55 protein-coding genes and 3 riboswitches (3 of these 58 cut by a window edge) are annotated in these 57,671 nt (G+C 50.6%); of the genes, 48 read left to right on the plus strand and 7 right to left on the minus strand.

What is annotated here, in order from left to right:
• On the plus strand, positions 1-13 hold the 3' end of the coding sequence (locus I2H39_RS07665; protein WP_138307763.1) for an ABC transporter permease. Its footprint begins 761 nt before the window's first position; only the last 13 of its 774 coding nucleotides appear in the window; its start codon lies beyond the left edge, outside the window; it ends in the stop codon at positions 11-13.
• Positions 1-774 carry the 3' portion of an ABC transporter ATP-binding protein gene (locus tag I2H39_RS07670; RefSeq protein ID WP_138307765.1) on the plus strand. Its footprint begins 18 nt before the window's first position, so 774 of the gene's 792 nt are visible here — the last part of the coding sequence; its start codon lies off the left edge, out of view; the stop codon is at positions 772-774. The genes I2H39_RS07665 and I2H39_RS07670 overlap by 31 nt, the downstream gene beginning before the upstream one ends.
• Positions 775-835: 61 nt before the next feature.
• Positions 836-1,927, plus strand: coding sequence for an ABC transporter substrate-binding protein (locus tag I2H39_RS07675; protein WP_195626177.1), 1,092 nt, complete (start codon positions 836-838; stop codon positions 1,925-1,927).
• A 21-nt stretch (positions 1,928-1,948) separates the two neighbouring features.
• Positions 1,949-2,920 (plus strand): class II fructose-bisphosphate aldolase, encoded by a 972-nt coding sequence (locus I2H39_RS07680; RefSeq protein WP_195626178.1) that lies wholly within the window; start codon positions 1,949-1,951, stop codon positions 2,918-2,920.
• Positions 2,911-3,867 carry a class II fructose-bisphosphate aldolase gene (locus I2H39_RS07685; RefSeq protein WP_195626179.1) on the plus strand — a complete coding sequence of 319 codons (957 nt, stop codon included), beginning with the start codon at positions 2,911-2,913 and terminating at the stop codon, positions 3,865-3,867. The genes I2H39_RS07680 and I2H39_RS07685 overlap by 10 nt, the downstream gene beginning before the upstream one ends.
• On the plus strand, positions 3,864-5,318 hold the full coding sequence (locus tag I2H39_RS07690) for a lactate racemase domain-containing protein (protein WP_195626180.1): 1,455 nt from the start codon (positions 3,864-3,866) through the stop codon (positions 5,316-5,318). Before I2H39_RS07685 ends, I2H39_RS07690 begins: the two co-directional genes overlap by 4 nt.
• Positions 5,319-5,366: 48 nt before the next feature.
• Positions 5,367-6,584 (plus strand): hypothetical protein, encoded by a 1,218-nt coding sequence (locus I2H39_RS07695; RefSeq protein WP_195626181.1) that lies wholly within the window; start codon positions 5,367-5,369, stop codon positions 6,582-6,584.
• A gap of 190 nt (positions 6,585-6,774) precedes the next feature.
• Positions 6,775-8,457 carry a methyl-accepting chemotaxis protein gene (locus tag I2H39_RS07700; RefSeq protein WP_138307778.1) on the plus strand — a complete coding sequence of 561 codons (1,683 nt, stop codon included), beginning with the start codon at positions 6,775-6,777 and terminating at the stop codon, positions 8,455-8,457.
• A 403-nt stretch (positions 8,458-8,860) separates the two neighbouring features.
• Positions 8,861-9,955 carry a threonine synthase gene (locus tag I2H39_RS07705; RefSeq protein WP_195626182.1) on the plus strand — a complete coding sequence of 365 codons (1,095 nt, stop codon included), beginning with the start codon at positions 8,861-8,863 and terminating at the stop codon, positions 9,953-9,955.
• 45 nt (positions 9,956-10,000) lie between these two features.
• Positions 10,001-10,630, plus strand: coding sequence for a PAS domain-containing protein (locus I2H39_RS07710; RefSeq protein WP_138307782.1), 630 nt, complete (start codon positions 10,001-10,003; stop codon positions 10,628-10,630).
• Positions 10,631-10,776: 146 nt separating this feature from the next.
• On the plus strand, positions 10,777-11,412 hold the full coding sequence (locus I2H39_RS07715; protein ID WP_195626183.1) for a GntR family transcriptional regulator: 636 nt from the start codon (positions 10,777-10,779) through the stop codon (positions 11,410-11,412).
• Positions 11,413-11,494: 82 nt separating this feature from the next.
• Complete coding sequence (locus I2H39_RS07720; RefSeq protein ID WP_195626184.1) at positions 11,495-12,583, plus strand: mandelate racemase/muconate lactonizing enzyme family protein; 1,089 nt, start codon at positions 11,495-11,497, stop codon at positions 12,581-12,583.
• Complete coding sequence (locus tag I2H39_RS07725; protein WP_138307787.1) at positions 12,584-13,600, plus strand: alcohol dehydrogenase catalytic domain-containing protein; 1,017 nt, start codon at positions 12,584-12,586, stop codon at positions 13,598-13,600. It begins immediately after the preceding gene.
• A 13-nt stretch (positions 13,601-13,613) separates the two neighbouring features.
• Positions 13,614-14,390 carry an SDR family oxidoreductase gene (locus I2H39_RS07730; RefSeq protein WP_138307789.1) on the plus strand — a complete coding sequence of 259 codons (777 nt, stop codon included), beginning with the start codon at positions 13,614-13,616 and terminating at the stop codon, positions 14,388-14,390.
• Positions 14,391-14,407: 17 nt separating this feature from the next.
• Entirely contained in the window at positions 14,408-15,436 is a 1,029-nt protein-coding gene (locus I2H39_RS07735; protein ID WP_138307792.1) for a C4-dicarboxylate TRAP transporter substrate-binding protein, read from the plus strand.
• Positions 15,420-15,905, plus strand: coding sequence for a TRAP transporter small permease (locus I2H39_RS07740; RefSeq protein ID WP_138307795.1), 486 nt, complete (start codon positions 15,420-15,422; stop codon positions 15,903-15,905). Before I2H39_RS07735 ends, I2H39_RS07740 begins: the two co-directional genes overlap by 17 nt.
• Positions 15,898-17,193: a TRAP transporter large permease gene (locus I2H39_RS07745; protein ID WP_138307797.1), complete on the plus strand. Its 1,296-nt coding sequence runs from the start codon at positions 15,898-15,900 to the stop codon at positions 17,191-17,193. The genes I2H39_RS07740 and I2H39_RS07745 overlap by 8 nt, the downstream gene beginning before the upstream one ends.
• A 12-nt stretch (positions 17,194-17,205) precedes the next feature.
• A complete protein-coding gene (locus tag I2H39_RS07750; RefSeq protein WP_138307799.1) occupies positions 17,206-18,021 on the plus strand; it encodes a sugar phosphate isomerase/epimerase family protein in 816 nt (271 codons plus the stop codon).
• A gap of 148 nt (positions 18,022-18,169) precedes the next feature.
• Positions 18,170-18,448, plus strand: coding sequence for a type II toxin-antitoxin system HicB family antitoxin (locus I2H39_RS07755; RefSeq protein WP_138307801.1), 279 nt, complete (start codon positions 18,170-18,172; stop codon positions 18,446-18,448).
• Between the two features lie 41 nt (positions 18,449-18,489).
• A riboswitch (cobalamin riboswitch) is annotated at positions 18,490-18,699 on the plus strand.
• Between the two features lie 300 nt (positions 18,700-18,999).
• Positions 19,000-20,058, plus strand: a complete 1,059-nt coding sequence (locus I2H39_RS07760) for a sirohydrochlorin cobaltochelatase (protein WP_195626185.1) — start codon at positions 19,000-19,002, stop codon at positions 20,056-20,058.
• A 67-nt stretch (positions 20,059-20,125) separates the two neighbouring features.
• Complete coding sequence (locus I2H39_RS07765) at positions 20,126-21,061, plus strand: hypothetical protein (RefSeq protein ID WP_330640822.1); 936 nt, start codon at positions 20,126-20,128, stop codon at positions 21,059-21,061.
• Positions 21,061-22,257 carry an ABC transporter substrate-binding protein gene (locus I2H39_RS07770; RefSeq protein ID WP_347708574.1) on the plus strand — a complete coding sequence of 399 codons (1,197 nt, stop codon included), beginning with the start codon at positions 21,061-21,063 and terminating at the stop codon, positions 22,255-22,257. Before I2H39_RS07765 ends, I2H39_RS07770 begins: the two co-directional genes overlap by 1 nt.
• A gap of 78 nt (positions 22,258-22,335) precedes the next feature.
• The gene (locus I2H39_RS07775) at positions 22,336-23,355 is read left to right on the plus strand and encodes an iron ABC transporter permease (protein WP_138307810.1); all 1,020 of its coding nucleotides are present in this window, start codon (positions 22,336-22,338) and stop codon (positions 23,353-23,355) included.
• Positions 23,356-23,415: 60 nt separating this feature from the next.
• Positions 23,416-24,531: an ABC transporter ATP-binding protein gene (locus I2H39_RS07780; protein WP_138307812.1), complete on the plus strand. Its 1,116-nt coding sequence runs from the start codon at positions 23,416-23,418 to the stop codon at positions 24,529-24,531.
• On the opposite strand, the gene I2H39_RS07785 is transcribed toward I2H39_RS07780, so the two are convergent.
• Entirely contained in the window at positions 24,517-25,308 is a 792-nt protein-coding gene (locus I2H39_RS07785) for a MerR family transcriptional regulator (RefSeq protein ID WP_138307814.1), read from the minus strand. The genes I2H39_RS07780 and I2H39_RS07785 overlap by 15 nt on opposite strands.
• A gap of 107 nt (positions 25,309-25,415) precedes the next feature.
• Here I2H39_RS07785 and I2H39_RS07790 point away from each other — a divergent pair, with 107 nt between their 5' ends.
• The 7 genes from I2H39_RS07790 to metF all read left to right on the plus strand — a co-directional run bounded on the left by I2H39_RS07790 (position 25,416) and on the right by metF (position 32,493).
• Positions 25,416-26,768, plus strand: coding sequence for an MATE family efflux transporter (locus I2H39_RS07790; RefSeq protein ID WP_138307816.1), 1,353 nt, complete (start codon positions 25,416-25,418; stop codon positions 26,766-26,768).
• A 91-nt stretch (positions 26,769-26,859) separates the two neighbouring features.
• Positions 26,860-27,519 (plus strand): hypothetical protein, encoded by a 660-nt coding sequence (locus tag I2H39_RS07795; protein WP_240305404.1) that lies wholly within the window; start codon positions 26,860-26,862, stop codon positions 27,517-27,519.
• A gap of 165 nt (positions 27,520-27,684) precedes the next feature.
• Positions 27,685-28,395, plus strand: a complete 711-nt coding sequence (gene cobI / locus I2H39_RS07800) for a precorrin-2 C(20)-methyltransferase (protein WP_138307818.1) — start codon at positions 27,685-27,687, stop codon at positions 28,393-28,395.
• Positions 28,395-29,240 carry an ABC transporter ATP-binding protein gene (locus tag I2H39_RS07805; RefSeq protein ID WP_138307820.1) on the plus strand — a complete coding sequence of 282 codons (846 nt, stop codon included), beginning with the start codon at positions 28,395-28,397 and terminating at the stop codon, positions 29,238-29,240. Before cobI ends, I2H39_RS07805 begins: the two co-directional genes overlap by 1 nt.
• Entirely contained in the window at positions 29,231-29,968 is a 738-nt protein-coding gene (locus tag I2H39_RS07810) for an ABC transporter permease (protein ID WP_138307822.1), read from the plus strand. Before I2H39_RS07805 ends, I2H39_RS07810 begins: the two co-directional genes overlap by 10 nt.
• Before the next feature lie 49 nt (positions 29,969-30,017).
• Positions 30,018-31,439, plus strand: coding sequence for a DUF512 domain-containing protein (locus I2H39_RS07815; protein ID WP_330640823.1), 1,422 nt, complete (start codon positions 30,018-30,020; stop codon positions 31,437-31,439).
• Positions 31,440-31,629: 190 nt separating this feature from the next.
• A complete protein-coding gene (gene metF, locus I2H39_RS07820) occupies positions 31,630-32,493 on the plus strand; it encodes a methylenetetrahydrofolate reductase [NAD(P)H] (RefSeq protein WP_138307826.1) in 864 nt (287 codons plus the stop codon).
• A gap of 30 nt (positions 32,494-32,523) precedes the next feature.
• Here metF and I2H39_RS07825 read toward each other — a convergent pair whose 3' ends face one another.
• The 3 genes from I2H39_RS07825 to I2H39_RS07835 form a co-directional block, all read right to left on the minus strand.
• Complete coding sequence (locus I2H39_RS07825) at positions 32,524-33,432, minus strand: LysR family transcriptional regulator (RefSeq protein WP_195626189.1); 909 nt, start codon at positions 33,430-33,432, stop codon at positions 32,524-32,526.
• Positions 33,433-33,496: 64 nt separating this feature from the next.
• Entirely contained in the window at positions 33,497-34,435 is a 939-nt protein-coding gene (gene xrtK, locus I2H39_RS07830) for an exosortase K (protein WP_195626190.1), read from the minus strand.
• 3 nt (positions 34,436-34,438) lie between these two features.
• Positions 34,439-36,490, minus strand: a complete 2,052-nt coding sequence (locus I2H39_RS07835) for a VIT domain-containing protein (RefSeq protein ID WP_195626191.1) — start codon at positions 36,488-36,490, stop codon at positions 34,439-34,441.
• A 201-nt stretch (positions 36,491-36,691) separates the two neighbouring features.
• A riboswitch (Fluoride riboswitch) is annotated at positions 36,692-36,764 on the plus strand.
• A 52-nt stretch (positions 36,765-36,816) separates the two neighbouring features.
• Between I2H39_RS07835 and I2H39_RS07840 the strand changes: the two genes are divergently transcribed.
• Entirely contained in the window at positions 36,817-37,995 is a 1,179-nt protein-coding gene (locus I2H39_RS07840) for a cation:proton antiporter (protein WP_195626192.1), read from the plus strand.
• Here the strand turns inward: I2H39_RS07840 and I2H39_RS07845 are convergent.
• Positions 37,992-39,593: an amidase family protein gene (locus tag I2H39_RS07845; protein WP_195626193.1), complete on the minus strand. Its 1,602-nt coding sequence runs from the start codon at positions 39,591-39,593 to the stop codon at positions 37,992-37,994. The genes I2H39_RS07840 and I2H39_RS07845 overlap by 4 nt on opposite strands.
• Before the next feature lie 371 nt (positions 39,594-39,964).
• On the opposite strand from I2H39_RS07845, the gene I2H39_RS07850 reads away from it, so the two are divergent.
• From I2H39_RS07850 to I2H39_RS07900, 11 genes are all read left to right on the plus strand, one after another.
• On the plus strand, positions 39,965-40,888 hold the full coding sequence (locus I2H39_RS07850) for a carbon-nitrogen hydrolase family protein (RefSeq protein ID WP_195626194.1): 924 nt from the start codon (positions 39,965-39,967) through the stop codon (positions 40,886-40,888).
• A gap of 25 nt (positions 40,889-40,913) precedes the next feature.
• Positions 40,914-44,261, plus strand: coding sequence for an ATP-binding protein (locus tag I2H39_RS07855; RefSeq protein WP_330640825.1), 3,348 nt, complete (start codon positions 40,914-40,916; stop codon positions 44,259-44,261).
• A gap of 283 nt (positions 44,262-44,544) precedes the next feature.
• Positions 44,545-45,633: a sporulation integral membrane protein YtvI gene (gene ytvI / locus I2H39_RS07860; RefSeq protein ID WP_195626196.1), complete on the plus strand. Its 1,089-nt coding sequence runs from the start codon at positions 44,545-44,547 to the stop codon at positions 45,631-45,633.
• Between the two features lie 121 nt (positions 45,634-45,754).
• Positions 45,755-46,804: a 16S rRNA (cytosine(1402)-N(4))-methyltransferase RsmH gene (gene rsmH / locus I2H39_RS07865; RefSeq protein WP_195626197.1), complete on the plus strand. Its 1,050-nt coding sequence runs from the start codon at positions 45,755-45,757 to the stop codon at positions 46,802-46,804.
• A gap of 43 nt (positions 46,805-46,847) precedes the next feature.
• Positions 46,848-47,861 carry an SDR family oxidoreductase gene (locus I2H39_RS07870; protein ID WP_138307846.1) on the plus strand — a complete coding sequence of 338 codons (1,014 nt, stop codon included), beginning with the start codon at positions 46,848-46,850 and terminating at the stop codon, positions 47,859-47,861.
• A 65-nt stretch (positions 47,862-47,926) separates the two neighbouring features.
• Positions 47,927-48,532: a DNA-3-methyladenine glycosylase I gene (locus I2H39_RS07875; RefSeq protein WP_138307848.1), complete on the plus strand. Its 606-nt coding sequence runs from the start codon at positions 47,927-47,929 to the stop codon at positions 48,530-48,532.
• 242 nt (positions 48,533-48,774) lie between these two features.
• Positions 48,775-49,416, plus strand: a complete 642-nt coding sequence (locus I2H39_RS07880; protein ID WP_227146949.1) for a hypothetical protein — start codon at positions 48,775-48,777, stop codon at positions 49,414-49,416.
• Entirely contained in the window at positions 49,413-50,408 is a 996-nt protein-coding gene (locus I2H39_RS07885; protein ID WP_195626198.1) for a hypothetical protein, read from the plus strand. Before I2H39_RS07880 ends, I2H39_RS07885 begins: the two co-directional genes overlap by 4 nt.
• A complete protein-coding gene (locus tag I2H39_RS07890) occupies positions 50,381-51,586 on the plus strand; it encodes an SPASM domain-containing protein (RefSeq protein ID WP_243129934.1) in 1,206 nt (401 codons plus the stop codon). The genes I2H39_RS07885 and I2H39_RS07890 overlap by 28 nt, the downstream gene beginning before the upstream one ends.
• A complete protein-coding gene (locus I2H39_RS07895) occupies positions 51,583-51,942 on the plus strand; it encodes a helix-turn-helix domain-containing protein (RefSeq protein WP_138307854.1) in 360 nt (119 codons plus the stop codon). Before I2H39_RS07890 ends, I2H39_RS07895 begins: the two co-directional genes overlap by 4 nt.
• 146 nt (positions 51,943-52,088) lie before the next feature.
• Positions 52,089-52,505 carry a pyridoxamine 5'-phosphate oxidase family protein gene (locus I2H39_RS07900; protein ID WP_195626199.1) on the plus strand — a complete coding sequence of 139 codons (417 nt, stop codon included), beginning with the start codon at positions 52,089-52,091 and terminating at the stop codon, positions 52,503-52,505.
• Here the strand turns inward: I2H39_RS07900 and I2H39_RS07905 are convergent.
• Both I2H39_RS07905 and I2H39_RS07910 read right to left on the minus strand, forming a co-directional pair.
• On the minus strand, positions 52,469-53,266 hold the full coding sequence (locus I2H39_RS07905; protein ID WP_207746775.1) for a hypothetical protein: 798 nt from the start codon (positions 53,264-53,266) through the stop codon (positions 52,469-52,471). The two genes, I2H39_RS07900 and I2H39_RS07905, sit on opposite strands and share 37 nt — an antisense overlap.
• 113 nt (positions 53,267-53,379) lie before the next feature.
• Positions 53,380-53,712 (minus strand): PadR family transcriptional regulator, encoded by a 333-nt coding sequence (locus tag I2H39_RS07910; protein WP_195626201.1) that lies wholly within the window; start codon positions 53,710-53,712, stop codon positions 53,380-53,382.
• A gap of 225 nt (positions 53,713-53,937) precedes the next feature.
• Here I2H39_RS07910 and I2H39_RS07915 point away from each other — a divergent pair, with 225 nt between their 5' ends.
• From I2H39_RS07915 to I2H39_RS07935, 5 genes are all read left to right on the plus strand, one after another.
• Complete coding sequence (locus I2H39_RS07915; RefSeq protein ID WP_195626202.1) at positions 53,938-54,504, plus strand: NADAR family protein; 567 nt, start codon at positions 53,938-53,940, stop codon at positions 54,502-54,504.
• A 31-nt stretch (positions 54,505-54,535) separates the two neighbouring features.
• Complete coding sequence (locus I2H39_RS07920; RefSeq protein ID WP_330640826.1) at positions 54,536-55,456, plus strand: NUDIX domain-containing protein; 921 nt, start codon at positions 54,536-54,538, stop codon at positions 55,454-55,456.
• 24 nt (positions 55,457-55,480) lie between these two features.
• Positions 55,481-55,588: riboswitch (TPP riboswitch) on the plus strand.
• A gap of 82 nt (positions 55,589-55,670) precedes the next feature.
• Positions 55,671-55,967, plus strand: coding sequence for a thiamine-binding protein (locus I2H39_RS07925; RefSeq protein ID WP_138307866.1), 297 nt, complete (start codon positions 55,671-55,673; stop codon positions 55,965-55,967).
• Complete coding sequence (locus I2H39_RS07930; protein ID WP_138307868.1) at positions 55,936-56,709, plus strand: ABC transporter permease; 774 nt, start codon at positions 55,936-55,938, stop codon at positions 56,707-56,709. Before I2H39_RS07925 ends, I2H39_RS07930 begins: the two co-directional genes overlap by 32 nt.
• A 59-nt stretch (positions 56,710-56,768) precedes the next feature.
• Positions 56,769-57,671: the 5' portion of an ABC transporter substrate-binding protein gene (locus tag I2H39_RS07935; protein WP_138307870.1), read on the plus strand. The gene runs 213 nt beyond the window's last position; the window shows 903 of its 1,116 coding nt (coding positions 1-903); its start codon is at positions 56,769-56,771; its stop codon lies off the right edge, out of view.

Raw genomic sequence — 57,671 nt, forward strand, 5'->3', positions numbered from 1 at the left:
ACAGCAAAAGTAAAGATTGATTCGGTTGTCAAAACCTTTGATACCCGTGGAGGTGAGGTGGTTGCCCTAAATGGGGTGAACCTGGAAATTGCAGAGGATGAATTCGTCTGCGTAGTGGGTCCGTCGGGATGCGGTAAATCCACACTGCTGAATCTTATCGCAGGCTTGTCTGCACCTACTTCCGGTAAGGTATATGTAAATGGAAAAGAAGTGAAGGGCCCGGGAGCCGAGCGGGGCGTTGTCTTTCAGCAGTATGCGCTGTTTCCGTGGCTGACAGTAAAGAAAAATGTTGAATACGGTCTTAAGCTCCAGGGGATGGGCAGAAAGGAAGCTTCGGCAGAGGCATCCCGGTATATTGAGATGGTAGACTTGAAACAGTTTGAGGATTCTTATCCAAAGGAACTGTCAGGGGGAATGAAACAAAGGGTCGCCATAGCCCGGGCTTACGCGGTAAAACCCCAGGTACTTCTTATGGACGAGCCATTCGGAGCCCTGGATGCCCAGACTAAGACGCAGCTGCAGAGTGAGCTTACCCATACATGGAGTCAGGAAAAGAGAACTGTATTTTTTATTACCCATGATGTGGAGGAGGCAGTTGCACTGGCTCAGAGAATCATCATCATGAGCGCCCGTCCCGGCAGAATCCGGGAAATTGTGGACGTAAACCTGCCGTATCCCAGGGACCAAAAGATGAGAATATCAAAAGAATTCATGGAAATTAAAAACCACATATGGGATGAGGTTTATGAGGAATACATGGCAATGCGAAAATGACCCAGCTGTGAAACAGCAGCCATGAAACAATAACCGTCAAAATAGAAGGAGGTTCAAGTTTATGAAAAAAATGGCCAGATTAGTTTGTATGTCAGTACTTGTTTTGAGTATGACGGCCTGCGGAGGAAAGGGCAGCACAGAATCTGCTGCTCCCGCAGCCAGTACAGCCCAAACCACTGAATCACAGCCCGCGGAAAATACAGAAGGAAATGATACTGTTTATGAAACAGTCAGTCTCAGGGCAGCGTATATGCCGAACATGGGCGGAGCTTCGCTGTTAGTGACAGCCAAGGAATTCGGCTTTTTTGATACGTACGGTTTAGATGTTGAATTGGTTGAATTCGGAGATGGAACAGCGGAAATTGCTGCAATGGCATCCGGTGACATTGATTTTGCCATGATTGGCCACGGGGCCCATGCGCTATGCGCAGAGGGCAGCGCTGTTGTATTCTATCCGGATGCAATCGGTCTTTCCAGCGCCATTGTCGCCAATAAAACCAGGGATATTTCCGGGCTGGAGGATTTGCGGGGAAAGTCCGTTGCTTATGTGTCGGGCACATCCTCAGAGGAGCTGCTGGTGCTTGCACTGACAAAGGCTGATATGACAATGGATGATATTGAGGCAGTGAATTTTGATGTCTCCGGCATGGTCACAGCCATGGCATCCGGTCAGGTGGATGCGGCTGCCTCATCGCAGCCTTATACCAGCACTATTAAGGCGCAGCTGGGGGATGATTTTATCCAGCTGTGTGAAGACCGTGATTATCTTGATGAGAGGGTGCTGATGAACAGTGAGATATGCACATCTGAGTTTGCAAAAGAGAATCCGGAGCTGCTGGTACGGATTTCCTGCGCACTGCTGGAGGCGGCGGACTACCGCTCGGAGCACATAGAGGACATTGCAGAGGCGGTTGCAAAACAGTGCCAGGGGGACAAGGATACATTTCTCACGTTGACTGAGGAGTGTATGTGGCTGCCGGGCAAGGAGGTAAATACGCATGTTAAGGACGACTCCCTGAAAGCTTTTTATGAGAATGCCCAGACAGCATTTCTAAACAGCGGAAGACTGGCAGAACCCGTGCCAGTGGAAAATTATGTCAGATTTGATGTGATAAAATCTGCCTGCGATATTGTTTATTCAGAATCAAATTAAAAATCAGATAAGGAGAGAATAATGGCACTTGTATTAAATCAGAGAGAGCTTTATCAGCATGCTGTGAGTCATGAATACATCATTCCGGCATTTAATTGTTTTGATATAGAATCCATGCGGGCCATTGTCATGGCAGCGGAGGAGGAGGATTCACCTGTGGTTTTACAGGTCTGCATGGCCATGCATAACAAAGTGCATCCTTTGGGAAAATTTGTTTCATACATAAAGGACTATCTTGCGGATGCAGAGGCCCCGGTTCTGTTGAACCATGACCACATGCAGAAGATAGAAGACTGCATGGAGGCTGTTGACATGGGATTTCCGTCTGTCATGTTTGACGGGTCTCATCTTCTCTTTGAGGAAAATGTGGAAAAGACAAAAAAAGTGGTGGAATATGCCCATGCCAATGGAAGATGGGTGGAAGCTGAACTGGGGAGTATTCCCGGTTTTGAGGATATTATTTTCAATGCCAAGAGCATATACACCAATCCGGAACAAGCAGCAGAGTTCATTGAACGTACAGGCTGTGATTCTCTTTCCGTTGCGGTCGGTACAGCGCATGGAGGAGTTCGTGCTAACGGGCCCCTGGAAATGGACTTTACTCTTCTGAAAGAGATAAAAAGAGCGGCAGGAGCCACGCCATTGGTACTGCATGGAGCTGCTTCACTGCCAAAGGAGTATATCGATGAGGTAAATGCTTACGGAGGCACGGTTGAATATCTGAGTATGTGTCTGGAAACCACGATTGAGAAAAGCCGGCATTATGGCGTGGCTAAGGCCAATATGGATGTGGATAATTTCCTGAAGTATACATACACATTGCGAAAGTTCTTTACAGAGCATTCCGACCAGTTTAATCCCTTTGATTATAATACGCTGGCCAGCAGCGCCATGAAGGAAGCCTGCGCTCATAAAATGAGATATGTGACAAAAAGCGCGGGATTTGGAACCGGATTTATTTGCGGAATGAGAGGGGAAGATAAATGGGTTTAGTTGCCAATCAAAGAAAACTATACGCATTTGCAAGGAAGAATCATTTTATTTTGCCTGCATTTAACTTTTATGATTTGGAGTCCATGCGCGCCATATTTGAGGCGGCACAGGAAATGGATTCACCGGTGATTGCCCAGATATCATTGTCAGCGTATGGGAATCTTGCTCCTATCCATGAGTTTGTTCCTTTTGTTAAAACAGTGACCGGGCAATACAGTGTACCAATTATGCTGCACCATGATTATCTTCCGGACCTTACATCATGCAGACACGCAGTGGACTTGGGTTTCCAGTCAGTATCCTTTGATGGTTCCGGACTGCCGTACCATGAAAATCTTTACATTACACAGCAGGTAGTTGAATATGCCCATATACATGGGGCTATTGTGGAAGCGGAACTGGGAAATGTTCCCGGAGATGGCTTTGTGGCTGCCAGTGTTTATACAAATCCGTATCAGGCTGCGGAATTTGTGCGAAAAACCGGCTGCGATGCCCTGGCCGTATCGGCAGGCACCTCTCACGGTGGTCTCCGTACAGGGAAGCCTCTGGAAATAGAATACGGATTATTAGATAAAATTAAGGCAGCGGTGGGGGATATTCCGCTGGTTCTTCATGGAGCGGCCTCCAGGCCCGCTGCCTATACTGACCGCGTCAACCGGTACGGCGGAAGGGTTGAGTATCTCAGCATGGCTCCGGAGGAATCCGTGTCAGAGGTCAGGCATCATGGAGTGGCCAAGATTTATGCTGATATGGACAATTGGCTTAGCGTAACAGGGGCTCTCCGGCAATTCTTTGCGGAAAAACCAGATGTTTTTAATCCCATTCAATATATGCCGGCCGGCGGTCTCGCGATGAAGGAGGCAGTTAAGCATAAGATGGAGTATGTTGCCCGAAGTGCCGGATATGGCCGTGGTTTTTTAGACGATTGCAGGGAGGTCGCAGAATGAAGCTGGAGTTTGAATATGGGAATGGACGGATGGGCGCTGAATTACCTGAGAAGACAGATGTATTTATCCCGGGTACCACAGTAAAGGACCCGCCCTGTATACCAGAGGAGCAGATAATTGAACGGACAAGGGAATCCATCCGCAATCCAATGGGTATGAAGCCGCTATCGGAAACAGCACATAAAGGAAATACGGCAGTGTTTGTTATTCCGGACATTGTGAAGGGAGGCTGTCAGGCAATGTCCCACCGCAAGGTGGCAATACAGGTAATATTGGAGGAACTGTATGCAGCCGGTGTGGAGAAAAAGGATATACTGCTTCTGTTTTCCAATGGGCTGCATCCACGTACCACTGTGCCTGAGATGCAGAAAATCCTGGGAGAACAGCTATTTAATGAATTCTATTATACACATCAGATTACAAGTCATGATTCTGAGGACTATGAACATCTGGCAGATTTGGGCTATACAGCGCGCGGCGACCGTGTACTAATGAACAGATATGTATTTGAGTGTGACATTCCCATCCTTATCGGGCATACCCAGGGAAATCCCTATGGAGGATATTCCGGCGGTTATAAGCATTGCGCCACCGGCATTACACACTGGAGAAGTATTGCCTCTCACCATGTGCCGGATGTTATGCACCGGTCTGATTTCACGCCTGTGTCGGGCCATTCCCTGATGCGCACTAAGTTTGACGAGATAGGTATGCTGATGGAACAGGAGATGGGGCATCCGTTTTTCTGCTGTGATGCAGTGTTGGACACATGGTCCCGGCAGATTGAAATTAATTCCGGGTATGCGGCTATCATGCAGCCAAAATCGTGGATTATGGCCAATAAACGTACATATGTGCCGTTTGCAAAGGAAAAATATGATGTTATGCTCTTTGGAATGCCATTGGATTTTCATTATGGAAACGGCATGGGAAGCAATCCCATTCAGATGATGCAGGCAATCAGCGCCCAGGTAATCCGCCACAAACGTGTCATGAAGGACAACTGTGTCATTATATGTTCATCAATCTGCAACGGCTACTTCCATGATGAGCGCTGGCCTTATTTACGGGAACTATATGAGATGTTTCAGCATGATTATATGAATATACTGCCGGATATGAATCGTTACGGTGAATATTTTGCCACCAGCGAGGAGTATATACGGAAATATCGGTTCTGTAATGCATTTCATCCATTCCACGGATTTTCAATGATGTCCTGCGGACATATTGCAGAGATGAATACATCTGCTATTTATATTGTAGGTGCCCAGGAGCCCGGAATTGCCAGGGGGATGGGACTTAAGACACGGGCTACATTTGAGGAAGCTTTGGCTGACGCAATGAAAAAGTATGTGGGACCCAACCCCAGTATACTGGCACTGCCGCAGACTTTTCAATTGGGAGCAGTCCATCTGTGTATGAAGGACGATGACTTAAGTCGTGTTTGATTCATCTGGGCCGGCTGGTTTGGAGCAGTTAAAAAAAGGAGTTGGACAATGAACATCGCCATAAGAAAAATATTTGAAGAAGGTGAGGGAGTGTTCCGGATGGTACCTGCCTTTGTATCAAAAAATTTCAATTCACCTGGAAAGCGGTTAAAACTGCATCCGGATGACTATTATTATTACGGAATGAAGGCAGGGGCAATCATGGAACGATGGTTTTGTTCCATTAATAAAGCTCGCAATCATAATCCGGAGCGAGAAGACGAGGGATTAAGCTATGTACTTGGATTTGATGGGGAACAGATATTGTTTGCGGATGCAGTAAGCGAATTAAAGGAGGAATTGATTGGAAACAGTCTTCAAGATACGTATGGGACCTGGCCGGTATTTGCAAAGTTTTTTGATTATGGGAATCCCCTGTTTTTCCATTTCCATCCCGGCGCCGTTGTAGCTGAACGGGTTGGCTGTTCGGCAAAACCCGAATGCTACTATTTTCCGCCGCAGCTAAACAGTCACGCAGGCGCCCGCCCCTCTACTTATTTTGGGTTTAACCCTGACGTTACGAAGGAGGAAATACGCAGCAGAATAGAGCATTTCGGAGATTATGACACACATATAACTTCTTTATCAAAAGCTTATGACCTGGAACTCGGTACGGGCTGGTATATTCCTGCAGGCGTTCTGCATGCACCTGGGTCGCTGCTTACATACGAACCGCAATGGGGAACTGATTTGAATTGTGTATTTGAAAATGTTGTGTGCGGGGAAGTATATTCTACGGATTATCTCAGTGATATTTGCCCGCCGGAAGAGGAAAATAAAGTGGATTATATCATGAATGCGGTTGATTGGGATAAGAACTTTGACCCGGATTTTAAGGCGCATTATTTCAGACCGCCATGCCCTCTTCCTTATAAAGACAAGAATCTTACGGAAAAATGGATATGTTATGGAAATGATTATCTGGCTGCAAAGGAAGTTTCCATTGCCCCTAAATCGACTGTCACCTTAGTGGATGAAGCCGCATATGGATGCGTGGTGATACAGGGATTTGGACTGTTCGGTGCATATAATGCAGAAGCAGTGAACATGATGCGCGCAGGGGACCTGACAGCAGATGAGTTTTTTGTGAGTAAAAACAGCGCGAATAAGGGAATTAAGATTGTAAACAACAGCGTTTCGGAACCCATGGTAATCCTGCAGCACTTTGGACCGGATAATGCAGTTTATGCAACTACAATGACTCCGGCATTAGACAAAACAGTCTGAAAATACAGGTTTATAAATGCGTTGATTCATTTTAAAAATGAACCAGCGCTTTTATTATCTGCAGTTGTTTATGGAAAGAAATCGTGCTATAATCCTTTTAGTAAAACATTGCCCACATATATATCAGAATTCAGATACGCTTCTGGCGGGGCTGATGTGAAACTATAAAGAATTCGGGGGTCCGGGTGCGATGAAAAATTTTAAGGTGGGAAAAAAGCTGTTTATTTCTTATTCCTTGGTCCTGGCCATTCTTCTGGCAGGATGTATTGTGAGCATTGTGGATTTAGTAAGACTGGGGAGGCAGATTGAAACATTTTATGACGGCCCCTTTACGGTTAACAGCAGCGCCAATATTATTAATTCAAATTTCGAGAAGATGCAGAAGTCTGTATACCGTGCCATCTCAAACACCAATCCGGAAATCGTGGACGAGGCAATTGCCAGTGCCAAGGATGCTGATTCGGCTATTAAGGAACAGCTGCCGGTGATTGAGGGCCATTTTATGGGAGACACCCAGATTGTAGTCCGTCTGAAGGCAGCTCTTGCCAGGCTTGAGCCCATGCGCGAACAGGTATTGGCCCTGGCAGGGCAGAATAAAAAAGCTGAAGCAGCAGAGTATATGGAGAACAACAACATCTTCGCAATTAAAGAAGCGCAGACAGAGCTGAACCATTTGATTGAGAATGGAAATGCCAAGGGAGAAAGCCTTGTGGACGGTCTGAGGTCCAGGTATATGAATTCAATCATTACCATGGCCATACTTGGAATTGCAGGCGTGGTAATCAGTGCTGTTTTCGGTGTCTACATCGTACGGGGAATCACCGGACCGGTCAAGGAACTGGAACAGGCTGCCCGAAGTCTGGCACAGGGCAGTCTGTCCGATGTGCGGATTGGTTATATATCGGAGGATGAACTGGGAATGCTTGCCCAGGACATGCGCAGCATGGTGGCCATGTGGCAGGATGTGATTCAGGATGAGGCGTATCTTTTAACTGAAATATCCAATGGGAATTTCAATGTGCACAGCAGTAAGAGAGAATGTTATGTAGGAGAATTGAACCAGCTGCTGATGTCCATACAAAAAATTAACAGCGGTTTAAGCGATACCCTGTCTCAAATCAACCAGTCGGCAGCGGAGGTGGCATCCGGCTCTGAACAGGTATCCATGGGGGCGCAGACCCTGGCCCAGGGGACCACGCAGCAGGCAGCGTCCGCAGAAGAGCTTTCCAGTACCATTATGGAGATATCAAATCAGGTTGACAGAAACACAAAAAATGCACAGCAGGCCAGCGCTGATTCCCGTATGGTCCGGCTAAAGGCAGAGGAGAGCAGTGAATGCATGGGGGACATGCTGGAGGCAATGGCAGAAATCAATAAAGAGGCCAATGAAATCTCCAAAATCATCAGAACCATAGAAGATATTGCATTTCAGACCAATATTCTTGCGCTGAATGCGGCAGTGGAGGCAGCACGGGCAGGTGAGCAGGGAAAGGGCTTTTCCGTTGTGGCCGGTGAGGTGCGCAGCCTGGCCAATAAATCTTCTGCTGCATCCAAGAGTACGGCTGCCTTGATAGAAAACTCCCTGCGGACAGTGGAAAATGGAAAGGATATAGCCAATAAGACCGCGGTATCCCTGTCAGAGGTCGTCAATGGGGTGGGACGTGTTACGGAATCCTTAAATAATATTGCGGAGGACTCGGCGGGGCAGTCTGAAGCCATCCGTCAGATTACAGAGAGCATTGAGGTGATTTCGGATGTGGTCCAGACGAATTCCGCAACTGCAGAGGAAAGCGCGGCTGCCAGCGAAGAGTTATCTTCCCAGGCACAGATTTTGAGATATCTGGTTGAACGTTTTAAACTTAAGGATGTATAATTAGAAAATTCAGTTTGGCACACAAATGGGCCGGCAGTTTCCTGCCGGCCCAATTCGTATGAGAAAAGTTGTATGAAAAGCATTATGCTTTATAAATTAAATATAGCACTAATGTATGAATAAGATATGAACAGGGTTGACTTTTATTATGTATTTTACCGTATATTTTACTTATGTTTTTTTAGATGCCGCATAGTCCGGGATAAAAACGGAATATATAAAATAATATATGAATCCATAAAAAAATATTGACAGCATATCCATTATATAGTATATAAAATGATATAAAAATGAAATGAGAACAACAGGGAGACCGAACCCGCAAGGCAGGCAGCTGTACTGATACCATAAGATATAAGCCTGCAAGGCGGAAATAGAGACTGACCCGGCAGAAGGAGGGCGTATGGACTACATCTGTTCAAAATGCGGAAAAAAGGAAACGGTAAATACCAGAAAACCGGCCTGCGGATGCGGAGGGCTGTGGAAACTGGACTATAAGGCGCCGGTGTTCAGGCAGGAGCTGATAGACCGGGACACCTGGGGAATATTCCGATACCGTGCATTCATGCCGCTGTCAGATGAGAGCTGGAAGGAGATTACCCTTGGAGAAGGCATGACTCCGGTTATCCGGTTCTCTGAGGATGTTCTGCTTAAGATGGATTATTTCATGCCCACCCTATCCTTTAAGGACAGGGGAGCCGCGGTCCTGGCGGCCCACTGTAAATCCATAGGTGTGGATTTTGTGGTACAGGACAGCAGCGGCAATGCGGGAAACAGTGTGGCGGCCTACTGTGCAAAGGCAGGCATCGGATGCGAGATATTTGTGCCTGAAGGCACATCGCCCAAGAAGATTGACATGATAAAATCCCATGGTGCAATGGTCCATATTGTTCCGGGTACAAGGGACCACTGCGCGGATGTGTGCCGGGCCAAAGTGAGGGAAGAGGGGAAATATTATGCCAATCATGTGTACAACCCATTTTTCTATGAAGGCACAAAAACTTATATTTATGAGGTTTACGAGCAGCTTCACCGGATACCGGAGCATCTCTTTGTCCCTCTGGGAAACGGCACCTTATTCATTGGGGTGGTCAAGGCGCTGGAGGAGTTCCTGGAAGGGGGAATCATTGACAGAATGCCCCGGATTGTGGCTGTGCAGAGTGAGAACTGCGCGCCGTTTATAAAGTCGGTTGAGACCAGAAGCAAGGAAGTGCAGCAGGTGGATGTGAAGCCCACGCTGGCAGAGGGAATTGCCATCGGCGTCCCCATGAGGGGTGAGGAAATCCTGGAATCCATTTACAAATATGATATCCCGGTGGTTGCCGCGCCAGAGAACCGGATTCTGGAAGCAAGGTCAGTTCTGGCGGCCAGGGGCATTTACTGTGAACATACAACAGCCGCTTCCTATGCAGCGTATTGCAGATACTGTGAGTTATACGGGCCGGCAAAGGACTCGCTTATATCCATGTGCGGGGCAGGGCTTAAATCCGACCATTGATGAATCCGGTTTGGACAAGTGCATACAACGGCGGAAGGAGGAGCGATGAATTCTATATTGAAAACATATTTTCCTGTTGCTGATATGATAGCAGGAACCTTTGGAAACAGCTGCGAGGTAGTGGTCCATGATTTGTCCAAGCCTGAAAGCTCGGTTGTCCACGTTGCCAATGGCAGCGTGACCGGAAGGCAGGTGGGCCAATCGTTTGACCATCTGGTGCGGCAGGTGCTTCTGAATAAAAATTTTAAGGATGACAAGGTAACCAACTATCTGTTTGAATCCTCTGACGGCAAGAAGGTAAAGTCATCCTCAGCCCTGATACGGGATGAGGCCGGGGAGGTAATCGGCATGCTGTGCATTAACTGCGACCTTACGGCCTGTCAGGTGATGCAGGCCCAGCTCCAATCCTTTTTATGCACAGGACAGGCAGAACCTGAGGCTGAGAAGGATGTGGACCAGGACGTGATGGCTGTGATTGATGAGCTGATACTAAAAATCATCGGGACAGCCGATGTGAAGAACATGACCCGGAAAAAGAGCGTGGAGATTGTCCGGTTTATGGATGAAAAGGGAATCTTCCTTGTCAAGGGGGCTATTGATAAGGTGGCTGCCCTTATGGGAGTGTCCAGGGTGACCATATACAGTTATCTGGATGAGGCAAAGGGAAGACGCTGATTGTGCAGGCAGGGGAATTGTACATTTTGCACAAAAATATGGCTTGTTTTTTTACACAATAATGTTCGAAAAGGACTTGTTAATCAGACATAGCTGTAATATAATCTAAATATGCAAGTGATATATCACAGACAAGGATGGAATTTATGGGATTAGGAAAGACGGATATAGCATATGAGTATTTAAAGAACAAAATCGTTACATGGGAAATTCCGCCCATGTCTGATATATCTGAGGAACAGCTGCAAAAGGAGCTGGATATAAGCAGAACCCCAATCAGGGAAGCCATCCTGAGGCTTGAAAAGGATGGGTTTGTGTATCTCTATCCCCGTAAAGGAACCATTGTGGCGGAAGTCAGCCGTGATTTGGTGGAGGAAATTTACCAGGTGCGGCTGCTGCTGGAGCCATTCATTGCCGAGGAGGCAAGCCACAGTGTCAGCAGGTCATGGTTAAAGGATTTGCGGGAGCGTCTGGCGAACCCGCCGGAGAGCCTGACGGACAGGGAGTTAAGGGTGTATTACATCAATCTGGACCTGGAACTTCATTCCACCCTTCTGGCAAACTGCAGGAACCGTTTTATCCAGAATGAGATGAGGAACGTATACAATCATAACCAGAGAATCCGCTGGAAAGCCTCCAATCCCAGGTCAGGTTATGATAATTCCGTTCAGGAGCATATTGAAATCATTGATGCGCTGCTGAGCGGGGACTCGGATGCGATTCGGGAGGCAACCACACGCCATATTACTGAATCCAAGAAAATTACTTACGGAGCCATGTGAGGCCGGCATGGCTCCGTAGTAAAAAAAACATCTGATATATCAGATGCATATAAAAAATATATAACAAGAAAAGGAGCAGATTATGAAGAACACAATAAAGGATGTAAGGTTTTTTAGGGCAGTTTCCAAGATAAGCAAACCCATTGCAGACTCCACCCATACTATCAGCAAAATCGCCTTCTATGTAGTGGAAGTTACCACGGAGTCAGGGGTAAAGGGTCAGGGGTACCTGCTGTCCTTCCACTATTCACCCAATGCAATTGAGGGCGCCCTGAAGGATATGTGTGAATTTGTCAGGTCCAATTGCTATCAGGTCTATGAGACGGTTAAGGTAAAGAAGGATTGGGACAGGGAGGCGGAATATTTCGGCAATACGGGACTGAATACATGCGCCGTAGCGGCCCTCAACATTGCCATGTGGGATGCCTGGGGACATACCTGCGCCATGCCGGTATGGAAAATGCTGGGTGTGAACCAGACCAGGATTCCGGTGTACGGAAGCGGCGGATGGATTTCCTATACGGATGAGGAATTGCTGGAGGAGGTACTGGACTATAAGGCCAGGGGATTTACTGCGGTTAAGATAAAGGTGGGACATCCGGAGGGCATTGAACGCGACATGCACCGTTTGTCTATCTGCCGGGAGCGCCTGGGAAACAGTGTGAAAATCATGATGGATGCCAACCAGGGCATGGATGTGGTAGATGCGCTGAAGCTTTCCGAACAGGCCAAGGTCATTGGACTTCAGTGGTTTGAGGAGCCGGTACCCCATACTGATTTTGCCGGTTATGAGCTGCTGAGGAATAAATGCGGCATTGCCCTGGCCATGGGAGAGCGTGAATATGACTGCGAGGCCCTTAAAAATCTGATTTCCAGAAATGCGCTGGACCTTTGGCAGCCGGATATTGTCCGTCTGGGAGGTGTGGAGAGCTGGAGGGATTCCGCAGCATTGGCAGAGGCGTACCATCTCCCTGTACTGCCCCATTATTATAAGGATTATGACGTTCCCCTTCTCTGTACCATCAAGACGCCATACGGGGCTGAATCCTTTGACTGGATTGACGGTATCATTGACAATACCATGAAGATTGAGAACGGCTTTGCGTACCCGAGGGAGGGCGCCGGATGGGGCTTTGCATTTAAGGAAGAGGCCCTGGAGGAGGTAAAATAAATGAAGGCGATTTATGTGTCGGAACCTGGTAAAATGGAGATAGTTGACAAAGAAATGCCGCAGATTACAGGCACCACACAGGTTCTGGTGAGAATCACGGCAGCCGGAATCTGCGGGAGCGACATACATATCCTGCACGGCACCCATGCATATGCCACCTATCCCCGTGTCATCGGGCATGAGGGATGCGGCGTCGTGGAGGCGGCGGGAGCGGATGTGACTGATTTGAAGGCAGGGGACCCGGTTGTCATTGAACCCATCCATGGGTGTGATACCTGTTATGCCTGCCGTCACGGACACTATAACTGCTGCCCGGATATTGTGGTGGCAGGTGTCCATGTGGACGGGGTCATGGAAGAATATATGGTGGTGGAGCGGAAACAGCTGCATCCCTATGACCCTGTACTGACACCTGTACAGGCAGCCACAGCCGAACCATACACCATTGGGGCTCAAGCCAATGCCCAGGCGGGAACCATGGCCGGCGACCTGGTCCTTATCCATGGGGCTGGTCCCATTGGCATGATTATCTGCGATATTGCGGAAAGCCTTGGCGCCACTGTCATTGTCAGCGAGGTGAACCAGTCCAGGCTGGACCTGGCCGGTAAGTTCGGGGCAGCCTATACCATTAATCCGGGCAGGCAGGATTTAAGGAAGTCCATTATGGATATCACGAAAGGGGAAGGTGTGAATGTGGTGTTTGAGACCAGCGGTATCCCGGCTCTTACCAGCCTTTCCGTGGAGCTTCTGAGTCCCCACGGCCGCCTGGTGCCCCTTACATTTGCCCCGGAACCCATCCCCATCAATTTCCGTCTGGTCAATAAGAACGAGCTGGTCATTGCCGGCACACGGAACCAGAACAGCAAATTTAAAGAGGTGGTGGACAGCCTTCCCGGGCGCAGGAACAGAATCAATCAGTTAGTGACCCATGTATTCACGGCGGATGAGGTACAGAAGGCATTTGAGACAGCCATGGATAAGAACAGCGGGGCATGCAAAGTAGTAATTACATTTTAGGAGGGAAATATAAATGACATCACGGGAATATGTTGCAGGTCTGTTTGACCTGACAGGGCATGTGGGTATTATCACAGGAGCCAGCAGGGGGCTGGGCCTGGGACAGGCAAAGGTGCTGACAGATGCAGGGGCAACGGTTTACAATTTAGACCTTGCGCCCCATTCAGACGAGGAGGCCATCCGGAAAGGGCATATGACGGATATTGTCTGCGACGTGACAGAGTATGAACAGGTACAGAAAGCAGTGGAAGAAATCGCGGCAAAGGAAGGACATCTGGATTTCCTGATTAACAATGCAGGCATAACCTTCAAATGCAGGGCAGAAGAATTTCCGGAGGAACGCCTGGACAAAATCATGGAAATCAACCTGAAGACGCCTCTTATGATAGCGAAAATCTGTTATCCGTACCTGAAGGAATCAGAATACATCGGGCGGATTGTTTCAATTTCATCCATGGCAGCCTACATGGGCTTTACAGGCGTGCTGCCCTATGATATGACAAAGGCGGGGATTCTGGGACTGACCAGGGGACTGGCTGAGGAATGGAAGAATGACAACATCCTGGTGAACAGTGTTGCTCCCGGCTGGTTCCTGACCAAGCTGAACGAGGATATGTTTGAACAGAACCCGGACCGAAAGGCAGCTGCCTTAAGCAAGCCCATGCTGCCAAGGTTCGGCAGGCCGGTGGAAATCGGATACATGATGCTGTTTCTTTTATCCGGCGCATCTACGTATCTGACAGGACATGATTTTACGGTTGACGGAGGAGCTACTTCTCACGGATTCTAAAAGGGAGAGGAAATTTTATGAGGGCAAAAATTTGTTTATTGACAGCTGTATTAGGGGCCGTGCTGCTGTCAGCCGGCTGCGGGGGGAAAAGCGACAGCACAGGCGGGGTAATCCGCATAAGCATAGGGCAGAGCAATAATCCGGGTGAACCGTTTGCAGAGGCCGCTGATTATTGGGCTGAGATTCTGGAAGAGGAGAGCGGGGGAACCATGGTCATGACGCATTATCCCTCCGACCAGCTGGGGTCTAAGACCGACCTGTTCGACCAGATGATTGCAGGGGATGCTGTGATTGCCCCGGGAAGCGCGCCTTTTTTCTCGGATTTGGGGATAGCGGACTTTGGCATTGTCCAGGCCCCCTATCTGTGCGCGTCCTGGGATGAGATGGAACATCTGATGGACAGCAGCTGGTATCTGAATCTGGAAAAGCAGCTGGAGGAAAAGGGGTATAAGGTTATAGCCAGGAACTGGAAGTACGGGACAAGGCATACCTTGACAAAACATCCGGTACAGCATCCGGGGGACTTAAAGGGCATGAAGATACGCGTACCCGACAGTGTGCCTTATGTTAAAACATTTGAGGCAATCGGGGCCAATCCAACGCCTTTATCCATGAACGAGGTCTATCCGGCCCTGCAGCAGGGAACCATTGACGGACTAGAGAACCCACTGCCCACTATTGTCAACGGAGGGTGGCAGGAAGTGGCCAAGTATGTCTTACTGGACGGCCATATCCTGGATATGACATCTATGGTGTGCGGTCTTGATTTCTGGAACAGCCTGACGCCGGAGCAGCAGGATATCCTTCAAAGGACGGCTGAGAAGGCAGGGGAGTATCAGAACCAGCTGATGGTGAAGGCGGAAGAGGACGCGCGTCTGAGACTGGAACAAGCAGGCGTGCAGTTTTCAGAGGCGGATGTGGATGAATTCAGGAAGGCGGCAGAGGTATATTATACCTATGACGAGTTTAAGAACTGGACCCCCGGGCTTTATGACACGGTAAAGGCGATTCTGGCAGAGGAGGAGGAAGATGACAGTGTGGAATAAAATTAAGAACATTGATTTTGTGGTTTCCGGCGTCTGCCTGGCAGGACTTGTGCTTCTGACTGTCATGGGCGTTGTCATGCGCTACGTTGCCCACAATCCATTTACCTGGCTGGAGGAAGTACAGAAAGCCCTCATAACCTGGATTGCCTTTTATGCGGGCAGCGCCGCGTTCAGGACGTCGGGCCATGTTGCCATAGAGATATTAGTGGATGCAATGCCGGAACCGGCGCAGAAAGCCGTTGGATACCTGATTCATGCAGTGGTTGTGGGAACCCTTCTGTTTCTGGCTTACAATGGGCTGTCTCTGGCCATGCTCCATGCAGGTGTGGAAAAGACCACTAACATACTGAAGATTCCCTATTGGTTCATTGATTCGGCAGTACCCATCGGCTGTCTGCTAATGTGTGTGAATTATGTGGTGACAGCTGTCTTTGGCACGGAGGATGAGGAGGTGATTTCCTATGAGTAGCCAGCTTATTGTGATTGCTTTGGTCATTACATTGGCCTGTCTGTTTTTAAAAGTACCTGTATTTATATCCATTATTGCAGGCGCCGGCGTGTACTTTTTTGCGGAACCGGCAGTATCCACTCATCTGATTGTCCAGAGAACCCTGTCGGGTATGCAGAGCGTGCCGCTTTTAGCCGTACCGTTCTTTGTTTACTCTGGAGTACTGATGAACTACGCAGGCGTGACCCAGCGCATCATGGATTTTTGTAATGTGCTTACCGCTGACATGTGGGGAGGACTGGCCCAGGTCAATATCCTTTTGTCCACTCTGATGGGCGGTCTGTCCGGGTCCAGCCTTGCAGATGCAGCCATGGAAGCCAAGATGCTGGTGCCGGAAATGCGCCAGAAGGGAATGAGCAATGAGTTCTCATCTGTGGTCACCGCCTTCTCATCATCCATCACTCCCTTGATTCCGCCAGGCATCGGTATGATTTTATACGGTTCCATAGGAAACGTATCAATCGGACAGCTGTTTATGTCCGGTCTGGTGGTGGGGATTGTCCTGTGCGCTGCCATGATGCTGTTGACAGCGGTTATTGCAAAGAAGCGGGGCTATAAGCCGGAGGCATCCTATAAAAAGGGCGGAAGGAGCCAGGCATTGGGGGCCAGTCTTAAGAGAGCAGTCCTGCCCCTCTGTCTTCCTGTCATCATCATCGGAGGTATCAGGCTGGGAATATTCACGCCCACAGAGGCAGGGGCTGTTGCGGTTGTTTACTCCATTATCCTGGGCTTTATCTATGGGAAACTGAACAGGCGCAACATGGTGGTGGCCCTGAAGGAGACACTGGTGACAACCGGTTCCGTTATGCTGATTGTAGGAGCGGCCTCTGCCCTGGCATGGATTCTCACAAAAGAACAGATTCCCCAGGCACTGACAAGCGCCATGGTTAACACCATTGGGAACAAGTATATTTTCCTGATTGCCGTAAATGTGTTCCTTCTGATTGTGGGAATGTTCATTGAGGGAAATGCAGCTACCATCGTATTGGTGCCCCTGCTGATTCCCATTGCAAGGGCATATGGAATCAATGATATCCAGTTTGCATTTGTATTTATTTTCAACATGGCCATAGGCGCTATCTCACCGCCCATGGGAACCATTATGTTTGTGACCTGCGGCGTTACGAAATGCAAGATTAAGGATTTCCTGAAGGAGTCCATACCTTATTTTGCATTGATGCTGGCAGTTCTGTTGCTGATTACTTATGTTCCGGCCACCACAACGGCCATTATAGATTTATTTTATTAGGAGGATACCTGAATGAAATTCAGCGGTACGGTTACATTACAATACGACACACCTTTTTCACCCTTTAAAGTCACGGAATATGAGTCAGCTTTGGACTGGCTGAAGGAAAGCGGTTTTGACGGCGCAGAGGTCTGTATATCCAATTACAACGGGATTGATGTGCATAAAGTAAAGTCTGATTTAGATAAAAGGGGACTGGGGTGTTCCACCATATCCACGGGACAGGCAAGAGGCCTTGAGAATATTTCGCTTCTTCATCAGGGAGAGGCCCTGAGGACTGCCCAGGAAAGAATGAAACAGCATGTGGATGCGGCCTCTGTACTGGGCTGCAAAGTCACCCTGGGACTTCTCAGGGGACTTGGCACAAGGGGAAATGAACAGGAGGAAAAGGAAATTCTGGCAAGGAATCTCCAGCCGGTTCTCCAATACGCAGAGGACAAGAAGGTCACCATTATGCTGGAGGCAATCAACCGGTATGAGACAGCGCTCTTTAACAGTGCACAGGAGACAGTGGATTTCATAGGAAAACAGTTGGGAAATCCGGACTGCATGGGGATACTTTGGGATATTTTCCATGCAAATATAGAGGATGCCCGGTTTGAAGAGGCAGTGGACTGCATGGGAAAACGGCTGAGACATGTACATATGGCGGACTCCAACCGGATGTTCCCGGGATACGGGCATACGGATTTTGAGAAGATTGTAAAGAAATTAAAAAAAGCCGGATTTTCCGATTACATGTCCTATGAATGCCTTAACCTTCCTTCCGTGGAGCTGGTAAGGCAGGAATCCGGAGCGTTTGTGAGGAAACTTCGTGGTATGGCATGATGTCAGGAAGGAGATTGAGGCCGAAACAAGCGCAGCAAACAATACATCCAGAAAATAACAGCTGTCCGGTCATTGTCTGAGATTGTGCAGAATCCAAATCCAGTATATAATAAGTATGTTTTAATATGAATATTGGAGGAAGAAGAATATGACATTTACTTACCCGGCGGTATTTACGCCCCATAAAAACGATAAAGGCTACCATGTAACATTTCCGGATCTGCAGTGCTGCGAGGCAGACGGACCGGATCTGGAGGACGCTGTGGAACATGCCAGGGAGGCAGCATATAACTGGCTCTATCTGGAGATTGAAGAAAAAACCTTTGAGTTTCCGCCCCAGACGCATATGGAGGATATCAAGCTGGAGGAAGGGGATTTCCTGAAACAAATCATGGTCACAGTAAAGCTGCTGCCGGATAATGATTGATTTTATTGCTTTTTTTTACATTAAGTGGTAGGATAAAGCATATCGAGTTAAGAACAGCTGGTGCCGCTGTCTGTCCATGGCAGACTGCGGGTAATAGGGAAACAGGTGAAAATCCTGTACGGTCTCGTCACTGTAAGTAAGGAGCGCATGGTCAATGTCAAGGACAGTCACTGATTCGGTTTCGGATTGGGAAGGCGGTCATGCGTGTTGATATACAAGTCAGGAAACCTGCCAGTTGTTGGTACAGGAATATAATTCCAAATCACGAGTAATTGGTTGTACCGATTTACGGTGTTTCGGCCGCGGATTTCTGACTCAGACGGTAACGGATTTTTACGCAGGGGAAACTATGCCCGGATGGAAGCGGATTGCTTCGGGGTATGGAAACGCTGCGTATTACATATCTGCAGAAAATCACATATCTGCGGACATCTTCCTGAATACGCCTATGGGCGTGCAGGCTGCCGTTTGGGATTCATCCGATACAGGCGGCATATTCCTCTACCTTGCTTTAACCGATGAGGTTATATAAAACAAGGAGGAAAGAGAAGATGAAAATGAAAAAACTGGCAGTATTATTTGCGGCAGCCGCCCTGACAACGGTGACCGTGGCCGGCTGTTCCGGCGGACAGAAGGAAACAGCCGCAGAGACAGCCAAGGAGAATGAGGCAGCGGCGGCTGCTGAGACAACAACAGCGGCAGAAACGGAAGCAGCGCAGACAACAGAAGAGGCCGCAGAAGCAGCTGCCGAGGCAGACGAGGAGAATTACGATACCGGAGATGCATCTAAGGATAATACCAGGAATCAGGATGAAATCGGTGAAAATGAACTTCTGGTAGTCAGCTTTGGTACCAGCTACAATGACAGCAGACGTCTGACCATTGGTGCCATTGAGGACGCTATTGAGAAGGTATTTCCTGACTTTGCCGTAAGAAGAGGATTTACCAGCCAGATTATTATTGACCACGTAAAATCCCGGGATGACGTTGCTATTGACAATGTAGGCGAGGCCCTTGACCGGGCGGAAAAGAATGGCGTCAGGAATCTTGTCATTCAGCCCACCCATCTGATGAATGGGCTTGAGTATACGGATTTGGTCAATGAAGTGGCGGAGTATTCGGATGCATTTGAGAAAGTGGCAATCGGAAAGCCTCTCCTTACCACAGATGACGATTTTAAGGCAGTTATGAAGGCCATCACAGAGGCAACAGCCCAGTATGATGACGGCGAGACAGCTATCTGCTTCATGGGACATGGCACTGAGGCGGATTCCAACCAGGTATACGCAAAAATGCAGGATATGCTCACAGAGGCAGGATATAAGAATTACTATGTGGGTACCGTGGAGGCAACGCCAAGCCTGGATGATGTCCTGTCAGCCGTGAAGGAAGGCAGCTATAAGAAGGTGGTCCTGGAACCTCTGATGATTGTAGCAGGCGACCATGCCAACAATGACATGGCAGGAGACGAGGAAGGCTCCTGGAAGACTGCCTTTGAGGATGCAGGCTATGAAGTGACATGTCTGGTCAGCGGACTGGGCGAGCTGGAGGCAATCCAGCAGCTCTTTGTGGAACATGCTCAGGCAGCAGTTGACAGTCTGGCAAAATAAATCAGAAAGATAAGTGGGCGGTCGGGGTAATTTGCTGACTGCCCTTTTAAAAGTGGGGAGATTGGAAATGAAATTCAGGAAAATGAAATTGGCTGCCCTGCTGCTTGTCGTGGGGCTGTCAGCTGGAACTCTTTCAGGCTGCGGAAAGGAGGCGCCGGCTGCTGCAGACATTGCCGCGGAGACCTCTGCGGAGGAAACGTCCGGAGCAGAGCGCGCCCAGGCAGGAGACACCGCAAGCCAGGAGACAGGCAGCCGGATGGATGCAGCGGAAGACGGAATGGTACCAGTCCTGGCAGATGCAATAAAAGATGGGGTCTATGAGATTAAGGTGGACTCCAGCTCCAGCATGTTCCGGATTACGGAGTGTGAACTTACGGTGCAGGATGGAGCCATGAGCGCGGTTATGACCATGAGCGGAACCGGGTATCTGAAACTGTATATGGGAACAGGCGCTGATGCAGAGCGGGCTTCGGATACGGATTTTATTCCATTTGCGGAAAATGCGGATGGGAAACACACCTTCAAGGTGCCGGTGGAAGCACTGGACAAGGGAATTGACTGCAGCGCGTTCAGCAAGAAAAAGGAAAAGTGGTATGACCGTGTGCTGGTATTCCGTGCCGGCTCCCTTCCGGCGGAGGCGTTTGCAGACGGTAAGGTGGCTGCCGCCGGGAGCCTTGAGCTGGAGGATGGTTCCTATACAGTGGCAGTCAGGCTGGAGGGCGGTTCAGGCCGGGCATCTGTGGAGACACCGGCAGCACTCCGGATTGAGGACGGCAAGGCTTTTGCAACCATTATCTGGAGCAGTTCCAACTATGATTATATGAAGGTAGGGGGCGAGAAGTTTGACCTGGTGAACACGGAAGGGAATTCTTCCTTTGAGATTCCGGTCAGTGCCTTTGACTGGAAGATGCCGGTCATAGCAGATACAATCGCCATGAGCGAGCCTCATGAGGTGGAATATACCCTGGTGTTTGATTCGACGACAATAAAAAGGGCTGAATGATGAGACGAAAAAAGATAGTGACGGCGGTTGCCGCTGCAGGAATTCTGATGGCGGTGATATGCGCAGGCTGTTCGCCGGCCGGGCGGGCTGACACAGGGCGGACGGCTGCAAGACAGACGGCCGCGGATGAGGACCCTGAGGCTGCCCCGGAAAGCTGGAGCAGCAAAAAGATAACCGGGAGTATGGAACTTCTCTATGCGAACCAGTTTTCAGTGGACTACTACGATGGCGGCTACTCAATGATAACCATAAAGGACAGCGGCCGCTATCTGGTGGTTCCGGAAGGAAAAACAGAGCCCTCCGGTATTCCGGACGATGTGGCTGTCTTAAAACAGCCGCTGAAGAATATTTATCTGGCGGCAACATCAGCAATGGACCTGTTCTGCAGCCTGGATGGAACGGACCGGATTACACTGTCCGGGACAGACGCTTCCGGTTGGTACATAGAGGAGGCCAGGTCAGCCCTGGAAGATGGCAGAATGCTTTATGCGGGCAAATACAATGCACCGGATTATGAGCGGATATTGTCCATGTCCTGCGACCTGGCCATAGAATCCACCATGATTTATCATTCCCCGGAAGTAAAGGAACAGCTGGAACAGCTGGGGATACCGGTTCTGGTGGAGCGTTCCAGTTACGAGAGCCATCCCCTTGGCAGGATGGAGTGGCTGAAATTATATGCCGTGCTGTTGGGCCGGGAGGAACAGGCAGAGCGCTGCTTTGACCACCAGGTAAGACAGCTGTTACCTGTGATAAACCAGGAGAATACCGGGAAGACAGCAGCATTTTTTTATATCAGCAGCAACGGTTATGTCAATGTGAGAAAGTCAGGGGATTATGTGGCTGAAATGATTGCCCTGGCCGGAGGAACCTATGTACCCCAGGGACTTGCAGAAAATGAAAATGCATTGTCCACCATGAACATGCAGATGGAAAGCTTTTATGCCGCTGCCAGGGATGCAGATTACATTATTTACAACAGCACCATAGACGGGGAACTGGACAGCCTGGACCAGCTTTTGGATAAAAGCAGCCTTCTGGCTGATTTTAAGGCTGTGAAGGAGGGAAATGTGTGGTGCACGGAAAAAAGCCTGTTCCAGGAAACCATGGGGCTGGGGGATATGATTCTGGATATCCACCGGATACTGACAGAGAAGGAGCCGGAAGGACTAAGGTATATGCACCGGCTGCGCTAGAGCCTGTCTGAAAACCCATTCCCGCCCGGCAAAGATACATGGCAGTCCCATGGGCTGCCGGAAAAAGGAGTTATGCCAATGCCAAAAGGTACCTACACAAAATACAGTATTTCATTTGCCCTTCTGGCAGCCATGATGTGCTTATTATTTATCTGGAACATTAATTCCGGCAGTGTGCATCTGTCCGTGGAGGAAATCGGTGAGATCCTGCTCAGGAGAACCGGAGAGGACACCTCATACCACATTGTGTGGGATATACGCCTTCCGCGGATTCTTTCAGCTGTGATACTGGGCGGAGCCTTATCCGTATCCGGTTTCCTGCTCCAGACGTTTTTTGCAAATCCCATCGCAGGGCCATTTGTGCTGGGAATTTCATCCGGCGCAAAACTGGTGGTCTCCCTTGTGATGATTGTCCTGCTGGGGAGGGGAATCTCCATCGGCTCAGCCGGGATGATTCTGGCTGCTTTTGCAGGCTCCATGATTTCCATGGGATTTGTTCTGATGATTTCCGGTAAGGTAAAGAAGATGTCCATGCTGGTTATCTGCGGTGTAATGATTAGCTATATCTGTTCCGCCATAACGGATTTTGTGGTGACATTTGCGGATGACGCCAACATTGTCAATCTCCACAACTGGTCCATGGGCAGCTTTTCAGGTACCTCATGGGAGAATGTAAGGGTCATGACAGCAGTGATATTCCTGGCGCTGCTCCTTGTCTTTCTCATGGCAAAGCCCATTGGCGCTTACCAGATGGGAGAGGTATATGCCCAGAACATGGGGGTAAACATCCTGGGGTTCAGGGTGGCCCTGATTCTGCTTTCCAGCATTCTTTCGGCCTGTGTGACCGCATTTGCCGGTCCAATATCCTTTGTGGGCATTGCGGTCCCGCACCTGGTGAAGAGCCTGTTTAAGACGGCAAAGCCCATACTCATGATTCCGGGCTGCTTCCTGGGCGGCGCTGTGTTCTGCCTGTTCTGTGATTTGGCGGCCAGAACGGTTTTTGCGCCCACGGAACTCAGCATCAGCTCCGTGACAGCTGTTTTCGGCGCGCCCATTGTCATCTATATGATGGTGCATAACCGTAAGAACATGCAGTGATTGGGAAGGATGGGGGCAGCAGGAAAATAGAACAGAGGGAGAGACAGAGAGGCGGATATCATGGCAGAAGATTACATTTTGACTGAAAATATGACCGTGGGGTACGGCGGTACACCTCTTATTAGGCAAATCGGGATTCATGTGAGACCGGGCCAGATTGTGACTCTGATTGGTCCAAACGGGGCTGGCAAATCCACCATCCTCCGAAGCGTAATCCGGCAGCTGGGACTGTTGGAAGGGTCCGTATATCTGGATGGCACGCCTATGGAGCAGATGGGGGAGAGGGAAATTGCAAAGCGTATGTCCATTCTGATGACAGAACGGATTCATCCTGAACTTATGACATGTGAGGATGTGGTCAGCACCGGCCGTTACCCGTATACCGGAAGAATGGGCATACTGACCGCAGAAGACAGAAAGAAGGTCAGGGAGGCCATGGAGCTGGTCCATGCATGGGACCTGGCCCGGCGGGATTTTTCAGAGATAAGCGACGGGCAGAAGCAGCGCATCCTTCTGGCGCGGGCTGTGTGCCAGGAACCCAGGGCCATTGTGCTGGACGAACCCACCTCATTCCTGGATATCCGGCATAAGCTGGAGCTTCTGACGATACTTAAGGACCTGGTTCATGAGAAGAAGGTGGCAGTGCTTATGTCCCTGCATGAGTTGGATTTAGCGCAGAAATTATCGGATTATATTGTCTGTGTGAACGGGGAATACATTGAACGGTGCGGCACACCGGAAGAAATCTTTACATCCTCCTATATTACCAGTCTGTACGGAATTACGAAAGGAAGCTATCATGCCGAGCTGGGCTGCCTGGAAATGGAACCGGTCAGGGGAACGCCCCAGGTGTTCGTCATAGGCGGAAACGGAAGCGGAATCCCGGTGTACAGGAAGCTGCAGCGCATGGGAATTCCCTTTGCTGCAGGCATCCTCCACGAAAATGACATAGATTACCCCATTGCCGTGGCATTGGCCGCAAAGGTGATATCGGAAGCTCCCTTTGAGCTGATTCAGGAGGAGACGTATGAGCGGGCGGCTGCGGTTATGGCATCCTGCGGCCAGGTCATCTGCTGTCTGAAGGATTTCGGGACTGTAAATGAGAAGAACCGGAAGCTGGCTGAGCTGGGCAGGGATAAGCTGGTTAAGATGGGGGATGTGCTAATCCACTTTTAACTGCAGCTCCGTCACCTGCTCCTCCACATGCTTAGTGGTATGGACATCAATCCACAGCAGTTCCAGCAGCGGTCCCCGGATGTTCAAGGAATGTTCCCTGGCATAGGCAAGGAGCTGGGGCACATAGGTGCGGGTCTGTCGGAAGTTGCCGCTGTAACAGACCGACAGATAGGAGCCTTCCCCGATGCAGTGCTCCCCGTCCGGATGAAGGATGAACACTGCGTCATACTGCTGGCATCGTCCGTCCATGGCATCGGACAGGCTGATAAAGGAGCCCATCTGGTTGTTGCCTATAATGTACTGACGGTCCGGTCCAAAGGAGACCAGCTGTTTGATGAGAATATCCATTTCTTCGTCCGTCTCGTAGCTCTGCATAATCCGGTGGCAGGGCCGGGACGGCATTTCTTTTAATGTGATGGTACCAAGGGGAAGCATCCTTGCCCGGGAAATGGTTTCCCTGCGGGTGATGATGTTGTCCCTGAGGGATATAAGCCGTTCAATGTGGCGGTCAATCACATCCATTTCCTTCTGGAACAATTCCAGGGAGGAATCAATGCTCCGGTTTTCGATATAAGCCTTTATCTGTTCCATGGAAAACCCCAGTTCCCTCAAATCGCGTATTACATTCAGGCACCACAGGTCCTCGGTTCGGTAAATGCGGTAGCCGTTAAAGGCCCGGCGGGGGACCAGTATGCCCAGCTCCTCATAATAGCGCAGAATATCCGTACTTATGTTGTAAAGGGCTGCAATCTCCCCGATTTTATAAAATGTTGACATGAATTTTCTCCCAAATATGGCAATATTTACTGTTTACCTTGGTATTATACCAAGGTTTATGATGGTAATGCAAGCCGGTTGTAAAGTTGTCATAAAGGAGCTGTATCATGAATTTTGAAGGAATGTCACTGAAGAAAAAGTTCTGGAGGTTTGTATGGCCCTCCGTGGTGGCCCAGTGGATTTTTGCGCTGTATACCATGGTGGACGGGATGTTTGTGGCCAGGGGGGTATCGGAGGTGGCTCTGTCCGCAGTGAATATTGCCTCTCCCTTTGTAAATTTCCTGTTTTCTGTTTCCATCCTGTTTGCCGTGGGCACATCCACGGTGGTGGCCATTTTTCTGGGGCAGGGCAGGCAGCGGGAGGCCAATCAGGCCAACACCCAGAATATGGTGGTGACAGGCGTCCTGTCCCTGCTCATTATGGTCACTGTGTGGCTGTGCCTGGACCCCATTGTAAAGTTCCTGGGAGCCACCCAGAGCACGGCGGAGTATGTGAAGCATTATATTTTGTCCCTTCTGCCCTTTACATGGTGGTTCATCATATCATACACGTTTGAGACACTGGTGAAGACAGACGGATTCCCGCGGTTTGCAGCTGTGGCTGTGGCTTCAGGCGCCCTTATGAACTGTGTGCTGGACTATTTCTTTGTCATGGTGTTTCACTGGGGCATTGCGGGAGCAGGGGCTGCCACGGGACTGTCGCAGATGCTGCCCGTATTCCTGTATCTGAAACATTTCCTGGGGCCAAAGGCCACCATACGGTTTGCCAGACCGGTCTGGGATTCGGGACAGTTTTTCCGGGTGGTAAAGATTGGGCTGTCCTCCGGACTTACGGAGCTGTCGGCAGGTTTCACGGTATTCATGTTCAATCATGCCATACTCCGGTATATCGGCGAACAGGGAGTGGTGAGCTACACAATCATCGCATATGTAAATACCATTGTGGTCATGTCCATGGCGGGAATCGCCCAGGGCATCCAGCCCTTAATCAGCTTTTATTACGGCAGGCAGGAGAGGGATGTCTGCAGCAGGCTTCTTAAGTACTCCCTGACAGCGGCTGTTGGCGTTGCTGGAATTGCCTTTATTGGTTCTATGGCAGGGGCTGACTGGCTGGTGGCCCTCTTTATTTCAGAAAAGCTGGAAGGACTCAGGCTTTACTCGGCGTCTGTATTCAGGATATTCAGCCTGTCATTCCTGGTGCTGGGATTCAACATTGTGGGGGCAGGATATTTTACGGCCATAGAACGGCCGAAGGAGTCATTGGCTATCTCCATGGGCAGAGGCATGATTATTATGACGGCTGCATTAGCAGGCTGTATTGCGGTAATGGGAGGCGTGGGAATCTGGTGGGCGCCTGCTGTATCGGAGCTGTCGTGTCTGGGTATAACTTTGTTTCTGGTATATTTGTATACCAGAAGGGAGATGCGGATGGCAGGGGAGGAACAGGCGGAGACGGTATAGACGGGGAGGGTCTGGCCGGCACATAAAAGACAACGGAACAGGGCTGTGCATGGAGTGATTCATGTCATGGTCCTGTTTGTCTTTGAAATATATGCCGTTAAGGGATGCCATTTACTATGGAAGGACAATGGAGAAACTGGTTGAGTCCAGAGCATTGTACCGCACCGGCCGGATTCAGATTCCAACGCCTGAGTTTTTTGTTTTCTATAATGGTGACAAACACTTTCCGGAAGAGAGAATTCTGAAACTTTCGGATGCATACCTTGAAAAGACCCAATATCCTATGCTAGAATTAAGTGTAAAGGTAATTAATATCAATCTGCCGTCAAACCACCCGATTCTAAAAAAATGCGGGCCTTTGTATGAGTATTCCTGGTTTATCCAGCAGATAAAGAATTATCTGGTACAGGGAAAGAGCCGCGATGAGGCAATTATCAGCGCCATGTCCGACTGTGAGCAGAAGGGGTTTTTGGCGGAGTTTCTGAGAGAACATGGAACGGAGGCGGTGAATATGCTGTTTACGGAGTTCAATATGGAGGACGCCCTGGAAGTCCGTTATGAAGAGGGAAGAAACGAGGGTAGAGCAGAGGGTAGAAACGAGGGAATCAGGGCTTTTATCCTGGATTATTTGGAGGACGGAAAGACGGAGGAACAGACGCTTGAGCGGCTGAAACAAAGGTTTTCCCTGAATCAGGAGGAGGCACAGAAGTATTTTGGCCTTTATAATACCAGGAAAAACCACAGCAATTAGTGCAGTCCCGGATTAGCCCAGGACAGGCCGTGCGCTGTACACTCAGCGTCAGGGCCTTTTTTCCATCCCCCGGATGTGAAGTATAATAGGGTGAATTAAATAATTGCCCTTTGCCTCCGGATATGGTACCATGTCATGGTATAAGAACAGAAAGAGGAACGCAAAATGGGAAAACTGTATGGAATTGGCGTAGGACCGGGGGACCCGGAACTGCTTACATTGAAAGCATACCGCGTTTTAAACGAGGCGGATGTGATTTTTTGCCCTGAAAAGGAAACTGGAGCAGGCAGCTTTGCTTTTGATATCATAAAAGGACTTTTGAAGAACACAGAGGCGGAAATCGTAAATTTAGTATATCCAATGCATTATCACGGCATGAAGCTGCGTGAAATGTGGGAGCAGAATGCAGGATGCATCGCAGAGCATTTAAACGGGGAGCGTACCGGTGCCTTTATTACGCTGGGGGACCCGGCGGTTTACAGCACATTTATGTATACGCTGCCTTACATAGAGGCAGCAGGCGTGGAGGTAGAGGTGGTGCCCGGCATTACATCCTTCTGCGCAGTGGCAGACTCCATGAAAATGCCTCTGGTAGCCTGGAATGAAGATTTGGTTGTGGCGCCCGTGCGTAAAAACAGCAGTGAAGATTTGGGAAGGGTGCTCAGGGAACACGACAATGTGGTTCTGATGAAGCCCTCCACTGACCCGGAAGCCCTGCTGCAGGCCCTGGAGGAGAACCACCTGGAGGATAGGTTTGTGCTGATTACCAAGACCGGCACAGGTGAAGAGCGTCTGGTGACTGATTTTGAGGAGCTGAAACATTATGATATCCCCTATCTGTCCACAGTCATTATCAAAAAGCAGGGGAGGCAGTAATGATTCTATGTAAAGACCTGCATAAGCGTTTCGGAGATGTGGAAGCGGTGAAGGGTGTCACCATGGAGATACCTGATGGAATGTTTTTGGGCCTGCTGGGACCAAATGGGGCAGGAAAGACAACATTAATGCGGATGATGACAGGATTGCTGATGCCGGATACCGGCACCGTGTCCTTTGACGGACAGGTCATGGACCGGAATGCTGTGGCTGTAAAGCAGGCCATTGGTGTGACCAGCCAGCACGTCAACCTGGACAAGGAATTGACGGTTGAAGAAAATATGGAATTTGCAGGCCGCCTTTACCGGATGGGAAAGGCGGATATTGCTGTTTCCACAGACCGTCTCCTCACATTCCTCGGACTGGACAGTGTGCGGAAACGGGTGACCCAGAACCTGTCCGGAGGGATGAAGCGCAAGCTGATGATTGCAAAGTCCCTGATTCACAACCCCAGATACTTATTTCTGGATGAGCCAACCGTAGGCATTGACCCCAATGCCCGCCGGGATATATGGGATTTTCTGCGCATGCAGCACAAGGAGGGAAAGACCATACTTCTGACCACCCATTATATTGAAGAGGCCCAGCATCTTTGTGATTATGTGATGCTGATTGACGGAGGAACGATATTTAAGGAGGATACGCCGGAAGGACTGATTGATGAAATCGGACCCTTTAAGGTGGAATATGACGGAGGTGACAGGATGAAGGCTGAGTTTTTCAGGGACCTGGCTGCTGCCAAGTCCAGGTCTGCCGAGATTGACGCACTGTGCAGCGTACTGCCGTCCACCCTGGAGGATGTATTCTTCCACTATACCAGTAAGGGGGTGGGAGGATGGAAATAACCACGATTTTGTGGCGGGAATGGCTGTTCCTTAAACGGCGGTTCTGGCGGGTCACGTTTTCCCAGATGGTATCTCCGCTGCTGTATTTCGTGACCTTTGGAATGGGGCTGGGAAGGGTGATGGAGATGGACGGAAGACCCTATCTCTATTATCTGATACCGGGACTTTTAGCCATGACAACCATGCGGAACAGCTACACTTCCGTTTCAACCCGCATCAGTGTCATGCGCCTCCACGAGAAGAGCTTTGAGTGCTATCTGTATTCGCCCACCCGGATGTATCTGCTGGCAATGGGCCATATCTTTGCAGGAGCCCTCCGCGGTATGTATTCCGGTGTATTCATCGTTCTGCTGGGAATCGTGTCAGGGGCCAGGCTGTCCATGAACGGCTGGCTGCTGACAGCAGTCATACTGAATTCGCTGATTTTTTCAGCCCTGGGTTTTCTGGCAGCCATGATGATGGAAAGCCATTATGACATGAATAATTTTACAAATATTGTAATAACCCCCATGTCATTTTTATGCGGCACCTTTTTTTCGCTGGACGGCATACCGGAAGCCCTGAAGTGGGTTGTGAATATCATGCCGCTGACCCATACCACGCGGCTTATTCGGGAAATTTCTTTTGGAGGCAGCGTCAGCTGGCTGTCCATGGCAGCAGCGTGCCTGTTTGCAGCGGCCCTTACCGGGTGCTGCGTGTGGGCATGTTACCGGGAAGCAAAAGCATAAAAACAGGGATTATGGAAAGAACTATAATACTGAGGAAAATAGATTGAAAATGAAAAAGAATGAACATGTGATAAAAGAAGTATTTCCCGGCTCCATTGCAAAAGAGATGGAAATCGAACCGGGTGATATACTTCTTTCAATCAATAATGAAGAGATTGAGGATGTATTTGACTACAGGTATTTGATTAAGGATGAGTATATTGAGGTAGTCATAAGAAAACCGGACGGGGAAGAGTGGCTGTTGGAAATCGACAAGGATTATGACGATGACCTGGGGGTGGAGTTTGAAAACGGCCTGATGAGCGATTACCGTTCATGCAGCAACAAGTGCATATTTTGTTTTATTGACCAGATGCCGCCGGGGATGCGGGAAACCTTATATTTTAAGGACGATGATTCCAGGCTTTCTTTCCTGCAGGGAAATTACATCACCCTGACCAACATGAAGGAAAGAGACATAGAGAGAATCATCCGGATGCAGCTGGCTCCTATTAATATATCCGTGCAGACCACCAATCCGCAGCTGCGGTGTAAAATGCTCCACAACCGATTTGCAGGCGATAAGCTTAAGTATCTGCAGATGCTCTATGACGGTCATGTGGAAATGAACGGACAGGTGGTCTGCTGTAAGAATGTAAATGACGGGGCGGAGCTGGAGAGGACCATCAATGATTTGTCTAAATATCTGCCCTTCTTAAGAAGCGTATCCGTGGTTCCGGCAGGAATCACAAAATTCAGGGAGGGGCTGTTCCCCATTGAGTTATATACCAGGGAAGAGGCCGGCGCTGTTATTGACCTGGTGGAAAGCCGCCAGCAGGAATTTTATGACCAATACGGACTTCATTTCATTCATGCAAGTGATGAGTGGTACATTACGGCAGGCAGGGATTTTCCGGAGGAGGAGCGCTATGACGGTTATATCCAGCTGGAAAATGGAGTGGGAATGATGCGTATGTTCATCAATGAATTCAACGAGGCCCTGGAAGCAGTTATCAATGGCAGGGAGTATGAAAGGCTGAAAAAGACAGTCACAAGGAAGCTGACCATTGCAACGGGGAAGCTGACCTATTCCACCATTTGTGACTTTGCGGGAAAGCTGATGGACGCATTTCCGCATCTGACCATTCATGTGTACTTTATACGGAATGATTTCTTTGGGGAGACCATAACGGTATCCGGTCTTATAACGGGACAGGACCTGATAGGACAGTTAAAGGAGCGTCAGGATGCAGGGGAGGATTTGGGTGAAGTACTGCAGATTCCATCCAATATGCTGCGCATGGGCGAACAGGTGTTTTTAGATGACCTGACGGTCCAGGATGTGGAACGGGAGCTGGGAATGAAGGTGGTGGCCGTGGAATCAGGGGGCAGGGAGTTCATTGACGCTGTCCTGGATTCGGAATACAGAATGGAACGCACAAACGATAATTTTGTCTATATACAGGCCTATGACCGGAGTAAGGGAAAATAGAGCTGCAGCATATGGATGTATTGAAAAAGAGAGACGCCTTGGAGAAGCAGAGGCAGGAACAGGGAGAGTGATATAGTTTTAAACTATAGAAGCCTATAAAAATTACAAATTATGCCTTCTTTTTGATTTGTGCTATGATTACTGCAATCAGAAATCATGACAAAGACTTAAAAGAAGGGAACAGATATACATGAAGACATCATCACTGTTTAACCATAAGACAGTACTGTCCCTGGAGGTATTTCCTCCTAAGAGGACAGCGCCCATTGATACGATTTACCGGACATTAGATGAACTTAAGGGAATCACCCCTGATTTCATCAGCGTCACATACGGGGCAGGGGGCAGCGAGAACAGCCAGGCAACGCTTAAGATAGCGTCTTTCATTAAGCGTGAATACGGCATAGAGAGCGTGGCCCACATTCCATGCCTGAACCTGACCAGGGAAGACGTTCTGCTGATTCTGGGACAGCTGAAGGAACAGAACATAGAAAATATCCTGGCCCTGCGGGGGGACCGTATTCCTGACAGGATACCGGCAGGAGATTTTAAGTACGCTGCGGATTTGGTGGAATTCATAAAAATGCAAGGGGATTTTAACATAATCGGCGCCTGTTATCCGGAGGGACATCAGGAATCAGGCGGTCTGGTAAGGGATATGAAATACCTGAAAGACAAGGTGGATGCGGGCGTCAGCCAGCTTATTACCCAGCTTTTCTTTGACAACGAGTATTTTTACCGTTTCCGGGAGCGGATGGACCTGGTAGGCATCCATGTCCCGGCGGAGGCGGGAATCATGCCGGTGGTCAACAAAAAGCAGATAGAACGCATGGTATCCCTGTGCGGCGTAAAACTGCCGAAGAAGTTCATTTCCATGATGGAACGGTACGGGGATAATCCTGTTGCCATGCGGGATGCGGGAATCGCCTACGCGGTGGACCAGATTGTGGACCTGGCAGCCCATGGCGTGGATGGAATCCACCTGTATACCATGAATAATCCCTATATTGCAAACCGGATTTACGAATCCGTATTCCGGCTGATGGCGTCTTAGAGCGCCTTTGGAAAATGGGTATTTAAGCCTCTAGGTCTGCGGGCCAATGAGCCGGCTTAACTCTTCCAGATAGTTCTCTGCAAAACGGCTGAGATGGAGTCTGGGGTCTGCAATCCATCCAATGAGCATGTTTTCTTCTGTTTCCAGCGGAACCGCCATGATGGAGTCGCCGTTCAGGTTGCGGTTTAAAATGCCGCTGCATATGGTATATCCATTCAGTCCAATGAGAAGATTGAACAGGGTGGCCCTGTCGCTGACATAAATTACTTTCTTTCTTGGAATGGTGCTGAGTATTTCCTCTGAGAAATAAAAGGAATTTTTTTCTCCCTGCTCAAAGGCCAGAAAGGGGTAATCCTCCAGGTCCTCTATGGTTACGCTTTTTCTGCCTGACAAGGGATGGGTTACGCTGATGAATACATGGGGACTGGCCCGGAACAGGGGATGGAATACAAGACAGCTTTCCTTAAACAGTTTTTCCAGCACCTTCCGGTTAAAATCATTGATATAAAGAATGCCCAGCTCACTGCGGTAATTCTTTACATCATCAATAATCTCATAGGTGCGGGTCTCCCTCAGCGTGAATTCATATTCGTCGGTGTTCTGCCTGGATACCAGGTTGGCAAAGGCATTGACGGCAAAGGCGTAGTGCTGGGTGGATATGGAACAGATGCGCTTTACCGGCTTTTTGTTGGTATAGTGCTGTTCCAGCAGCTCGGCCTGCTCCAGTACCTGCCTGGCATAGGAAAGGAATTCTGTTCCCTGGGAGGAAAGGGCAATGCCTTTGGAGCTGCGGTTAAAGATGGATATGCCCATTTCCTTTTCCAGTTCCCTGACTGCATTTGAAAGGCTGGGCTGGGTGATGAAAAGCTGCTTTGCCGCCTCGGAAATAGAGCCGCAGTTTACGATGGTTACAATATAGCGCAGTTGCTGCAGTGTCATGACAAATACCTCCATTGCATTTGATGCATGGAGGTATTTTAGCACGGAATGATATAGTTTAAAACTATGTCTGTTCATGTTTTGATGATTTTTTATGATTTCCGCCGGTCATATGACGGATGATTGCGGAACAGGTGCCGTGAAGAACCACCAGGGTCAGGCAGACGGCTGTCAGCAGGAGCGCATAGTCTGTGAAGGTTCCTGGACTGTTTCTGTATGCTCTGTTAAGAAACGGTATCCCCAAAACAAGGGAGAAATACCAGAATGAAGGGACTGCCCATCCGCCCAGGGCCTTCATGGGGGAAATTCCGGACCGGGTCCGGCTGTTCCAGCAGCGGGATGTTCCGGGGCTGTTCCTGCAGCGGGATGTTCCGGAAACAGAAGAGCATCTCCGGGAGGCATACTCCCCCAGCTGACATATGGCAAACAGGGCGGTAAAGTAAACAGCAGCCCCAATAATGGTATGAAGCCGTTCCGGCGTGAGCCATATGCTCCAGGCGTGAGCCATGCCTGAACCGGCTGTGCCCGGACCGGCCGTACCTGAGCCAGCCATGCCAGCCCCCGGTGTCCCGCTGCCGGTCATTCCCAGATATATGGGGATGAAGATGGAGAACAGGATTCGGAAGCCGTTGACAAAGATGGTCAGCAGATACGAAGCCAGGGCGCTTAAGGCCATCCATCCCAATTTACCCTTCATGGTCCTCATCCGGTGGATATAAGAGAAAACCAGGGCAGCCGCGGAAATCATCAGGAACCGGACGCCTGAGCAGGAGGCGGCTATGATGAAACGGTAGGAATGGCTGACATAGCCTGCCTGGGGGACCTTTATGAAGGAAATTCCGCTTAAGGCGCTGACCCACCAGGCAGTGGGGGACAGAATCCATGAAAGGCTGCCGCAGTCCATGCGGCTGTAATAATATTTCATTCCCAGCAGGAAGGCGGCTCCCGCAAGATAGAAGGGGATAGTTTGCCGGATAAAGGATTTTGCGCTGCGGATATCCACTTTTTATGCCTCCTCCGTCTGCTTCTTTTTCCTGTTGGCGCTGTTTCGCCGGATACAGCCGGCTGCCATTATGACTCCCGCAGCACACAGAAGTATCAGGGTTCCGGGTTCTGAGCCAATGGTATATCCGGTTCCCACGGCAAAATCAGACACATGCTTCGGCAGCGGAAGGGGCTGGTTCACATCCGCGGCAGAACCCTCCTGGTTGCGGACTGTTTCAGTGACCGCGATGAAGGAGGTGTAGGGTGTCATCATGCTGTAGTCCAGTCCCAGCTGTGTGACGGTTTTTTTGACCATGGCCTGCCTGATTATATCCTGGGTATCCTCCCGTGTACCGTAATCCGTAAGACGCTCTGCCTTTGTCCTGGCCCACAGATAGGATATGGCATGATTGTCTGTTCCGGCCTCTGTCCGGTCCACCGGTATTTCCTGTATGTAATCCTGATTTCCGGTTTTGCCGGTTATCCGTATGGTGCCGGAAGGCTGGCCCCGCCATTTTCCAAACAGGACAATGGGCTTTTGGGCAAACAGGGTGGGAAGGATGTCCGGCTCTACATCGTAAACATCAAAACCATCAAAGGAAACCTTTATGCCGGTCATGACCGGGGACTGGATATAGGTGCGGAAATCACTGGCAGTGCCTGAGGCCTGTTCCGGCTCCGTTACAACAAAGGCTTCCCCGGAGCCGGCTTTTGCGATTCCGTCAATTAAATAGCGGTTGACGGAGGTGCCGATTCCAAAGGAGAAGAAATCCGCAGTTTTAAGGTTCTTATTTATTATTTTGAAAATGGACGCCTCATCGGACATATAGCCGTCTGTGATGGTGACAATGCTTCTGGCCATCTGCGGGTCCTTTGGCAGGGAAACCGCCTGTTCGAGGGCCGGGGCCAGCTCCGTGCCGCCGCCTCCGTCCTGGCGCTCAATCAGGTCAATGGCCATCTGGATGTTTTCCATGGTGGCAGGTACAGATGCTTGGGCCATGGAGATGGCTGTGTCTGAAAACAGTATCAGGTTAAACCGGTCTGAATCCCTGAGATTTCCCACCAGGTCCCGTATAAGCTCCTTTGCAGTGTCAAGAGGATACCCGAACATGGAGCCTGACACATCCAGCACAAATATGTATTCACGGGGCGGAATCTCCTCCGCCCTGACACGCTCCGGAGGCTGTACCATCAGCATAAAGAAGTTCTCCTTTTCCCCTGTGTCCAGCATGAGTCCGCAGTTTATATCCTGCCCGGTAAGTCTGTAATCCAGGATGAAGTCCCGGTCCCCTGCAAATTCTCCGGAATCAGATAGGGTCACATGGGCAGCGGATTCGCTTTCTTTTTCCACCTTGATTTTATGGGAACTGCTGGTCAGACTGGAAATGGGAACGCCTGTGGAGAGGTTGACGGCAATATCATAGGTTCCCTGAGGGGCGGTTCCTTCCTCCAGGTAAGGACTTGCCACCCACTCATCCTGCCCGCTGTTTTCCGGCGAAGGACTGGCATATCTGGGTCCGGTTACGGTGGGGAATACAAACTGGTAAACCCCGTCCCGGGAGGATATCAGTTCGGTGTAGTGCAGTTCAATGCGCACCGTATCCCCGGGCATCACATTGGCCACATTCATGGTAAATACATTGGGACGCTGCTGTTCCAGCAGAGAGGCGCTTTTTCCTTCGCTTTTAGCTTCCTCGAATTCTGTTTTGGCCTCTTCCTTTTCCCTGATTTTTGCCGTGATTACCTCGTCCCCGATTTCCATTTTCATACCATGGACCGTGACCCTGGCGGATGCCGGGAACACGTAGCTGGCGTTGATTGGATTTTGTCCTTCGTTGGTATAGGTCTGGGTGACATAGGTTTCGGCAATGACGCCGTTTATTGTGGTGGACACACTTGTGTCTTTCAGGGGGAACTGTTCCGCCGTCCCTCCGGTGTCCTGTATAAAGAAATAGGGGGCAAGAGTCTTGTCCGCCGCATCCCCCTCCGGTTCCCCGCCGTAGACCGCAGCAGGGGACAGGGTCAGCATAAGCAGGGTCAGACATACACAGAGCCATGTTTTCTTCCGTTTCATTGTTTACACCTCGTTTGTTATTTGTAGGAGTTTCCTTACTGTCCAGATTACAATGGACAGGCATCAAAAAGGCATCAAAGATGCATCAAATTTGCATCATATGAAAAAATTTTACAGCCGTTCAGGCAAGATGAAAAGGCCGGAGGAGAATTCTGACCGTAAAGAGGAAATCCATTGACATTCTGTATTTTTAGTTATAAAATAAGTACCGGGAATGAAGTTCTCCCTTAGTCTGACTAGAACCGCTTATAAAGCTGATGACTTCTGCATTATGTATTAACGCAGAAATTATCGGCTTTTTCTGCGTTTGTAAGGAGGAAAAGAATATGCTGATTAGTATTGCTTACATATTGATGCTGGGAATGTTTCTGGGCTGGGTGTGCAGGAAACTGCGGCTGCCCGGCCTTATGGGTATGATTTTTACGGGGATTCTTCTGGGACCCTATGCATTTAACCTGATTGATGTGTCCATTCTGAACATATCGTCGGAGCTGAGGCGGATTGCCCTCATTATCATATTGATGCGGGCAGGGCTTTCCCTGGATGTAAATGACTTAAAGAAGGTGGGAAGGCCGGCCGTGCTCATGTGTTTTCTCCCTGCCTGCTTTGAAATATTGGGAATGGTCATACTGGCGCCGAAATTGCTGGGGATGCCGGTGCTTGACGCCGCCATTATGGGAGCTGTGGTTGGGGCGGTTTCGCCGGCTGTCATTGTTCCCAAGATGTTAAAATTGATTGAAGAAGGATACGGTACGGATAAGGGAATTCCGCAGTTGATTTTGGCGGGAGCTTCCGTGGACGATGTGTTTGTGATTGTCATGTTCACGGCCTTTACTGGTCTTGCCCAGGGTGGAGCGGTGTCGCCCATGAGCTTTGTAAAGATACCTGTGTCCATTCTGGTTGGAGGCCTTGTGGGACTGGAGGCCGGATGGGGTCTGGCTGTATACTTTAAGAGAGTTCATATCCGGGATACGGTGAAGGTTATCATCCTGCTGTGCGTGGCCTTTATTCTGGTGACGCTGGAGGACAGGTATTCGGACATCGTGCCGTTTTCAGCTTTGATTTCAGTCATGGGAATCGGAATCGCCCTGCAGAAGAAACGGGAGGAAGCAGCCCGCCGGCTATCCGTTAAGTTCAATAAGGTGTGGGTCTGCGCTGAAATCCTGCTCTTTGTTCTGGTGGGGGCAACTGTGAATATCCGATATGCATGGTCGGCCGGTTTACCGGCTGTCTTACTTATTTTCGGCGTGTTGGTGTTCCGGATGGCCGGTGTGTTCTGCTGTCTGGTCAGGACAAAGCTGGATGTGAGGGAACGGGTATTCTGCATGATAGGGTATATGCCTAAGGCTACGGTGCAGGCCGCCATAGGCGGAATGCCTCTGGCCATGGGTCTGGCCTGCGGGGATATGGTGCTGACGGTTGCAGTGCTGGCCATCCTGATTACAGCACCCTTGGGAGCCTTTTTGATTGACCTGACCTATAAGCGTCTTTTGCAGAACAGCTAAGGGACTGTCCGGCCAGCTGCTGTTTGCTGGAATGAAAAGCCCAGGTCCAGAAGCATTCGGTCCTGGCCGTATCCTGCCGTAAATGTGGCGCCCTGGGGCCTGCCCTTGTCATTGAGGCCCAAGGGAACGGTCAGCTCCGGGTATCCTGCCGCGCACACGATATCGGAAGCCGAGGTATTGAGAAATGCAATGGAGTCCAAATCATAGGACTCCATCAGGGTATCCAGCTCCTGACGGGCTTTTTGGATGGAGTCATGGATTGGAGAATAATCAGGGACCGTAATCGCTTCAGCTGCTTCCAGATGGTCCTGTCCGTAACGCATCCTTCGTATGGGGGCCTGCCGGTTATAGTCCAGCAGGTCCCCCAGTTTTGTTATGGGGAGCTGGTTTTGTTCTGCAAAATGCTGGAATTCCTGTTTAAAGGTCAGGTGAATGACAGTTTGGACCCGGACTCCATGGCCCTCCAGCGGGATTTCCGTCACATGGGCCCCGGCGGATATAAGGATGTCCCTGAGCCGGGATATCATGGCAGGGTCATTGTAGGCGTATACTGCCAGACCAATGCCGGCACCTTTTAAAGCGTCCGGATTCAGGTTTGCCGCGGGATTGGAAGCCGCGGTGCCGGGCAGGCCCAGAAGGGCGTCATAGGACAGGGCTGCATCCTGTACTGTTTTGGCAATGGGCCCCGGGGTGTCCAGAGCATGGATTAACGGCATGATTCCTTCCGCGGATATCCGGTCACGGGAGGGCTTAAAGCCGACCACGGAGCTGGCGGCCGCAGGGCCGGCGATGGAGCCGGCTGTCTCCGTGCCAATGGACACCGGCACCAGGTTGGCAGTGACCGAAACCGCGCTGCCGCTGCTGGAGCCGGAAGGGGAAATCTTCAGGGGACCGTAGGGATTGACGGTCTGGCCCTTGTTACCGCTGTATCCGGCGGGCATGATACTTGACATATAATTGGCGAATTCCGATAAATTATTTTTACCCAGGATAACAGCGCCCTGCTCCCGCAGGGTGCGGACCAGAGGGGCATCCTGGGCAGGAATATAGTCTGAGTAGGCCTCGGCCCCAAAGCTGGTGGGTATGTTCCTGGTATTGATATTATCCTTGAACATGACAGGAATTCCAAAGAGAGGGGAGGGAGGGCGGAAGTCTGCGGTATCCTGCTGCCCGGTTGAATCCTGCTGCCGTCCTGATGCGCCCGGCTGTTTCCGGATGGCATCGCATGTCCGGGCCTGCTCCATGGCATCCGGCGCTATCTCCGCAACCGAGTTATAACCGTGTCTGCACTGGTCCAGCTTTTTAATGCGGTACAGGCAGAGGGCGGTCAGTTCCTCATAGGTCAGCTCACTGTCCATGACGGACTGCTGCAGCTCATCCAGGCTTTTTTCCAGTACATACTGTTCTTTTTCTGCCTCCAGGCGTTCCATGTCCATACCTTCCAGCTGCCGGTCAATGGAGGTTAGTAAATCTTCATTGTCCCAGCTAATCCATTCTTCTCCGGGCGGGACCATGTTCCTGAAATACAGGACCATGGCTGAGAGCAGAAGGAGCAGGATTAGGGAAAAGGCCAGGATTTTCTTATATGTTCTATTCATAATATGAGTTCTCCGTATTTTTAATTGAAATCCGCTGTTCGTTTGAACTGATAAGAATAGGATGTCCGTATCTTATTGATTTTATCTATCCGCGCTGTTTTTGGAAGAAAGGTGAATACTGCCATTGTGGAGATTAGGACAGCATGGTAAAATGAGAAAGGACCGGTCCGGTTCCGTAGGGACCGGGGCCTGAGGAAACCGACGGCTGAAATTCACCGGAGGAAACCGACGGAGGAAAATACCCGGCTGAAATCACCCGGCGGGCATGGATGCCGTACGGAAAATGACGGCACAGAACAGGGATAATACTGATAAGTTTAAGTGAATTCCGTTGGAACTATACCTGGAGTTAGCAGGAAAGGGGAAGGGAAATGAAGGATTTGAAGAAAATATGTAAAATAGCCGTTATTCAGGCTGCGCCTGTTATGTTTGACAAGGATGCATGTACACAGAAGGCGGAACAACTGATTCAGGAGGCGTCCCAGGGGGGAGCAGAGCTCATTGTGTTTCCGGAACTGTTTATACCGGGATACCCTTACGGCATGACATTTGGGTTTTGCGTGGGAAGCCGCAGCGGGGAGGGCCGGAAGGACTGGAAAATGTACATGGACAACTCCATCCTGGTTCCCGGAAAGGAGACAGAGAAAATCGGCCTGGCTGCCCGGAAAGCAGGGGCTTATGTCAGCATCGGTGTCTCTGAACGGGACGGTGTGACGGGAACCCTTTACAATACAAACCTGTTCTTCTCTCCCCGGGGAGAATTGATTTGCGTGCACCGCAAATTAAAGCCCACCGGGGCTGAACGGGTGGTATGGGGCGATGCGGACAGGGGATATTTTCCGGTTGCGGAAACGCCCTGGGGTGTGATGGGAAGCCTGATTTGCTGGGAAAGCTATATGCCGCTGGCCAGGGCGGCCCTGTATGAGAAGGGAGTGGCCCTGTACATATCCCCTAATACCAATGACAATCCGGAGTGGCAGTCCACCATTCAGCACATTGCCCTGGAGGGGAGATGCTACTTCATCAACTGCGATATGTATTTTACCAGGGATATGTATCCGGAGGGCCTGCACTGCAGGGATGAGATTGACAGACTGCCGGATACTGTGTGCAGGGGAGGCAGCTGCATCGTGGACCCATATGGTCACTATGTGACAGAGCCGGTGTGGGATAAGGAGGCCATAATCTATGCGGACCTGGAGACGGACCGGGTATGTGCCAGCCGTATGGAGTTTGATGTCTGCGGACATTACTCCCGTCCGGATGTGCTGAGGCTTCAGATTGACGACAGATAATCCATAGGAAAGCAGGTTGACGGGCGTGAAGATAAAATCAGATACAGAGCTGCATCAGCGCTTGGAGGAAGTGAAGAAACTGGCCAGCCGTATGATGCACATGCACTATTGCGAGCACGATACAGAGGGAATCATTTCCTGTTTTTCAGACCGGTTTTCCTGGATGGGGGCAGGGGAACAGGAGTATCTGTCCGGCAGACAGGCCTGTGTGGAACGGTTCCGGAAGTTTGGTAAAACCATTCCCGACTGTAATATCCGGGATGAGGAATACGATGCCTTCTGCCCCATGGAGGGCATATATGTTGTCATGGGACGGATGTGGATAGCCACGGACCCCAGCACCCGGATGTACCTGAAAGTACATCAGAGGGTGACCTTTGTGTTTCAGGATACAGAGGAGGGGATTATGTGTTCCCATATCCATTGTTCCAATCCTTATCAGGAAATGCTGGACGGGGAGAGCTTTCCGGAAAAAATCGGCAGGCAGTCCTATGAGTACGTCCAGGAGCGCTTAAACGCCCTGGAGGAAGAGACAAAACAGCAGAACCGGCAGCTGGAAGTAATCATGTCCTCCATTGCAGGGGGTCTGAAAATAAGCAATGACGATGACACCTATTCCTTTGCCTATGTCAGCAGGGAGGCGGCGGCCCTGTTTGGGTATACCGTGGAAGAATTTATGGAAGCAACCGGCGGGACGGCAGTGGGAAATGTGTATCCGCCCGACCTTCCGGGCGCCCTGGCTGACTGTGCGGAGGCGTTCAGGGACGGAAACCTTACCTACTCCACCCGTTACAGGGTACGCTGCAAGGACGGAAGTCTTAAGTGGGTCATTGACAGCGGCAAGAAGGCCCAGGATGCGGACGGGAACTGGATGGTCAACAGCCTGTACCTGGATGTGACCAGGTCTGAGGAGGACGCCCAGCGTCTGAGGGAACAGACCCAGCTGCTGGCCAGTATTTACGATACGGTTCCATGCGGCATCATCCGCTTTGTCAGGGACATACAGGGCGGATTCCGTCTTGTTTCCATCAATAAGGCCGTATTGTCGCTGATGGATTACCAGGATATGGAGGAGGGTTTTAAGGACTGGCGCGACGGCGTACTGGGTGCTGTGCTGGCAGAGGACCGCCCGATATTGCAGGAGGCATACCGCAGGCTGAAGGAGGTTGGCGACCGGCAGGACCAGGAATACAGGGTAAGATGGAAGGACGGAAGCCTTCACTGGCTGGAGGGGACCAGTATGATTGTGGGGGTCACTCCACAGGGAGAGGACATCCTGCAGCGCACAGCGGTGGACATCACCCAGCGCAGGATTCTCCAGGAACAGTTAGGGCGGGAACAGGAGATGTACCGTGTTTCCATGGAGGTGAGCTCCGCTGTCATGTTTGAATACCGCATGGATGAGGATGTGTTCATCAGCTACGAACCCAGGACAGGACAGGGAGTGCTCCGCAACGAACTCCCCAATTATTCCAGGATACTGCTGGAACAGCAGGTGGTCCATCCGGACGATGTGCCTACGGTCATTGACAATATCTGCAACGGCCGCTCAGAGGTTTTTGAGGTGCGCTGTTCTGTTCCCGGCGGCCCGCCCGGAAAATTTATCTGGTACAGGGTTAACAGCAGGCTGATTATGGAGGAAGGGAAACCCAGCCGGGTGGTGGGAGCGCTCCACAATATACATTCCATGAAATCAAAGCTCTCAGAGAACAGCGAACGCCTCTATATGAGCCAGTCAGCTCTTCAGGCCATCAATGGCGTGTATGTCAGCATATTCTATGTAAACCTGTCCCAGGACAGCTATTACGCTGTAAGGCTGCCGGAAGCCAGCAAAGGAGCGGGGCTGCCGAGAAACGGGGCCTATTCCTCCGTTCTTCGCAGTTATATCCTTTCGGATGTGGACCCGGCAGACAGGAACCGGGTGGGTTCCATATGCAGCCTGGACTGGCTGCTGGGGGAGCTGTCCGGAGGAAACGAACATATTGAGGTGGAGTTCAGGCACTGCCGCTCTCCGCTGTGGCTGCGGATGGAGGTCCACATGGCTGCCGCGGAGGAGGGAAGGCCAAAGACAGCCATCATCGCCCTTCGCAATATCAGCGCCGAGAAACAGCGGGAGTTGGAGTATTATGAGGAGGAGAAAAAGGCAAAGCATGCCCTGGAGGAAGCATATGATTCCCTGAACCGGGCCAACCAGGCAAAGTCGGATTTTCTCTCCAGGATGAGCCACGACATACGTACGCCCATGAATGCAATTATGGGCATGACGGCCATAGCTAGGAGCAGTCTGTCCAACCGTGATAAGGTGGAGGACTGTCTGTCCAAAATCAGCCTTTCAGGCAGTCATCTTCTGGATTTAATCAATAAGGTGCTGGACATGTCAAAAATAGAATCCGGAAATGCAGGGCTGAGCGAGGATGCTTTCTGCCTGAAGGATTTGGTGGAGGAGGTGTCCCAAATCATCAAACCGGATATGGACAGCAGGAAGCAGGAGCTGTCCATTGACATAAAGGAGATGGCCCACCATGCCGTATACGGGGATGCGGTCCGGGTCAAACAGATACTCATCAACCTGCTGTCCAACGCAGTAAAGTATACTCCTGACAGGGGCCGTATATCTGTATCCCTGGAAGAAAAGCTTTCCAGTGAAAGCGGGGTGGGATGCTTTGAGTTTGTGGTGGAGGACAACGGCATCGGCATGACGCCGGAATTCCTGGAAAAGCTGTTCATGCCCTTTGAACGGGCCGAAGATTCCAGGGTCAGCCAGGTCCAGGGAACCGGGCTGGGACTGGCTATTACCAGGAATCTGGTGCAGATGATGAACGGCACCATCCGTGTGGAGAGCCGGTTAAACAGGGGGACCCGGTTCATTGCCACCATATTCCTGAAGCTGGCTCAGGAGGAGACAGGAGAGGGTGCCCCGGACAGCGGCAATGAAGAGGCCCCGGCCCCATTTCCGCCCGGGACCCGGGTGCTGCTGGCGGAGGACAATGAGCTGAACCGTGAAATCGTGGTGGAGCTTCTGGCCATGTTTGGAATTACAGCTGTGTGCGCGGTCAACGGTCAGGAGGCAGTGGAACGGTTTAAGGCGGACCCGCCCGGAACCTATTCCCTTATCCTTATGGATATCCAGATGCCTGTGATGGACGGATACACGGCAGCCAGCGCCATCCGCAGCCTGGGCAGGACAGGACAGCGCCCTGACGGGGCGGGGATTCCTATTATTGCCCTTACAGCCAATGCTTTTGCCGACGATGCTTACCGGGCCAGACAGGCAGGAATGGATGAGCACGTGACAAAGCCACTGGAAATCAACCGGCTGCTGGAAATCATGCACCGGTACCTGGATGGGCCTGACAGGAACCCGCCGGATTAAAAGTTCGTTAAAGAATGGGCCGTCCTCTTGTGTAATCCGTGCTTTTCCCATATAATAGGCCGTAAACAGAATTACATGAGGAGAGGACGGATTCCATGGACGATGAATTCGGTGACACTGTCCCGAAGAATAAATATCTGATACAATTTACCGCATGAGTGGGTTGAGGCATGGCTTGCGCACATTTGGGTGCAGGCCGTGTCTTTTTGTTTTTCGGAGGAATACCGGTAAACGGGGCGTTGTCCATGGATGTTTTGTCCGTCCGGACAGAAAGGAATAAAACATGAAGACGGAAGCAAGAAAATCATTTATCATCAACTGCATGTATTTTACAATCCTGCTGCTGGCAGCCTTTGTACTGCTGAAAATTGGGCTGCCCATGGTGGCTCCCTTTGTCACTGCGTTCGTGATTGCATATCTGTTGAGGAGGCCAATCTGCTTTGCAGCAGGCCGTCTGCACATGAACAGGAAGGTTACGGCCATTCTTACGGTGCTCCTGTTCTACAGCGGGGCAGGCCTGCTGTTCACCCTTCTCTGCGTCAAGATGTTCTCAAACGGGAAACTGCTGGTGGCGGGACTGCCGTCATTCTATGCCAATCATGTGGAACCGGTATTTACCGGAATCTTCAGCGGCATAGAACAGTCCCTCCTGCGCATGGACCCTTCCCTGCTTGGGACCTTGGAAGAGCTGGAGGGCCATCTTGTACAGTCCGCCGGACAGATGGTATCCGGCATCTCCATGGGGGTCATGGCATGGCTCTCCGGTTTTGCCTCGTCCTTACCCGGCATGTTTATCAATCTGCTGCTCATGGTCATTACCACCTTCTTTATTGCTGCTGATTATGAACTGCTGACCGGGTTCTGTCTGCGGCAGCTGGGGGACCGGCCAAAGGCGGTCTTTATGGAGATACAGTCCTACGTGGTGGGCACCCTTTTGGTGTGCATACGTTCCTATGCCCTAATCATGACCATCACCTTTGTGGAATTGTCCATTGGCCTTACCCTGATTGGGGTGGAAAATTCGCTGGTCATTGCATTCCTCATCGCTGTATTTGATATTCTTCCCGTGCTGGGGACAGGAGGAATCATGATTCCATGGACTGTTATCACTGCCCTTATGGGCAACCACGGCCTGGCCCTGGGGCTACTGGTGGTATATCTGTCCATAACAGTCATCCGCAACATCATAGAGCCTAAAATCGTGGGAAGCCAGATTGGCCTTCATCCGGTGGTTACGCTGGTAAGCATGTTTGTGGGGGCGCAGCTTCTGGGGGTGCTGGGACTGTTTGGTTTTCCCATCGGCCTGTCCCTTCTGCGCTACCTGAATGAGACAGGGACCATACGGCTGTTTAAAACAGGAGAGGGAGAGTAAAGGAATCGGACGGAACAGATTTCAAAACAGATTTCCTTCCAACACATATTGCATCCCTGCCTAAATGCTTGGTATAATGGTAAAGATAAGAGGAAATCGCAGAGACAGAGGAGAGTAAGACATGGAACAGGAAGGGCAGAAGCACCAGCGCCGTGTGCGCTACAAGGGAACGCATCCCAAACGTTACGAGGAAAAGTACAAGGAGCTCCAGCCGGAAAAGTACCCGGAAACAGTGGCCAGGGTCATTCAGAAGGGAAGCACTCCTGTGGGTATGCATATCCCCATTATGGTGGATGAGATATTGGAGTTCCTGCAGATACAGCCGGGCCAGACCGGTCTGGACGCCACCCTGGGATACGGGGGCCATACCAGCAGGATGCTGGAGCGTCTGGAGTCAAAGGGGCATATCTATGCGCTGGATGTGGATTCCATTGAGATGGAGAAGACCAGGAAACGGCTTGAGGATATGGGCTATGGGCCGGACATACTGACCATCCGGAAGCTGAATTTTGCCAATATAGACCAGATAGCACAGGAGTCAGGTCCCCTGGATTTTGTGCTGGCGGATTTGGGCGTATCATCCATGCAGATTGATAATCCGGCCAGAGGTTTTTCCTATAAGAAGGAAGGTCCCCTGGACCTGCGTCTGGACCCGCTTAAGGGGGAGCCTGCGTCTGAGCGTCTGAGGAGTCTTACCCAGGAGGAATTTACAGGTATGCTCATAGAGAATTCCGACGAACCCTACGCAGAGGAGATTGCCCGCGCGGTCATGGGCGAAATCAAGCGTGGGAGGGAGGTTGCCACCACTACCAGGCTCTATGAGATGGTAGACAGGGCATTGGCGTTCATTCCGGAGGAGGACCGGAAGGAGGCGGTGAAGAAGTCCTGCCAGAGGACCTTTCAGGCCCTGCGCATTGATGTGAACAGCGAGTTTGAAGTATTGTATGAATTTCTGGACAAGCTTCCGGGCGTATTAAAGCCCGGAGGACGGGCAGCTATCCTGACCTTTCATTCCGGTGAGGACAGGATTGTAAAGAAGTCATTTAAGGAAATGTACAGGGCGGGCCTATACAGCCAGGTTTCTGCTGATGTGATTCGTCCGTCGGCAGAGGAGTGCAGGATGAACAGCCGTGCCCATTCCACCAAAATGCGGTGGGCCATTAAGGCGTGACTCACAGGCTGACAGTTACAGACAGGAATAAGGAGGTGCTATAATGAAAGCATTATTTATAGGGGGAACAGGAACCATCAGCACGGCAGTGACAGCGCTGGCCAAAGAGAGAGGATGGGAGATTACCCTTCTCAACCGGGGGTCCAGACCAGTGCCGGACGGAATGGAATCCATTGTGGCGGACATTCATGATGAGGCGGCGGTGGCCCGGGAATTGGAAGGCAGGACATATGACGTGGTGGCTCAGTTCATTGCATATGGGGCCGGGGATGTGGAACGCGACATACGGCTTTTTCAGGGAAAGACAAGACAGTATATTTTTATCAGCAGCGCGTCCGCGTACCAGAAACCCATGGCAGGCTGTCCCATAACGGAGAGCACGCCTTTAATTAACCCGTACTGGGAATATTCCCGCAAAAAAATTGATGCGGAGGAGGTTTTGACGGCCGCGTACCGAAGGGAAGGGTTCCCGGTAACGATTGTGCGTCCCAGCCATACATACGATGGGAAAAAGCCTCCGGTGGCCATTCATGGCGACAGGGGAAACTGGCAGATATTAAAGCGGATACTGGATGGAAAACCGGTCATCATACCAGGGGACGGCACCTCCCTGTGGACGCTCACCCATTCCTCTGATTTTGCCAGGGGGTACGTGGGGCTTATGGGCAATCCCCATGCCATAGGCAATGCCTATCATATTACCAGCGATGAGTCCATGACCTGGAACCAGATTTATGAAACCCTGGCAGAGGCCCTGGACAGGCCCCTGAACGCCCTTCATGTGGCATCTGATTTTCTGGCTGAGCATGGAAAGGAGTATGATTTTGCAGGTCAGCTTCTGGGGGATAAGGCATGCACGGTTCTGTTTGACAATACGAAAATCAAGAGGGCAGTGCCTGATTTTGTATGCAGGGTGTCCATGGCAGAAGGACTTCGCAGTTCCGTCCGCTACATGCTGGACCACCCGGAGAGCCAGACGCCGGACCCGCAGTTTGATGCATGGTGCGACCGGATAGTCATGGCATGGAAGGCTGCGGATGAGGCATTTGGAAAATAGGGATTGTTTGTGAACCGTTGGACCCATCAGGGGGAAACGGATAGACAGTAAGGAGGTCCTGGCAGATGGATGGGTGTACATGGTGTCTGTGCAATGAAAAGATGAAGAAATACCACGATGAAGAATGGGGCGTTCCTCTTCACGATGACCGTGGGCAGTTTGAGTTCCTTATGATGGAAGTCATGCAATGCGGACTGAACTGGAACATGATGATACAGAAGCGGGAAATCTTCCGTCAGTGTTTTGACGGGTTTGATTATGACCGGATTGCAGCATATACAGAGGATGATATTGAGCGTATCCTTATACAGGAAGGAATGATTAAATCCCGCAGGAAAGTGGAGGCTGTTATTCATAATGCCAGATGTTTCCGGAAGGTCAGGGAGGAATACGGCTCATTCAGCGCTTACATATGGGGCTTTTCAAAGGGAAAGACCATTTTGTACGCAGGCCATCAGAAGGGCAGGATTCCGGCACAGAACGCCCTGTCACAGCAAATCAGCCAGGATTTGAGGAAACGAGGATTTAAGTACCTGGGACCGGTCACGGTCTACTCCCACCTCCAGGCCTGCGGCGTGATTAACGACCATGTGGAGGGGTGCTTCAGGTATCGTGATATTGTGGAGCGCTATCCCACTGTGAGAAAGCGGGACAAGGCGCCGGATGCCTGACGGCTGGTATCAATAGAACAGTCATGGGTATTTTGGTGCGGGATAACTGATTATAATAAGGTGATGAAAGGGATTCGGGTCTGTCTCAGGCCGCGAATCCTTTTTGCTTTCCAGGCGACAGAAAAGCTTTAACTGAAATTAAGAATTATTCAAAGAACAAAGAAGGTATGTGTGTTACCATAGAATCATCAGAGGTATCAGGGCGGCTTTATCCCTGGTACGGTGTGGCGTGAGGAGGGAGTATGATGAAAATGAGGTGGCGTGTGGCGGCGGTCATAGTCTGTGTGGCAGCGTTGTCTTACTGTGCGGACAACAGGCCCAATCTGACGCTGGCGGAGAAACCGGTGATTTATCTGTACCCGGAACAGACCCGGGAGGTAAGGGTCAGACTGGATTACGACGGAAGGCTTACGGATACGATTCCTGCCTATGGGGATGGATGGCAGGTCACGGCATGGCCGGACGGAAGGCTGGTGAATCAGGCTGACGGGCAGGAATATCCCTATCTGTTCTGGGAAGGGGAGGACTGCACGGAGTATGATATGTCCAAAGGGTTCGTGATTCCGGGAAGCGGGACAGAGACATTTCTCAGGGAAAAGCTGGAGTTTTTGGGGCTGGTTCCAACGGAATATGAGGAATTCATTGAATACTGGCTGCCCAGGATGAAGGACAATCCTTATAACCTGATTACATTCCAGAGGGAAGCCTATGAGAAAACGGCCCGGCTGTACATTTCACCGCAGCCGGACAGTGTGCTCAGGATTTTTATGGTGTATACACCGCTGGAGCAGCCTGTCCGGGTGGAGGAGCCGGAGATGGACAGATTTGAACGGAAAGGCTTCACTGCAGTGGAATGGGGAGGAAAGGAGGTTTTGGCAAAATGAAAGTTAAACCGGTTGTTTATTATAAGAAGCCGGGATATCCCGCCGGGGCTGACATACAGTCTCATCCTGAACTGCTAAAAAAGGTGCCGGACAGATGGGCTAAGAACAGTGTGGTGCTGACGGCTCTGGGAATGTCCCTTGCATTATGCGCCTGTGCAGCGCCGGAAGGCGCAGGACAGGGCAGTGCAGGCCAGGGCGGCATAGAGCCGGGAGGCGCAGGCCAGAACGGCATGAACCCGGGAGGCCGGGACCGGGAAAATGCAGGCCAGGCCAGTGCAAGTCAGGACAGTGAAAGCCAGAGTGGCCGGGACTCAGGAGGGCCGGAAGAGGACGGAGGAACAGAGGGCGGAACAGAAGGGAAGGGCCTGGTGGCACCTGTATTCATTCATGGAGGCGGGACCGGGGCCTATGGCTGTGTGGCAGTGACCTCTCCATTTTTCCTGTCAGAGGAGGAGGCATATGAAATTATAAAATCCGAGGCGGAAAGCTATGGAGGAATTGCATTTGCACGGGAAACCGCCCCTGTGCTGGAGCAGGTGAAACTGCCGGAGAGCCGTCTCTTCAGCGGGCAGCCCGTGACAAAACAGTCCGTCCGGAACGGCGATTTATATCTGGACGGAGCGGATGAAGATAAGAACATAGCCTTTGAGTTTATTTCCAGGGACGATGTATATGAATGGCGGAAGGAGAACGAGGAGGCCGCGGCTACTTTTACGCTCTATGATGTAAAAGGGACCGCGCAGCAGCTGAGGAAGGAACTGGTTTCCTATGGGCCGGACATGGCCCTGGGAATTTTTTATGACCCTTGCAATGATGTGAATATGGAAGGTGTTTTTGATGCAATGGCCCAGGCAGAGGAACGCGGGGAGACCTTTGACTGGGATGGGGCCAGTCTGGAAAAGAAGGCGGAAGCCAGGGAAAAGTCAGAGAAGGAGCTGCGCGCCCAGGTGCGTGATTTCCTGGATTGGCTGAAAGGACAGGGGGTAATCTGATGCATGTGACGCTTCATCTTACCAATGCCTGCAATCTGGCCTGCGGATACTGCTATGAGTGCCACAGGAAGGATTATATGACAGCCGGGACAGCCAGGAAAGCAGTTCTTCTGGCAGCCGGGAACGGGCGGCCCTCCTGCGGCGTCCTGGCAGCCGGGAACAGGCAGCCCTCCTGCGGCGTCATATTCTTTGGCGGGGAACCCCTGCTGTGCAGAGACGTGATTTACGGCACAGTGGCTGCCTGCAGGAAAATGGAGCATGATTTAAATACCCGATTTCATTTTAAGATAACCACAAACGGGACGCTTTTGGACCGGGAATTCCTGGACTATTCCAGGGAAAACCATATTCTGATTGCACTGTCCCATGACGGAACGAAAAAAGCCCACGATTTTTTCCGGAGGCATAAGGACGGAAGGGGCAGCTATGATGAACTGGAGTCCGTAATCCAGGAACTTCTGGCTGTCCATCCTTACGCTCCGGTTATGATGACGGTATGCCCGGAAACGGTAGGAGAATACGCCAGAGGAATTAAGGAATTGTGGAAAAAGGGATTCCGTTATTTCATATGCAGCCTGAACTATGCCGGTACATGGGACAAGGGCTCCATCAATGAACTAAAAGCACAGTATGGCGAACTTGCTGACTTTTACTATGAAATGACCTGTAAGGAGGAAAAATTCTATTTCAGCCCCTTCGAGGTCAAGATAGCCAGCTGGGTTAAGGGGGCCGCCTACTGCCATGAGCGCTGTGAGCTGGGCTTAAAACAGATTTCGGTTGCCCCGGACGGGGTACTCTATCCCTGTACGCAGTTCGCAGGCCATGGCAGCTATGCCATTGGCACGGTGGACCAGGGCATAGACCAGGCCAGAAGGCAGCGGCTGTACGCTGAGAGCCGGAAGGATAAGCCGGAGTGCAGCGGATGCGCAGTAAAGCAGCGTTGTAATTGTACCTGCGGGTGCCTGAATTTCCAGGTAACAGGAAACATCCGCCAGGTGGCTCCCATGCTGTGCTTCCATGAACGGCTGGTCCTTCCCATTGCGGATAAGCTGGCTGCCCGGCTGTATAAACAGAGAAGCGGGATGTTCATCCAAAAGCATTATAATGATATGTTTCCGCTGATTTCGCTGGTGGAGGACAAGGCGGGAAGACAGGGGGAAGGAGGGAAGAAAAAATGAAGACAAGGACGGAGTACACATGTCCTCTGGAACTGACCCATGACATCACAAAGGGAAAATGGAAGCCTATCATACTGTGGCAGCTGGGCAAGGAGCCTCATTCGCTGGCTGGCCTGAAACGGGAGATAAGGGGAATCAGCCAGAAAATGCTGATTGAGCAGTTAAGAGAGCTCTGTGATTATGGAATGGTGTCAAAGATATCCTATGAGGGATACCCCTTAAAGGTAGAATATTCGCTGACCGGCCGGGGGATTAAGATGCTGGAAGCAGTGGTTATCATGCAGGGAATCGGAATCGAAATGATGATGGAGGACGGCAGGGAAGAATTCCTGCGGGATAAGGGTTTGCTGGATTAGGGCATGGTCACAAAAAAGTGTGTAATTTACAGGGAGCCTCTTTCGTGCTAGAGTGTGTTTGACAATTACGTTCCGCCGGATGGCGGGGATGAAGTTTCTAATACGCTCCGGAGTGCATCGGAGGAAATATGAGAGGAGGCATTTTTATGAGGGATGCAGAAACAACCTTAGGAAACTTGGCGGATAAACAGACCGTGGCTTTTATCGGGGTTACGGATGAGGAGGGATATCCGGCTGTCAGGGCCATGCTGGCGCCGCGGAAGCGGGAGGGGATAAAGGTCTTTTATTTTACCACCAATACCTCATCCAGACACGCGGCGCAATACCGTGAAAATCCCAAGGCATGTATCTATTTCTGCGACAGACGTTTCTTCCGGGGCGCCATGTTAAAGGGCACCATGGAGATTCTGGAGGACAGAGCAAGCAAGGAAATGATATGGCGGGAAGGAGATACCATGTATTATCCGGGCGGAGTTACGGACCCGGATTACTGTGTGATGCGCTTTACGGCTGTCTCCGGAAGGTTTTACAGTAATTTCCATTCAGAGGATTTTGAGGTATAGACTGAAATGAAAGCAGCGGGGAAAGCCGGCAGGTCCAGCACAGGGTCATACCGGTAAGCGGAAAAAATAAATCCCAGCAGGAGCATGTTTGCCATGATGCTCAGCTTTCCCTCTGATACCAGCGGAAGATTGGTGAACGCAGCATACTGATAACCGAAGTTTCCCAGAACATAAAGGAGGCTCTGGAACAGCAGGCAGAGGCCGCAGTAAAACGATACGCTTGACGCCAGGGCGCCGCGGGTTCTGAGGACACAGGAAAAAATAAGCGCATAAAAGGCCGCCATGACTGTCAGGAGCAGAATGCCGGGCAGCCATCCATAGAGAAGGATAACCACGGCAACCAGGTAATTGCTGTAATAGTGCTGTGGAAGGATATCCCACAGGGTAACACTGGATTCATCGTAGTGAAGATATGGGTTCCTCCTTAAGGTTCCCAGCTTCACACGTTCCTGAAGCTGGTATTCGCTCTGGTCCTCTGCCTGGCCGAAATACCATTCCCCTGTCCCATAGTCCATCATCTCGGACTGCGTCATTGAAATCCCTCCTATGAGCGGGGCTCTCGATAAGAGGTCCTGTATCAGAATGCCATTGTAGGAATCATCCCATACAGAGGATGCATGATTCCCAGGTGCTGTAAATTTCTGAAAAGATGTCTGCTGAAACGGAAGGGCTGAGAACAGTCCTATGATGCATAAGCTGCCGGCCATGGCAAAAACATACAGTGTCCTTCTGGAACCGCCAAATACATTGCGGTGAATCATGAACAGAAGGCTCCCTGTGAGGGAGAACAGGAAAACAGCCATTGCGCGCCCTGCATTTGCACGCAGACGGTAAAGTGCGACAACGAGAACCGGTCCCAGGAGCAGGATTTTTCTTATCCAAACAGAACACCTCCTATCACCTGGTTGACAGCTGACTGGAACACGTTCCATTCCTCCAGCTTATCCTGAAGCAGTTTCCTTCCCTGTTCCGTTATAATATAATACTTCCGCTGACGGCCGTTATCCGCAAGCCGTATTTCACAAATAACGGCTCCCTGCTGCTCCAGAGAGTGGAGCAGGGGATAGAGGGTGCCCTCCTTCAGGGAAAATATGTGATTGCTCCGCTTTTCCAGCTCCCTGATAATCTGGTATCCGTACATGTCCTGCTGCTCCAGAAGCTTCAGCAGAAGCATGGACGTTCCCATAGCCATATTCTTCTTATCCATGGTAAAACCTCCCTGTGTTTTTAGATGCCGGCTGCCTGCAAACCTATATGATTATAATACATAGAAAATCTAGGTATGTCAATATATGAATTTTATGCGCCATTTTCTTCTTGACAAAAGCAGAATAACTGTATATCATGATATTATCAAATAGATAATAACTAATAGATAATAATTATTTAATAATAACTGCAGAGTGATTCGATTACATATGGAGGTAAAGCAATGGTATACACATGGGAGGCACTGAAAAAGGCATACAATGCAGGCCAGCATTTCAAGTTCTTATTTTTCTGGGGCCACACTCCGACGGCAGACGGTCATATTACAGAAACCTGTCTGAGCCAGTGGTGGAAATGCAGCTTCACAGCAGAGGGTGTTGCTTATACCTGTGCGGAGCAGTTTATGATGGCTGAAAAGGCCAGAATGTTCGGGGATACGGACATGCTTGGGAACATCATGGAGGCCAGGGAGCCAAAAGCCATGAAGGCCTTTGGACGGGCAGTAAAGAATTTTGATAAGGAAATTTGGGATGCGGCCTGCTATGAGCTGGTCCTCAGAGGAAATATGGCAAAATTCTCCCAGAATCCTGACCTTTGGGAGTTTTTAAAATCCACCAGAAAACGGATTCTGGTGGAGGCCAGCCCCAGGGACCGTATATGGGGAATCGGCATGGGAAAGGGCAACCCGGATGCAGAGTGCCCGTTAAAATGGAGAGGAAGCAACCTGTTGGGATTTGCCCTGACAGAGGCCAGGGATTTGCTGCTTGAAAAAGAGGAGAATGCTGATTGAAATGGGAGAACATAAGGAAAACAAACCGTGTATGAGGGATAGGAATGGCCTGACGGAAGAGGAATTTCTAAAACAATATAACCCGGGCCACTATGCCCGCCCGTCAGTGGCAGCGGATATGGCCATTTTCACGGTGACGGACCAGGAGGAAGCCAATTACAGAAAACTGCCGGAGAAGAACCTGAGCATCCTTCTGATTCAGAGGGGGGGACACCCTTATCTGGGGTGCTGGGCCCTGCCGGGAGGTTTTGTAAGGCCGGAGGAGACTACGGAGCAGGCTGCCAGAAGGGAGCTCAGGGAGGAAACCGGGCTGGGCCAGGTGTATATGGAGCAGCTGTATACGTTCAGCGAACCGGCAAGGGACCCCAGGACCTGGGTTATGAGCTGTTCCTATATGGCATTGGTGGACAGCAGCCAGCTTAAACTGCAGGCCGGCGATGACGCGGACAATGCCAGATGGTTTCATGTTTCCTGCCGTCTGACCGATGAATGCAGGGACTATGGGCGCAGCGGGACCACAGGCCAGGTGGAGTCAGTGGTGCACATACAGCATTACGAACTCAGACTATGGGCGGATGATACGGTCCTCTGTTCCGGGATTGAGAAAATGACCGTGAAGAGCAGGCAGGCGGAGACAGTGGAATATAAGATAACGGATAACCAGGGGCTGGCATTTGACCATGCCAGAATCATATTTTACGCCCTGGAACGGCTTCGCGGGAAGGTGGAATATACAAGTCTTGCCCTGCATCTGATGCCAGGGGAATTTACCCTGACACAGCTGCAGCAGGTATATGAGGTGATTCTGGATAAAAGCCTTTTAAAACCCGCCTTCCGCCGCAAGATTGCATCTCTGGTGGAGGAGACGGATTCCTTTACGGAACGGGAAGGCCACCGGCCCTCGCGCCTTTACAGGAGAAAATGGGAGACTCAGGTACCTATTGACTTTTAAAAAGAGCCGTAGTATACTTGTCCCAACAACGAAAAGGGGTGCTGGAGTGGAATCCGGCTGAGATGGAATATATTCTGAACCCTGATACCTGATCTGGATAATGCCAGCGTAGGAAGCCTGCAGAAGATATAAGTTTTTGTGAGTTTTATCCCGCCCGGAATATCCGGACGGGATTTTTTAATCCATGTAATTTTCATAGAAAAGGAGAAACAGTATGAACGCAAGCGTAGCAATCCAGTCACTTCCAAAAGCAGCAGATGATGAGGAATTAATCCGTATTGTGGACGAGGTTATCGATTACATTAAGAGCACGGGGTTAAACTATTACGTAGGACCCTTTGAGACAACCATTGAAGGGGATTATGACCAGCTGATGGATATTGTAAAAGAGTGCCAGCACATTGCAGTCAGGGCAGGCGCTCCCTCTGTGGCTGCATATATCAAGGTTTCTTATCACCCCGAAGGAGATGTGCTTACCATTGAAAAGAAAGTCACCAAGCATCACCAGTAAACTGTGGTCTGTTTCAGCCATCCTTTCCATTCTTATCCTGTGGCAGCTTGCAGTGTCCCTTGGGCTGGTGGAGGGATTTATGCTCCCATCACCGGTCCAGGTAGCCGGAGCATTCATAAAGGAATTCCCGGCCCTTATGGAAAATGCCGGGATTACGCTGGCTGAGGCCGGGCTGGGACTGGTACTGGGAATCGCCACAGGCTTCGGGGCAGCTGTGCTGATGGACCGGTTTGATAAGGCATACAAGGCTTTTTATCCCATCATTGTACTGACCCAGACCGTACCGGCGGTTGCCATTGCGCCTCTTCTGGTGCTGTGGTTCGGCTATGAAATGACTCCCAAGGTTATACTGATTGTCATTACCACGTTCTTTCCCATCACAGTGGGGCTGCTCACCGGATTCAGGGCAGCTGACCCGGATGCGGTGAATCTGTTGAAGGCCATGGGAGCGGGCCGGTTCCAGATATTCCGGTATATCAAGCTGCCGGGCGCCATGGGCCAGTTTTTTTCCAGTCTCAAGATATCTGCCTCCTATGCTGTGGTGGGGGCTGTGATTGCCGAGTGGCTGGGCGGTTTCGGCGGACTGGGCGTTTACATGACAAGGGTAAAGAAGGCATTTTCCTTTGACAAGATGTTCGCGGTTATTTTCCTGATATCGGCTATCAGCTTAATCCTGATGTGGGCCGTGGAACTGCTTCAGAAAAAATGCATGCCATGGGAAACCAATCTGAAACAAAAATAGAACGGAAGACAGATATCCGGCATAACACAAAGGTGTTCCGTAAAGAGGAGAGGATTAGAATGAAAAATAAACGCGCAAGTATGCTGATGGCGTCCCTGTGCCTGGGAGTACTTCTTGCCGGGTGCGGCAGGGCTCCGGTTACAGGAGATAAGACCGCCCCCGGCCAGTCTGTGGCTGATACACAGAAAGAAACCGCATCAAAGGAAATTACACAGAAGGAAACTGCACAAACGGGAGCCGGAAACCAGGGTGAAAACACGCCGGGACAGGATGTAAAAAAGCTGACGTTCGTTCTGGACTGGACGCCCAACACCAACCATACAGGTATCTATGTTGCCCGGGAAAAGGGGTATTTTAAGGATGCGGGCCTGGAAGTGGAAATCGTGCAGCCGCCGGAAAACGGGGCCGAGGTATTGGCTGCCTCGGGCAAGGCCCAGTTCGCCATGTCCTTCCAGGACAGCCTGGCGCCCGCGTTTTCAGGGGACAATCCCCTTCCCGTGACCGCTGTGGCAGGAGTTATACAGCACAATACATCCGGTATTATTTCCGCGAAAGGCGGGGGAATGGACCGCCCAAAGGGACTGGAGGGGAAAAAGTATGCCACCTGGGACCTTCCGGTGGAAAAGGCTACCATAAAGGATGTAATGGAAGCGGACGGAGGGGACTTTGATAAGGTGGAGCTGATTCCCAGCACAGTGACGGACGAGGTGACGGCCCTGAAGACAAAATCCGTGGATGCCATATGGATTTTCTATGCATGGGCAGGCGTCAAGACAGAGCTGGAAGGCCTGGAGACAGACTATTTCGCATTTGCTGATTTAAATCCTGTATTTGATTTTTATACACCGGTTATCATAGCCAACAATACATTCCTCCAGGAGGAGCCTGAGACAGCCAGGGCATTTCTGGAAGCGGTCAGCAGGGGATATGAGTTTGCCATAGAACATCCCCGGGAGGCAGGG

The sequence above is a fragment of the Clostridium sp. 1001283B150225_161107_B6 genome (assembly GCF_015556325.1).
Classification (GTDB): Bacteria; Bacillota; Clostridia; order Lachnospirales; family Lachnospiraceae; genus Enterocloster.

Bases quoted from the DNA above. Each gene is read 5' to 3' on its own strand.
- I2H39_RS07680 (WP_195626178.1), top strand. From the start codon at position 1,949: ATGGCACTTGTATTAAATCAGAGAGAGCTTTATCAGCATGCTGTGAGT.
- I2H39_RS07735 (WP_138307792.1), top strand. From the start codon at position 14,408: ATGAGGGCAAAAATTTGTTTATTGACAGCTGTATTAGGGGCCGTGCTG.
- I2H39_RS07805 (WP_138307820.1), top strand. From the start codon at position 28,395: ATGATTCTATGTAAAGACCTGCATAAGCGTTTCGGAGATGTGGAAGCG.
- I2H39_RS07760 (WP_195626185.1), top strand. From the start codon at position 19,000: ATGAAAATGAAAAAACTGGCAGTATTATTTGCGGCAGCCGCCCTGACA.
- I2H39_RS07740 (WP_138307795.1), top strand. From the start codon at position 15,420: ATGACAGTGTGGAATAAAATTAAGAACATTGATTTTGTGGTTTCCGGC.
- I2H39_RS07915 (WP_195626202.1), top strand. From the start codon at position 53,938: ATGGTATACACATGGGAGGCACTGAAAAAGGCATACAATGCAGGCCAG.
- I2H39_RS07910 (WP_195626201.1), bottom strand. From the start codon at position 53,712: ATGGATAAGAAGAATATGGCTATGGGAACGTCCATGCTTCTGCTGAAG.
- I2H39_RS07920 (WP_330640826.1), top strand. From the start codon at position 54,536: ATGAGGGATAGGAATGGCCTGACGGAAGAGGAATTTCTAAAACAATAT.
- I2H39_RS07705 (WP_195626182.1), top strand. From the start codon at position 8,861: ATGGACTACATCTGTTCAAAATGCGGAAAAAAGGAAACGGTAAATACC.
- I2H39_RS07695 (WP_195626181.1), top strand. From the start codon at position 5,367: ATGAACATCGCCATAAGAAAAATATTTGAAGAAGGTGAGGGAGTGTTC.
- I2H39_RS07790 (WP_138307816.1), top strand. From the start codon at position 25,416: ATGAATTTTGAAGGAATGTCACTGAAGAAAAAGTTCTGGAGGTTTGTA.
- I2H39_RS07885 (WP_195626198.1), top strand. From the start codon at position 49,413: ATGAAAGTTAAACCGGTTGTTTATTATAAGAAGCCGGGATATCCCGCC.
- I2H39_RS07685 (WP_195626179.1), top strand. From the start codon at position 2,911: ATGGGTTTAGTTGCCAATCAAAGAAAACTATACGCATTTGCAAGGAAG.
- I2H39_RS07780 (WP_138307812.1), top strand. From the start codon at position 23,416: ATGGCAGAAGATTACATTTTGACTGAAAATATGACCGTGGGGTACGGC.
- I2H39_RS07840 (WP_195626192.1), top strand. From the start codon at position 36,817: ATGCTGATTAGTATTGCTTACATATTGATGCTGGGAATGTTTCTGGGC.
- I2H39_RS07755 (WP_138307801.1), top strand. From the start codon at position 18,170: ATGACATTTACTTACCCGGCGGTATTTACGCCCCATAAAAACGATAAA.
- I2H39_RS07875 (WP_138307848.1), top strand. From the start codon at position 47,927: ATGGATGGGTGTACATGGTGTCTGTGCAATGAAAAGATGAAGAAATAC.
- I2H39_RS07745 (WP_138307797.1), top strand. From the start codon at position 15,898: ATGAGTAGCCAGCTTATTGTGATTGCTTTGGTCATTACATTGGCCTGT.
- I2H39_RS07730 (WP_138307789.1), top strand. From the start codon at position 13,614: ATGACATCACGGGAATATGTTGCAGGTCTGTTTGACCTGACAGGGCAT.
- I2H39_RS07850 (WP_195626194.1), top strand. From the start codon at position 39,965: ATGAAGGATTTGAAGAAAATATGTAAAATAGCCGTTATTCAGGCTGCG.
- I2H39_RS07690 (WP_195626180.1), top strand. From the start codon at position 3,864: ATGAAGCTGGAGTTTGAATATGGGAATGGACGGATGGGCGCTGAATTA.
- rsmH (WP_195626197.1), top strand. From the start codon at position 45,755: ATGGAACAGGAAGGGCAGAAGCACCAGCGCCGTGTGCGCTACAAGGGA.
- I2H39_RS07750 (WP_138307799.1), top strand. From the start codon at position 17,206: ATGAAATTCAGCGGTACGGTTACATTACAATACGACACACCTTTTTCA.
- I2H39_RS07725 (WP_138307787.1), top strand. From the start codon at position 12,584: ATGAAGGCGATTTATGTGTCGGAACCTGGTAAAATGGAGATAGTTGAC.
- I2H39_RS07770 (WP_347708574.1), top strand. From the start codon at position 21,061: ATGAGACGAAAAAAGATAGTGACGGCGGTTGCCGCTGCAGGAATTCTG.
- I2H39_RS07775 (WP_138307810.1), top strand. From the start codon at position 22,336: ATGCCAAAAGGTACCTACACAAAATACAGTATTTCATTTGCCCTTCTG.
- I2H39_RS07825 (WP_195626189.1), bottom strand. From the start codon at position 33,432: ATGACACTGCAGCAACTGCGCTATATTGTAACCATCGTAAACTGCGGC.
- I2H39_RS07815 (WP_330640823.1), top strand. From the start codon at position 30,018: ATGAAAAAGAATGAACATGTGATAAAAGAAGTATTTCCCGGCTCCATT.
- I2H39_RS07785 (WP_138307814.1), bottom strand. From the start codon at position 25,308: ATGTCAACATTTTATAAAATCGGGGAGATTGCAGCCCTTTACAACATA.
- metF (WP_138307826.1), top strand. From the start codon at position 31,630: ATGAAGACATCATCACTGTTTAACCATAAGACAGTACTGTCCCTGGAG.
- ytvI (WP_195626196.1), top strand. From the start codon at position 44,545: ATGAAGACGGAAGCAAGAAAATCATTTATCATCAACTGCATGTATTTT.
- I2H39_RS07710 (WP_138307782.1), top strand. From the start codon at position 10,001: ATGAATTCTATATTGAAAACATATTTTCCTGTTGCTGATATGATAGCA.
- I2H39_RS07795 (WP_240305404.1), top strand. From the start codon at position 26,860: ATGCCGTTAAGGGATGCCATTTACTATGGAAGGACAATGGAGAAACTG.
- I2H39_RS07835 (WP_195626191.1), bottom strand. From the start codon at position 36,490: ATGAAACGGAAGAAAACATGGCTCTGTGTATGTCTGACCCTGCTTATG.
- I2H39_RS07900 (WP_195626199.1), top strand. From the start codon at position 52,089: ATGAGGGATGCAGAAACAACCTTAGGAAACTTGGCGGATAAACAGACC.
- I2H39_RS07675 (WP_195626177.1), top strand. From the start codon at position 836: ATGAAAAAAATGGCCAGATTAGTTTGTATGTCAGTACTTGTTTTGAGT.
- I2H39_RS07845 (WP_195626193.1), bottom strand. From the start codon at position 39,593: ATGAATAGAACATATAAGAAAATCCTGGCCTTTTCCCTAATCCTGCTC.
- cobI (WP_138307818.1), top strand. From the start codon at position 27,685: ATGGGAAAACTGTATGGAATTGGCGTAGGACCGGGGGACCCGGAACTG.
- I2H39_RS07720 (WP_195626184.1), top strand. From the start codon at position 11,495: ATGAAGAACACAATAAAGGATGTAAGGTTTTTTAGGGCAGTTTCCAAG.
- I2H39_RS07925 (WP_138307866.1), top strand. From the start codon at position 55,671: ATGAACGCAAGCGTAGCAATCCAGTCACTTCCAAAAGCAGCAGATGAT.
- I2H39_RS07715 (WP_195626183.1), top strand. From the start codon at position 10,777: ATGGGATTAGGAAAGACGGATATAGCATATGAGTATTTAAAGAACAAA.
- I2H39_RS07870 (WP_138307846.1), top strand. From the start codon at position 46,848: ATGAAAGCATTATTTATAGGGGGAACAGGAACCATCAGCACGGCAGTG.
- I2H39_RS07765 (WP_330640822.1), top strand. From the start codon at position 20,126: ATGAAATTCAGGAAAATGAAATTGGCTGCCCTGCTGCTTGTCGTGGGG.
- I2H39_RS07810 (WP_138307822.1), top strand. From the start codon at position 29,231: ATGGAAATAACCACGATTTTGTGGCGGGAATGGCTGTTCCTTAAACGG.
- I2H39_RS07700 (WP_138307778.1), top strand. From the start codon at position 6,775: ATGAAAAATTTTAAGGTGGGAAAAAAGCTGTTTATTTCTTATTCCTTG.
- I2H39_RS07895 (WP_138307854.1), top strand. From the start codon at position 51,583: ATGAAGACAAGGACGGAGTACACATGTCCTCTGGAACTGACCCATGAC.
- I2H39_RS07905 (WP_207746775.1), bottom strand. From the start codon at position 53,266: ATGATTCACCGCAATGTATTTGGCGGTTCCAGAAGGACACTGTATGTT.
- I2H39_RS07880 (WP_227146949.1), top strand. From the start codon at position 48,775: ATGATGAAAATGAGGTGGCGTGTGGCGGCGGTCATAGTCTGTGTGGCA.